52 protein-coding genes and 1 pseudogene (2 of these 53 cut by a window edge) are annotated in these 56,651 nt (G+C 72.5%); 21 read left to right on the forward strand and 32 right to left on the reverse strand.

What is annotated here, in order from left to right:
- Positions 1-945, reverse strand: partial view of an MtrAB system histidine kinase MtrB gene (gene mtrB / locus BUE48_RS20130; RefSeq protein ID WP_012854355.1) — the 5' portion only. Its footprint begins 840 nt before the window's first position; only the first 945 of its 1,785 coding nucleotides appear in the window; it begins with the start codon at positions 943-945; its stop codon lies beyond the left edge, outside the window.
- A 291-nt stretch (positions 946-1,236) separates the two neighbouring features.
- Positions 1,237-1,914 carry an MtrAB system response regulator MtrA gene (gene mtrA, locus BUE48_RS20135; protein WP_012854356.1) on the reverse strand — a complete coding sequence of 226 codons (678 nt, stop codon included), beginning with the start codon at positions 1,912-1,914 and terminating at the stop codon, positions 1,237-1,239.
- 735 nt (positions 1,915-2,649) lie between these two features.
- Between mtrA and BUE48_RS20140 the strand changes: the two genes are divergently transcribed.
- The 5 genes from BUE48_RS20140 to BUE48_RS20160 all read left to right on the forward strand — a co-directional run bounded on the left by BUE48_RS20140 (position 2,650) and on the right by BUE48_RS20160 (position 8,029).
- Complete coding sequence (locus BUE48_RS20140) at positions 2,650-3,867, forward strand: hypothetical protein (RefSeq protein ID WP_286990734.1); 1,218 nt, start codon at positions 2,650-2,652, stop codon at positions 3,865-3,867.
- A 29-nt stretch (positions 3,868-3,896) separates the two neighbouring features.
- Positions 3,897-4,535, forward strand: coding sequence for a DUF4129 domain-containing protein (locus tag BUE48_RS20145; RefSeq protein WP_286990735.1), 639 nt, complete (start codon positions 3,897-3,899; stop codon positions 4,533-4,535).
- Positions 4,536-4,564: 29 nt separating this feature from the next.
- Positions 4,565-5,698 (forward strand): DUF4350 domain-containing protein, encoded by a 1,134-nt coding sequence (locus BUE48_RS20150; RefSeq protein WP_286990736.1) that lies wholly within the window; start codon positions 4,565-4,567, stop codon positions 5,696-5,698.
- Positions 5,699-5,796: 98 nt separating this feature from the next.
- The gene (locus tag BUE48_RS20155; protein ID WP_217265548.1) at positions 5,797-6,717 is read left to right on the forward strand and encodes an AAA family ATPase; all 921 of its coding nucleotides are present in this window, start codon (positions 5,797-5,799) and stop codon (positions 6,715-6,717) included.
- Between the two features lie 19 nt (positions 6,718-6,736).
- The gene (locus BUE48_RS20160; protein WP_286990737.1) at positions 6,737-8,029 is read left to right on the forward strand and encodes a DUF58 domain-containing protein; all 1,293 of its coding nucleotides are present in this window, start codon (positions 6,737-6,739) and stop codon (positions 8,027-8,029) included.
- Positions 8,030-8,111: 82 nt separating this feature from the next.
- Here the strand turns inward: BUE48_RS20160 and BUE48_RS20165 are convergent, their stop codons facing one another.
- Entirely contained in the window at positions 8,112-9,107 is a 996-nt protein-coding gene (locus BUE48_RS20165; protein ID WP_286990738.1) for a stage II sporulation protein M, read from the reverse strand.
- Positions 9,108-9,225: 118 nt separating this feature from the next.
- Between BUE48_RS20165 and BUE48_RS20170 the strand changes: the two genes are divergently transcribed.
- Positions 9,226-10,092, forward strand: coding sequence for an RDD family protein (locus BUE48_RS20170; protein ID WP_012854364.1), 867 nt, complete (start codon positions 9,226-9,228; stop codon positions 10,090-10,092).
- A gap of 92 nt (positions 10,093-10,184) precedes the next feature.
- Here BUE48_RS20170 and BUE48_RS20175 read toward each other — a convergent pair whose 3' ends face one another.
- The 4 genes and pseudogenes from BUE48_RS20175 to ahcY (BUE48_RS20190) form a co-directional block, all read right to left on the reverse strand.
- On the reverse strand, positions 10,185-11,084 hold the full coding sequence (locus BUE48_RS20175; RefSeq protein ID WP_286990739.1) for a hypothetical protein: 900 nt from the start codon (positions 11,082-11,084) through the stop codon (positions 10,185-10,187).
- Between the two features lie 299 nt (positions 11,085-11,383).
- Positions 11,384-11,977, reverse strand: a complete 594-nt coding sequence (locus BUE48_RS20180) for a hypothetical protein (RefSeq protein ID WP_286990740.1) — start codon at positions 11,975-11,977, stop codon at positions 11,384-11,386.
- A gap of 9 nt (positions 11,978-11,986) precedes the next feature.
- Positions 11,987-13,249, reverse strand: coding sequence for an adenosylhomocysteinase (ahcY, locus tag BUE48_RS20185; protein ID WP_012854368.1), 1,263 nt, complete (start codon positions 13,247-13,249; stop codon positions 11,987-11,989).
- 198 nt (positions 13,250-13,447) lie between these two features.
- Positions 13,448-14,879 (reverse strand): annotated as a pseudogene (ahcY, locus tag BUE48_RS20190) (adenosylhomocysteinase).
- A gap of 112 nt (positions 14,880-14,991) precedes the next feature.
- On the opposite strand from ahcY (BUE48_RS20190), the gene BUE48_RS20195 reads away from it, so the two are divergent.
- Positions 14,992-15,327: a MerR family DNA-binding transcriptional regulator gene (locus tag BUE48_RS20195; RefSeq protein WP_012854370.1), complete on the forward strand. Its 336-nt coding sequence runs from the start codon at positions 14,992-14,994 to the stop codon at positions 15,325-15,327.
- A 4-nt stretch (positions 15,328-15,331) separates the two neighbouring features.
- Here BUE48_RS20195 and BUE48_RS20200 read toward each other — a convergent pair whose 3' ends face one another.
- The 7 genes from BUE48_RS20200 to BUE48_RS20230 form a co-directional block, all read right to left on the reverse strand.
- A complete protein-coding gene (locus BUE48_RS20200) occupies positions 15,332-16,291 on the reverse strand; it encodes a calcium/sodium antiporter (RefSeq protein WP_286990741.1) in 960 nt (319 codons plus the stop codon).
- A gap of 49 nt (positions 16,292-16,340) precedes the next feature.
- A complete protein-coding gene (locus BUE48_RS20205) occupies positions 16,341-17,207 on the reverse strand; it encodes a universal stress protein (protein ID WP_286990742.1) in 867 nt (288 codons plus the stop codon).
- Between the two features lie 506 nt (positions 17,208-17,713).
- On the reverse strand, positions 17,714-18,661 hold the full coding sequence (locus BUE48_RS20210; RefSeq protein ID WP_012854373.1) for a cation diffusion facilitator family transporter: 948 nt from the start codon (positions 18,659-18,661) through the stop codon (positions 17,714-17,716).
- Entirely contained in the window at positions 18,662-19,801 is a 1,140-nt protein-coding gene (locus tag BUE48_RS20215) for a bifunctional phosphoglucose/phosphomannose isomerase (protein WP_012854374.1), read from the reverse strand.
- A 284-nt stretch (positions 19,802-20,085) separates the two neighbouring features.
- The gene (locus BUE48_RS20220) at positions 20,086-20,262 is read right to left on the reverse strand and encodes a Trm112 family protein (RefSeq protein WP_012854375.1); all 177 of its coding nucleotides are present in this window, start codon (positions 20,260-20,262) and stop codon (positions 20,086-20,088) included.
- Complete coding sequence (locus tag BUE48_RS20225) at positions 20,263-21,633, reverse strand: phosphomannomutase/phosphoglucomutase (protein WP_012854376.1); 1,371 nt, start codon at positions 21,631-21,633, stop codon at positions 20,263-20,265.
- Between the two features lie 112 nt (positions 21,634-21,745).
- The gene (locus BUE48_RS20230) at positions 21,746-22,147 is read right to left on the reverse strand and encodes a DUF3499 domain-containing protein (protein ID WP_012854377.1); all 402 of its coding nucleotides are present in this window, start codon (positions 22,145-22,147) and stop codon (positions 21,746-21,748) included.
- Between the two features lie 241 nt (positions 22,148-22,388).
- Between BUE48_RS20230 and BUE48_RS20235 the strand changes: the two genes are divergently transcribed.
- Positions 22,389-22,856, forward strand: a complete 468-nt coding sequence (locus BUE48_RS20235) for a metallopeptidase family protein (protein WP_012854378.1) — start codon at positions 22,389-22,391, stop codon at positions 22,854-22,856.
- 14 nt (positions 22,857-22,870) lie between these two features.
- Here BUE48_RS20235 and BUE48_RS20240 read toward each other — a convergent pair whose 3' ends face one another.
- Positions 22,871-24,676 carry a DUF5719 family protein gene (locus BUE48_RS20240; protein ID WP_286990743.1) on the reverse strand — a complete coding sequence of 602 codons (1,806 nt, stop codon included), beginning with the start codon at positions 24,674-24,676 and terminating at the stop codon, positions 22,871-22,873.
- A gap of 552 nt (positions 24,677-25,228) precedes the next feature.
- Here BUE48_RS20240 and BUE48_RS20245 point away from each other — a divergent pair.
- A complete protein-coding gene (locus BUE48_RS20245) occupies positions 25,229-25,933 on the forward strand; it encodes a hypothetical protein (protein WP_286990744.1) in 705 nt (234 codons plus the stop codon).
- On the opposite strand, the gene BUE48_RS20250 is transcribed toward BUE48_RS20245, so the two are convergent.
- The 3 genes from BUE48_RS20250 to BUE48_RS20260 all read right to left on the reverse strand — a co-directional run bounded on the left by BUE48_RS20250 (position 25,852) and on the right by BUE48_RS20260 (position 30,753).
- Positions 25,852-29,070, reverse strand: a complete 3,219-nt coding sequence (locus tag BUE48_RS20250) for a glycosyltransferase family 2 protein (protein ID WP_286990745.1) — start codon at positions 29,068-29,070, stop codon at positions 25,852-25,854. The two genes, BUE48_RS20245 and BUE48_RS20250, sit on opposite strands and share 82 nt — an antisense overlap.
- Before the next feature lie 420 nt (positions 29,071-29,490).
- Entirely contained in the window at positions 29,491-29,754 is a 264-nt protein-coding gene (locus BUE48_RS20255) for a WhiB family transcriptional regulator (RefSeq protein WP_012854383.1), read from the reverse strand.
- A gap of 180 nt (positions 29,755-29,934) precedes the next feature.
- Entirely contained in the window at positions 29,935-30,753 is an 819-nt protein-coding gene (locus tag BUE48_RS20260; protein WP_012854384.1) for a mechanosensitive ion channel family protein, read from the reverse strand.
- A gap of 138 nt (positions 30,754-30,891) precedes the next feature.
- Here BUE48_RS20260 and cofD point away from each other — a divergent pair, with 138 nt between their 5' ends.
- Together cofD and BUE48_RS20270 are read left to right on the forward strand one after the other, a co-directional pair.
- Complete coding sequence (gene cofD / locus BUE48_RS20265; protein WP_012854385.1) at positions 30,892-31,836, forward strand: 2-phospho-L-lactate transferase; 945 nt, start codon at positions 30,892-30,894, stop codon at positions 31,834-31,836.
- A complete protein-coding gene (locus BUE48_RS20270) occupies positions 31,833-33,128 on the forward strand; it encodes a coenzyme F420-0:L-glutamate ligase (protein WP_286990746.1) in 1,296 nt (431 codons plus the stop codon). Before cofD ends, BUE48_RS20270 begins: the two co-directional genes overlap by 4 nt.
- A 189-nt stretch (positions 33,129-33,317) precedes the next feature.
- Here the strand turns inward: BUE48_RS20270 and BUE48_RS20275 are convergent, their stop codons facing one another.
- From BUE48_RS20275 to BUE48_RS20285, 3 genes are all read right to left on the reverse strand, one after another.
- Positions 33,318-34,385 (reverse strand): substrate-binding domain-containing protein, encoded by a 1,068-nt coding sequence (locus tag BUE48_RS20275; RefSeq protein ID WP_012854387.1) that lies wholly within the window; start codon positions 34,383-34,385, stop codon positions 33,318-33,320.
- A 274-nt stretch (positions 34,386-34,659) separates the two neighbouring features.
- Complete coding sequence (locus BUE48_RS20280) at positions 34,660-37,239, reverse strand: bifunctional FO biosynthesis protein CofGH (protein ID WP_012854388.1); 2,580 nt, start codon at positions 37,237-37,239, stop codon at positions 34,660-34,662.
- A 60-nt stretch (positions 37,240-37,299) separates the two neighbouring features.
- Entirely contained in the window at positions 37,300-38,295 is a 996-nt protein-coding gene (locus tag BUE48_RS20285) for a LysR family transcriptional regulator (protein ID WP_012854389.1), read from the reverse strand.
- 230 nt (positions 38,296-38,525) lie between these two features.
- Here BUE48_RS20285 and BUE48_RS20290 point away from each other — a divergent pair, with 230 nt between their 5' ends.
- Entirely contained in the window at positions 38,526-38,774 is a 249-nt protein-coding gene (locus tag BUE48_RS20290) for a hypothetical protein (protein WP_012854390.1), read from the forward strand.
- A gap of 584 nt (positions 38,775-39,358) precedes the next feature.
- Here BUE48_RS20290 and BUE48_RS20295 read toward each other — a convergent pair.
- The 4 genes from BUE48_RS20295 to BUE48_RS20310 form a co-directional block, all read right to left on the reverse strand.
- Positions 39,359-40,252, reverse strand: coding sequence for a DNA-3-methyladenine glycosylase family protein (locus BUE48_RS20295; RefSeq protein WP_012854392.1), 894 nt, complete (start codon positions 40,250-40,252; stop codon positions 39,359-39,361).
- Between the two features lie 50 nt (positions 40,253-40,302).
- Positions 40,303-41,373 (reverse strand): mannose-1-phosphate guanylyltransferase, encoded by a 1,071-nt coding sequence (gene manB, locus BUE48_RS20300; RefSeq protein ID WP_286990747.1) that lies wholly within the window; start codon positions 41,371-41,373, stop codon positions 40,303-40,305.
- A gap of 144 nt (positions 41,374-41,517) precedes the next feature.
- On the reverse strand, positions 41,518-41,715 hold the full coding sequence (locus tag BUE48_RS20305) for a hypothetical protein (protein WP_286990748.1): 198 nt from the start codon (positions 41,713-41,715) through the stop codon (positions 41,518-41,520).
- A 173-nt stretch (positions 41,716-41,888) separates the two neighbouring features.
- Complete coding sequence (locus BUE48_RS20310) at positions 41,889-42,596, reverse strand: class I SAM-dependent methyltransferase (protein WP_012854394.1); 708 nt, start codon at positions 42,594-42,596, stop codon at positions 41,889-41,891.
- Positions 42,597-42,696: 100 nt separating this feature from the next.
- On the opposite strand from BUE48_RS20310, the gene BUE48_RS20315 reads away from it, so the two are divergent.
- Together BUE48_RS20315 and trxA are read left to right on the forward strand one after the other, a co-directional pair.
- Entirely contained in the window at positions 42,697-43,662 is a 966-nt protein-coding gene (locus BUE48_RS20315; RefSeq protein ID WP_245536907.1) for a lysylphosphatidylglycerol synthase transmembrane domain-containing protein, read from the forward strand.
- Entirely contained in the window at positions 43,659-43,997 is a 339-nt protein-coding gene (gene trxA / locus BUE48_RS20320; RefSeq protein WP_012854396.1) for a thioredoxin, read from the forward strand. Before BUE48_RS20315 ends, trxA begins: the two co-directional genes overlap by 4 nt.
- A gap of 203 nt (positions 43,998-44,200) precedes the next feature.
- On the opposite strand, the gene BUE48_RS20325 is transcribed toward trxA, so the two are convergent.
- A complete protein-coding gene (locus tag BUE48_RS20325; RefSeq protein ID WP_286990749.1) occupies positions 44,201-44,629 on the reverse strand; it encodes an ATP-binding protein in 429 nt (142 codons plus the stop codon).
- Positions 44,630-44,745: 116 nt separating this feature from the next.
- Between BUE48_RS20325 and BUE48_RS20330 the strand changes: the two genes are divergently transcribed.
- The 3 genes from BUE48_RS20330 to BUE48_RS20340 are packed head-to-tail and all read left to right on the forward strand — an operon-like array spanning position 44,746 to position 45,960.
- Complete coding sequence (locus tag BUE48_RS20330; RefSeq protein WP_286990750.1) at positions 44,746-45,564, forward strand: helix-turn-helix domain-containing protein; 819 nt, start codon at positions 44,746-44,748, stop codon at positions 45,562-45,564.
- The gene (locus tag BUE48_RS20335; protein WP_012854399.1) at positions 45,561-45,743 is read left to right on the forward strand and encodes a DUF397 domain-containing protein; all 183 of its coding nucleotides are present in this window, start codon (positions 45,561-45,563) and stop codon (positions 45,741-45,743) included. The genes BUE48_RS20330 and BUE48_RS20335 overlap by 4 nt, the downstream gene beginning before the upstream one ends.
- Before the next feature lie 43 nt (positions 45,744-45,786).
- Entirely contained in the window at positions 45,787-45,960 is a 174-nt protein-coding gene (locus BUE48_RS20340; protein ID WP_012854400.1) for a DUF397 domain-containing protein, read from the forward strand.
- A 354-nt stretch (positions 45,961-46,314) separates the two neighbouring features.
- Here BUE48_RS20340 and BUE48_RS20345 read toward each other — a convergent pair whose 3' ends face one another.
- The 6 genes from BUE48_RS20345 to BUE48_RS20370 form a co-directional block, all read right to left on the reverse strand.
- Positions 46,315-46,608, reverse strand: coding sequence for a hypothetical protein (locus BUE48_RS20345; protein ID WP_012854401.1), 294 nt, complete (start codon positions 46,606-46,608; stop codon positions 46,315-46,317).
- Positions 46,609-46,799: 191 nt separating this feature from the next.
- The gene (locus BUE48_RS20350; RefSeq protein ID WP_286990751.1) at positions 46,800-47,165 is read right to left on the reverse strand and encodes a DUF4180 domain-containing protein; all 366 of its coding nucleotides are present in this window, start codon (positions 47,163-47,165) and stop codon (positions 46,800-46,802) included.
- A complete protein-coding gene (locus BUE48_RS20355) occupies positions 47,158-47,613 on the reverse strand; it encodes a helix-turn-helix domain-containing protein (RefSeq protein ID WP_286990752.1) in 456 nt (151 codons plus the stop codon). The genes BUE48_RS20350 and BUE48_RS20355 overlap by 8 nt, the downstream gene beginning before the upstream one ends.
- A 165-nt stretch (positions 47,614-47,778) precedes the next feature.
- Entirely contained in the window at positions 47,779-48,858 is a 1,080-nt protein-coding gene (locus BUE48_RS20360; RefSeq protein ID WP_286990753.1) for a glycosyltransferase family 4 protein, read from the reverse strand.
- A complete protein-coding gene (locus tag BUE48_RS20365) occupies positions 48,855-49,772 on the reverse strand; it encodes a glycosyltransferase family 2 protein (protein ID WP_012854405.1) in 918 nt (305 codons plus the stop codon). The genes BUE48_RS20360 and BUE48_RS20365 overlap by 4 nt, the downstream gene beginning before the upstream one ends.
- A 58-nt stretch (positions 49,773-49,830) precedes the next feature.
- A complete protein-coding gene (locus BUE48_RS20370; RefSeq protein ID WP_286990754.1) occupies positions 49,831-51,981 on the reverse strand; it encodes a hypothetical protein in 2,151 nt (716 codons plus the stop codon).
- Positions 51,982-52,037: 56 nt separating this feature from the next.
- On the opposite strand from BUE48_RS20370, the gene BUE48_RS20375 reads away from it, so the two are divergent.
- From BUE48_RS20375 to BUE48_RS20390, 4 genes are all read left to right on the forward strand, one after another.
- On the forward strand, positions 52,038-52,898 hold the full coding sequence (locus BUE48_RS20375; protein ID WP_012854407.1) for a TIGR03089 family protein: 861 nt from the start codon (positions 52,038-52,040) through the stop codon (positions 52,896-52,898).
- A gap of 72 nt (positions 52,899-52,970) precedes the next feature.
- Positions 52,971-54,377 carry an LCP family protein gene (locus tag BUE48_RS20380; RefSeq protein WP_286990755.1) on the forward strand — a complete coding sequence of 469 codons (1,407 nt, stop codon included), beginning with the start codon at positions 52,971-52,973 and terminating at the stop codon, positions 54,375-54,377.
- Positions 54,378-54,517: 140 nt separating this feature from the next.
- Positions 54,518-55,648, forward strand: coding sequence for an acyltransferase family protein (locus tag BUE48_RS20385; RefSeq protein ID WP_012854409.1), 1,131 nt, complete (start codon positions 54,518-54,520; stop codon positions 55,646-55,648).
- A 178-nt stretch (positions 55,649-55,826) separates the two neighbouring features.
- Positions 55,827-56,651: the start of a bifunctional glycosyltransferase/CDP-glycerol:glycerophosphate glycerophosphotransferase gene (locus BUE48_RS20390; RefSeq protein WP_286990756.1), read on the forward strand. Its footprint extends 2,622 nt past the window's final position; the window shows 825 of its 3,447 coding nt (coding positions 1-825); the start codon lies at positions 55,827-55,829; its stop codon lies beyond the right edge, outside the window.

Below are 56,651 nucleotides of genomic sequence, written 5' to 3' on the forward strand. Positions count from 1 at the left end.
GAACCGCTCCAGCTGGCTTTGCAGCAGCTCCGCCGAGCGGCCCACCGCCGGGTCGGAGAACTGCTCGCGGTGGGCGTACAGCATGTCGGCGGCGATGCGGATGGTGGTCAGCGGGGTGCGCAGCTCGTGGGAGACGTCGGAGACGAACTGCCGCTGCACCTGCGACAGCTCCTCCAGCTCGACGATCTTCTCCTGCAGGTTGCCGGCCATGTCGTTGAAGGAGGCGGCCAGGCGGGCCAGGTCGTCCTCGCCGCGCACCTTCATCCGCTCCTCCAGCCGGCCGGCGGCCAGCCGCTCGGCGGCCTGGGCGGCCAGCCGCACCGGGATGACGACCTGGCGGGTGACCACCGAGGCGATCGCGGCCAGCAGCACCAGCAGCACCACGCTGACGGCCAGCAGGGTGTTGCCCACGGTGGTCAGCGTCTGCTGCTCCTGGGTCAGCGGGAACAGGTAGTACAGCTCATAGCGGCCGTCCCCGGCGCCGACCACCAGGCCGGGCACCGACTCGCGGCCGATGTAGACGATCTCGCTGTAGGTGCTGTGCTGGGTGCCGACGGGGTCCTCGCGCACCTGCCGGCGCAGCCGCTCGGGGACGCTTTCGGCCAGCACGTCGTTGGTGGTGTAGCCGTCGCGGTACTCGTCGCGGGTGTCGCGGACGTACACCTCATACAGGCCCGAAGGGCCGCTGCGCGCCTTGAGCTGGTTGGTGACGTCGTTGAGGGTGACCTCGGAGACGTTGGCGGGCGACAGCTCCCGCTCCAGGATGCCCATGCCCTCTTCCAGCTGCAGCAGCGCGCTCTTCTCCTTGCCGTTGAGCAGGGCGGTGGTGATCTGCTCCATGAGGAAGACCCCCAGGATCGCCACCACGACCGTGGAGATGAGCAGCGTGGAGGTGACCACCCGCAGCTGGATGGAGCGCCGCCAGCGCGTGTAGAACCGCAGCACCCAGCGGCGCAGGAACCGCTTGAGGGCGCCCAGAGCCCGGCGGGCGAACCGACGGAGCCGCTGCAGACGGTGCGCGCGCAGGCCCGCCACCACGCGCGGCCCGGCGGTGCGCACCGGTGCGGAGACCAGGCCGGGAATGCGGTTGCCCGCGCCCGGACGGCGGCCGCCGGAGGGCCGAAGCCGGTCGCGGGCACGGGTGACCGGCCCCAGGGCGCCGCGCGTCCGGGCCGGCCGGGGACCGTCGTCGTCGGGCTTTACGGTCACGGGGGGTCGTCCGGGAGGGGCGCGACCTCAGGCGGGGCCGGCCTTGTAGCCGACGCCGCGGACCGTCACCACGATCTCCGGGTGCTCCGGGTCCTTTTCGATCTTGGCGCGCAGCCGCTGCACATGGACGTTCACCAGCCGGGTGTCGGCGGCGTGCCGGTAGCCCCAGACCTGCTCCAGCAGCACCTCGCGGGTGAACACCTGGCGGGGCTTGCGGGCCAGCGCCACCAGCAGGTCGAACTCCAGCGGGGTCAGCGGGATGGTCTTGTCGCCGCGCTTGACCGAGTGCCCGGCCACGTCGATGGTGATGTCGCCGATCTGCAGCGTCTCCGGGGCGGGTTCTTCGGTGCGGCGCAGCCTGGCGCGCATCCGGGCGACCAGTTCCTTGGGCTTGAACGGCTTGACGATGTAGTCGTCGGCGCCCGACTCCAGCCCCAGCACCACGTCGACGGTGTCGCTCTTGGCGGTGAGCATGACGATCGGGACGCCGGACTCGGCGCGGATCTGGCGGCACACGTCGATGCCGTCGGCGCCGGGCAGCATCAGGTCCAGCAGCACGAGATCGGGCCGGGTCTCCCGGAACGCCTCAAGCGCCTTGTCCCCGTCGTGGACGAACGACGGCTCGAAACCCTCGCCCCGCAGGACTATGCCGAGCATTTCGGCGAGAGCGAGGTCGTCGTCGACGACCAGTACGCGTCCTTTCATGGCCCTCATCGTTACATGTAGTCGGCGATGACCCCGCCGAATGAAGCGCGACCGGCGGGAGCCGGCCCACCCCCTCGGCGCGGGGCCCGACCGCCCTCCGGTGACCGTGTTCGGCGGTTCTTGGGCAGTTAGGCTACCCCCGTTCGGCCGTGCACGTCCCTCGCCACCAGCATGACCGGCCGTCGATGCCGGCTTGGCGGCGGCTTGAAGACGGCGAACGGCGGACATGGCGGATACCACGCAATGAAGCAGGATACGGACGGCATCCGCTCCTGCGGCATTTACGGAAACGCCTTGTGGGATCGTTGGCCGTCCGCTTTCTGATGACCGAGACTGGCCGACGGCGAGTGCGGGCACGATGTGCAAGGCGACGCCCAGGCCGGGATGGCCGGGCTATACGCGACCTATACGGCCGAATAGCGGGCGACGCAGGGACCAAAGGAGTACTCTGCGTGGCAGTTCGAGCGCATGATGCGATGTTCGCCGAGTTCGTCCCGGGCTTCGGCTTCGGGTCGGCGAGAGTCGGCTCGGCGGTCGACAAGGGGGATTGCAAGGGGGGAGGCTGAGATGGGGATTTCGTGGATATGAGGTGACCGGACGGGCCGGCGCAGCGAGCGGGCGAATTCCGGCGGTCACTCGTGACAGGATGACCTTGCAGGGCCGCCCGCGGAGGCGGCCGCAAGGTCATCGGCGGGGTCCGGCCACGGCGGGCCCGTTCGGGCGGGGAGCTTGAGGATGTCGGGTCCGCGGGCATGGACGGCGCCCGGCTCGGACCTGCCGCCCGAGCGGTCCGCCCCGGCGGCGGGCGGCGGGCCCCGCTCCCCCGCCGCGGGCGGGGAGGCGCCGGCCGATGGGGGGAACGGCGGAGCGCCCCCGGTCGCCGTCCAAAGCACCGCCCGGTCGGCCGGTGACACACCCGCCGGCCGGGCCGACCTGCTCGGCGGCGAGATCGCCTTCCGGCCGCTGGGCGTCACCGAGATCCTCGACGGCTCGATCGCCTGCATCCGCCGCCATCTGCGGGTGGTGCTGGGCCTTTCGCTGCTGATCACCGCGATCATCCAGGTGTGCCACAGCGTGGGCGGCTACCTGCTGCTCGGCGGGCGGGCGGCCGGGGAGCCGGCCTCCGGCCCGCTGGTGCGCTCGCTCGGGGCCCAGGCCACGCCGGCCCTGCTGGGGCTGGCGCTGTCGGCCTACGGCACGCTGCTGCTGGCCGGGCTGCTGGCCCCGGTGGTGAGCCGGACGCTGTTCGCGCAGCCGGTGTCCCTGCGTCTGGTCTGGCGGGACGTGCGTCCGGCGTTCGCGCGGCTGCTGGCGGGCGCCGCCGCGGTGCCGGCGGCGGCGCTGCTGGTGGCGGCGCTGCCGCTGCTGCCGATGGCGCTGCTGCTGGCCGGGGGCGGCCCGCTGCCGGCCGTCGTGCCGGCGGGCCTGCTGGGTCTGCCGGTGGCGCTGGGCGTACTGGTCTGGTTGTACGTGCTGTGGGCGCCGGCCGTCCCGATCATGGTGCTGGAGCGGCGGCCCATCCCGGCCGCGCTGCGGCGGGCCCGCCGCCTGTCGCGCAAGCGGTGGTGGGACGCCGGCGGCACGCTGCTGCTGGCCCTGCTGATCACGATCTTCATGGGGTTCCTGGCGCTGCGGCTGCCCTTCCTGCTGGCGCAGCTGCTGCTGTTCGGCGCGGACGAGGGCGACGGCGCTCCGCTGGGCTCGCTGATCGTCGACACGCTGGGCCGCATCGCCGGCTGGTCGCTGGTCACCCCGTTCGACGCGGGCGTCATCGCGCTGCTGTATGTGGACCGCCGGATGCGCCGCGAGGGATTCGACCTGGATGTGCAGACCCGTCTTCGGCCCGGCGTCCCCGGCCCCGACCGCCTGGAGGAGATCTGGCGGCCGGCGGCGTTCCCGGCGGTCCCCGCCGCAGGGACGCCCCGGGAGGGCGGCCCGGAGCAGGCCGGATGATGGGCGTGCGGGCGACGATCGGGATCGCGATGAGCGTTGAGCCGATCGGCCGTGACGAGGCCCGGGAGCTGGCGCGGCGGGAGCTGGACAAGGGCATCTACCACCGCGACGAGCCGTCCTGGCTGGAGCGGGCCTGGCAGAGCTTCGGCGACTGGCTGCGGGAGATCTTCGGCAAGGCCGCCGCCCCGCCCTCCCCCGGCGCCGAAAGCGGCTGGACGTCCCTGGCGGTCGTCTTCGTGCTGCTGGTGGCGGCCGTGGCGGTGGTCGCCTGGTTGATGCGGGGACGGCGCAACATCCGCGCCGCCGCGCAGGCGCCGCCGCAGGATCGGCCGTCCACGGCCGACGACCACCGGCGCGCCGCCGAGCGGCACGCCGCCGCCGGGCGGTGGGCGCAGGCCGTCCGGGAACGGCTGCGCGCCATCGCCCGCGACCTGGAGGAGCGCCTGATCCTCGCGCCCCGGCCCGGCCGCACCGCCGACGAGCTGGCCGCCGAGGCCGGCGCGGCGCTGCCGGAGCACGCCGAACGGCTGCGGGCGGGCGTGCGGCTCTTCAACGACATCTGGTACGGGAACCGGCCGGCCACCGCCGAGGGCTATGCGGCCCTGGTGGCGCTCGATGAGGAGCTGCGCGCAGCCCGGCCCGGCGAGCCGTCCGGGGCGTCCACATGACCGCGCCGGATGCGCCGAGCGCTGGGCAAGTGGCGCAAAGCCGCCGGCGCGCCCTGCGGGGGGTGGTGTTCGCCCTGGCGGGGCTGGCGCTGCTGGTCGTGATCTCGGCCCTGCTGCAGCCGTCCCGGCAGCCGCAGTACCTGGACCCGGATTCGGCCGGCCGGGACGGCGCCCGGGCGCTGGTGCAGATCCTCCGGCAGCGGGACGTCCACGTGCAGGCGATGCGCGACGCCGTGGACGCCCGGATGGCCGCACGCCCGGACGGCACACTGGTGGTCGTCCGGTCCGAACGGCTGGCCCCCGAGGAGCTGAACACGCTGCGCCACGCCCCCGGCGATCTGCTGCTGGTCGAGCCGTCCCGGTCCGCGTTGCGGCTCCTGGCGCCCGGGGTCGAACCGGCCGGCAGTTCCTACACGGCCGAGGGCGGGCCGGAGTGCGCGCTGCCGGCCGCCGCCTCGGCGGGCGAGGTCCGCTTTGAGGTGTCGGAGCTGTACCTGGCCCCGCCGGAGGCCGTTCGGTGCTACCCGAGCGAGGGAGCGCCGCGGCTGGTCCGGCTCGCGGTGCACGGCCGCACGGTCACCGTGCTGGGCTCCGGCCGGCCGCTCACCAACGGCCACCTGGCCCAGGCGGGCAACGCCGCGCTGGCCATGAACCTGGTGGGGGCGCGTTCGTCGGTGGTGTGGCTGATCCCCGATCCGCCCGAGCCCGGCGAGGTGGAGGCCCAAAGCTGGCAGGACCTCCTCCCGCCGGGAGTGCGGATGTTCGCGCTGCAGGTCTGCGTCGCCGTGGTGCTGGTGGCGTTGTGGCGGATGCGGCGTATGGGGCCGGTGGTGGCGGAATCGCTGCCGGTGGCCGTACGCTCCGCGGAGACCGTGGAGGGCCGGGCCAGGCTGTACCGGGCGCACCGGGCCCGCGACAGCGCGGCCGAGGCGCTGCGCGTGGGGGCCAGGGACCGGCTGGTCCCGCTGCTGGGGCTGCCGCCGGGCGCCGCCCGGGACCCGTCCATGGCGCAGAAGATCGTGACCGCTCTGGCCCGGCGCACGCACCGGGACGAGCAGGCGATCGGCTGGGCGCTGTACGGCCCGCCACCGGAGGACGACGCCCGCCTCCTGGCGTTGACCGACTTCCTCGACGACCTCGAAAGGCAGGTGCGCCGGCTGTGAACGATCCCGTCGAGCCCGCCGAACTCCGCGAAGGGAACCCGGGCGCCGAAGGGGGCGCGGCCGCCCTGCCGGCAGACGCCGACGCGCGCAAGGCGCTGATGGCGCTGCGCAACGAGGTGGCCAAGGCGGTCGTGGGGCAGGACGCGGTGGTCACCGGGCTGGTGATCGCGCTGCTGTGCCGGGGGCATGTGCTGCTGGAGGGCGTGCCGGGCACCGCCAAGACGCTGCTGGTGCGCGCCCTGGCGCGAACGCTGGACCTGGAGTTCAAGCGGGTGCAGTTCACCCCCGACCTGATGCCCGGGGACGTGACCGGCTCGCTGGTCTACGACAACCGGACGGCGGAGTTCGAGTTCCGCGAGGGGCCGGTGTTCACCAACCTGCTGCTGGCCGACGAGATCAACCGGACCCCGCCCAAGACCCAGGCGTCCCTGCTGGAGGCCATGGAGGAGCGGCAGGTGTCGGTGGAGGGCGTGCCGCGCCCGCTGCCCGACCCGTTCGTGGTCTGCGCGACCCAGAACCCCATCGAGTACGAGGGGACCTATCCGCTGCCGGAGGCCCAGCTGGACCGCTTCCTGCTGAAGCTGACCGTGCCGGTGCCCTCCCGGGAGGAGGAGATCGCGGTGCTGCAACGGCACGCCGAGGGTTTCGACCCGCGCGACCTGTCGCAGGTGCGCGCGGTGGCCGGGGCCGCGGAGCTGGCCGCCGGGCAGCGGGCGGTCCGCGCCGTCCACGTGGACCCCAAGGTCACCGGGTACGTGGTGGACCTGTGCCGGGCCACCCGGCAGTCCCCCTCCCTGCAGCTGGGGGTCTCGCCGCGCGGGGCGACCGCGCTGCTGGCGACGGCGCGGGCGTGGGCGTGGCTGTCGGGACGCGACTATGTGACCCCCGACGACGCCAAGGCGCTGGCCCGTCCCACGTTGCGGCACCGGGTGCAGCTGCGCCCGGAGGCCGAGCTGGAGGGCGCCACCGCCGACGGCGTCCTGGAGGGCATCCTCAACACCGTCCCGGTTCCGCGGTGAGCGCTCCGGGGAGGGTGCGATGGCGCTGACCGGACGGCTGGGGCTGCTGGCGGCGCTGGGCGCGCCGGTCGCGCTGCTGCTTCCCCACCGGTGGACGCTGCCGGTGATCTGGGGGGCGCTGCTGCTGGGCGTGCTGGTGGACCTGGCGCTGGCCGGGAACGTGCGCCGGCTGCGGCTGCACCGGGAGGGCGACGCCAATGTGCGGCTGGGAGAGACCGCCCGCGTCACGCTGACCGTGGAGAACCCGGGGCGGCGCCGGGTGCGGGGGCGGCTGCGGGACGTGTGGCCGCCGAGCGCGTCCGCGGCTCCGCGCCTGGTGGACCTGGATGTGGCGGCCGGCGGGCGGCAGCGGGTGGTGACGACGCTGACGCCGCGGCGGCGGGGCGACCGGCACGCGGTCACCGTGACGATCCGGTCGGTGGGGCCGCTGGGGCTGGCCGCCCGCCAGCTCGACCGGCCCGCGCCGTGGACGCTGCGGGTGCTGCCGGCCTTCCCCTCCCGCCGGCACCTGCCGGGCAAGCTGGCCAAGCTGCGGGAGCTGACCGGGCGGCACGCGGCGCTGATCCGCGGCCAGGGCACCGAGTTCGACTCGCTGCGCGAGTACGTCGACGGCGACGATGTGCGCTCCATCGACTGGCGGGCCACCGCGCGCCGCGCCGATGTGGTGGTGCGCACCTGGCGTCCCGAACGCGACCGCCGGATCTACCTGGTGCTCGACACCGGCCGCACCTCGGCGGGACGGGTGGGCGACATCCCCCGGCTGGACTGCTCCATGGACGCGGCGCTGCTGCTGGCCGCGCTGGCCTCGCGGGCCGGGGACCGGGTCGACCTGCTGGCCTACGACCGGCGGGTGCGGGCCCGGGTGGAGGGCGTCTCCCGGAGCGACCTGCTGCCCGCGATGGTGCAGGCGATGGCGCCGCTGGAGCCGGAGCTGATCGAATCCGACGCCGCCGGGATGGTCACCGCGGTCCTGTCCCGGGTGCGGCAGCGCTGCCTGGTGGTGCTGCTCACCGAGCTCAATGCGGCGGCCCTGGAGGAGGGCCTGCTGCCGCTGCTGCCCCACCTCACCGCCCGCCACCTGGTCATGGTCGCCGCGGTCAGCGATCCCCGGGTCGGGGAGATGGCCCGTTCCCGCGGCGACCTGGCGGCGGTCTATGACGCCGCGGCCGCCGAACGCGCCCGTGCCGAACGCCGCCGGCTGACCGCCGAGCTGCGCCGCCACGGGGTGGAGGTGGTGGACGCCGCCCCCGGCGACCTGGCTCCCGCGCTGGCCGACGCCTATCTGGCGCTCAAGGCCACCGGGCGGCTGTGAGAACCGAGCCGCGGCGGTCCCTTGTGGTGAACGCCCGGGGCCACCGGATGCGCCCGGGCGTCCGGGCGGGAAGGCGGCGGGGTCAGCCGGAGGTGGGGGCCAGGTCGGGGCGCAGGTCGGCGTCGCCGGTCTCGCCCTCGCGGACGGCCGGACGGCCCAGGGCGATCACATAGGCCAAGAAGACCAGCTCGGCGAGGAGGCCGATGCCGATGCGCAGCCAGGCCGGCTCCACCCGTCCGGTCACGAAACCCTCGATCAGGCCCGAGACCAGCAGCACCGGCACCAGGCCGAGCGCGATGGAGACCGTGGCGCGGCCCTCTTCGGCCAGGGCGTGGCCTCGGGTCCGCGGGCCCGGGTCGATGACCGTCCAGCCCAGCTTCAGGCCGGCCGCGCAGGCCAGGTAGACGGCGGTCAGCTCCAGCAGGCCGTGCGGCAGGATCAGACCGAAGAACAGCCCGCCCCGGTCGTGGGCGAACATGAACCCGGCGATCGCGCCGATGTTGAGCTGGTTGGCGTACAGCACATACAGGGTCGGGATGCCCAGCAGGATGCCGAAGATCAGCGCCACGGCGGAGACCCAGGCGTTGTTGACCCAGACCATGAAGGAGAACGACTGGGCCGAGTGCTCGACGTAGTAGTCGGCGAAGTCGTGCTCGACCAGCCGGCGGATCTCCTCGGGGGTGCCCAGGGCGGCCTGCACCGCCGGGTCGTGCACCACCCAGATCGCGTACGCCAGCGAGAACAGGTTGCCCGCCGCGGCCACGCCCAGCCACCACCAGCGCAGCCGGTAGGCCGTGGCCGGAAACGACCTGGTCAGGAAACGCGTGGTGTCGCGCCACAGCGGGGCCTGGGCGCCCGCCACCGCCGCCCGGCCCCGGGCCACCAGCGACGACAGCCGCCCCACCAGCGCCGGATCGGGGGCGCTGGAGCGCACCACCGAAAGGTGGGTGGCGACCCGCTGGTACAGCTCCACCAGCTCGTCGATCTGTGCGCCGTTCAGCCGCCGGCTGTGATTGATCAGCCACTCCAGGCGTTCCCACTCGGCGTGATGGGCGGCCACATAGGCGTCGACGTCCACCCGTGGAGACTAACCCGGCGCGCCGGGGACCGTCCGGCCGTCCGGAGGGCGGGCGGCGGGCAGACTGGGCAGCGGGCACCGGCGGGCGCCGGGGACCGATCGCGAGGGGGCGTTCCACATGTCCGAACTGGTCACCGGCGAGGCCGTGGCGCTGGAGATCCGGGTGGCCCGCCTGGCCGGCCGGGCCTGCGCGCTGGTGCTCGACCTGGTCTTCCAGGTCATGCTGCTGAACGTCGCGCTTTACCTGGCCGCGGCGACCAACGCGATCGCCGACGAGGCGTGGGGCGTGGGGCTGGGCATCGTGGCGGTGGCGGGCGTGCTGGTCGGCTACCCGTGCGCGTTCGAGACGCTCTCGCGCGGGCGGACGCCGGGCAAGCTGGCGGTGGGACTGCGGGTGGTGGCCGACGACGGCGGCCCGGTGCGCTTCCGGCAGGCGTTCGTGCGCGCCCTGGCGTCGGTGGTGGAGATCTGGGTCCTGTTCGGGGCGCCCGCCCTGGTCGCCTCGCTGTTCAACCGGCGCGGCAAGCGGCTCGGCGACCTGTTCGCCGGCACGGTCGTCATCCAGGAGCGGGTCCCCACCACGGCGATCTTCGGCCCGGTCGCGGTGATGCCCCCGCAGCTGGCCGACTGGGCCCGCTCGCTGGAACTGTCGCAGCTCCCCGACGGGCTGGCGCTGATCGCCCGCCAGTACCTGGCCCGCTTCTGGGAGCTGCTGCCGGAGGCCCGGGACGCCCTGGGCCGGCGCATCGCCGGTCAGGTGCTGGCCGTGATCAGCCCGCCCCCGCCGCCCGGCGTCCGCCCGGAGATCCTGCTGTCGGCCGTCCTCGCCGAACGCCGCCGCCGCGAGGAAGAGCGCCTGGCCCGGCACCGCGAACACCGCCTGCGCATGCACCGCGCACTGGGCCTGCCCGCCCCGCCACCGGGACCGCCGGCACCCGGCCGCCCCACACTCCCGCCTCCCTCTGCCTCACCGCCCTCGCGCTAGCCGGAACCCCGCGAACGACCGGCGGGGCGTCCGGAAGATGCCGCACCGCCTCCCGGACGCCCCGCCGGACCCATGAGCCGCCCCGCGGGAGATCAGGAGAAAAGCGCCTCGACAGAGTCGACACGAGCAGCACGCAACAACCAGGCATTGAGCTGCTCCTCATCCCGACAGGCCGAAATCCGCTCCCTAGCCTCCTGCGACACCTCCACACCGCGACCATCCAACAGCATGAGGACGGCCTCAGCCTTGGCCTCCGCTCTGCCTTCTTCTCTGCCTTCTTCTCTGCCTTCTTCTCGGCCCTCTTCTCGGCCCTTCTGCCTGCCCTTCTCCTCCAGGCTCTGGAAGAGTTCGCTGACGTAGGGACGCTCGTCGGTGATCATCATCCTCTCCAGGATCTTGCGGGGCGCCTCGGGGAGAACACCAAGGACATACTCAGCGTAACGCCTCGTCTTCTCGAGGCCGGTGGTGTGGAGTTCGGCCAGGCCGTCCAAGACGGCCTGGAAGATCTCCTTTTGTTTCGGGCCGGAGGAGTGCAGGAACACCGAGAGGACGGCCCGGTCGGGGTCGGCGGCGAACTCGCTGCCCTTGGTGATCGCCCGGATGTGGGCGGCGTCCAGCACCAGCGGGATCAGGGTGTGTCCCGGATGGCCGCTTTCGATCGGGGTGGCGCACCACAAGGCCGTGTCGGGGTCGGGGGCGATCACCATGAGGACGGCCGGGCAGCGCTCGCGGGCGCGGAACATGTGCAGGTACAGCGGCCAGGTCCAGCGTTTGTCCTCGTCCTTGCGGCGCTGCACCTCGATGATCACGCCCAGTCTCTCGGCCGCGCTCTCCAGCAGCACCACGGCGTCACCGCTGTACTCGCTGGTCTTGAGGTCGGTGAACGACTCGGACATGGCCCGCGCCCGCTCGTACGGGGGGACCCGAACTCCTAAACCGGCCACGGCCTCGGCCGCCAGTTCGGGGGACGAGCGGAAAAGCTCGGCCAACATGTCATGTTGCTGTGTCGGCATGAACCGAACATTAACGGGAATCGTCATGTCACGTCAGGCAATTCGTCATATCGAATAACATTCGACGTCCAGAAGGTCATGGAAGTCCCAAAATAAGCCACTGACTGAAACGTTCATACCTGAGCAATGCTCGAATCTTGGAACGCCGACACCGCCGAAGCACGCCCGCATCCCGCCGAATCAAGAGAAGAAGCCGCCCCAAAACCACTTGGTGACATATGAGATGTTTTGCCCAGACGAGGTTTCGTCACATGGCCCCTGCCGCGAAGGAGCAGGGATCAAGGCGACAAGTTGGGCGGCGAGTCCAGGTCGGTCAGTTCGATGCCCGGGGCCGCCAGGACCACGTCGCCCGCCAGGTGGACGGTGCGGGTCTCGCCGGTGGACAGGTCGGTGATCTCGTGGCGTTCGACCGGGAGCGGGACGGTCTCGGTCTGGTGTGTTTCGATCTCCGCCAAGTGCCAGCGCACATCGACGGTGAGGGCGGCCAGGGACGGGCCCTGGATGCGGACCAGGCGCACGGGGACGTCCCGGCCGGGTTCCAGGCGCAGCCACCGGGCGACCGCCACCAGGAAGGCCGGGGAGTCGCCGAGGAAACCGGCGGCCCGCACGCCGTGCTCATCGGGGGCGGCGTCTCCTGCGGCCGGGTGGCGCACCCACAGCAGGTCGTGGCCGGCCGTCCCGCCCCGGATCAGCCAGGACGGGGTGGCCAGTTCGACGCGGATCTGCCGCCAGCGGCCGTCCACGGTCAGATCCACCCGGGCGCCGTCGGGGCGCTCCCCCACATAGCGCCAGCCGCCCGGGCCGGGCGCGCATTCGAAGTGCTCCTCGAGGGGTTCTTCCCCGCTCAGGTGCAGGTAGGTGCCGCGCGGCATCGCACCAGCCTATGAGCCGTGCTGCCAGGAGCTCAGGTAGTCCTGCTGCTCGGGGGTGAGGGTGTCGATGCGCACCGACATGGCGGCCAGCTTGAGGCGGGCCACCTCCATGTCGATCTCGGCGGGGACCTGGTAGACGGCCGGGGTGAGGCGCTGGTGCTCGCGGGCCAGCCAGGCGCAGGTGAGGGCCTGGTCGGCGAAGGACATGTCCATGACGGCGGCCGGGTGGCCCTCGGCGGCGGCCAAATTGACCAGCCGTCCCTCGGCCAGCAGCACCAGGCGGCGGCCGTCGGCCAGCACGTACTCGTCGGCCTGGGGGCGGACGTCCCGGTGCACCTCGACGGCCAGGTCGGCCAGGGCGCGCACGTCGATCTCCACGTCGAAGTGCCCGGAGTTGGCCAGGATCGCCCCGTCCTTCATCACCGCGAAGTGCTCGGCGGTGATCACGTCGCGGTTGCCGGTGGCGGTGATGAACACATCGCCCACCTCGGCGGCCTCGGCCATCGGCGCCACGGTGAAGCCCTGCAGCACCGCGTCCAGCGCCTTGACCGGGTCGATCTCGGTGATCACCACGCGGGCGCCCATGCCGCGGGCGCGTTCGGCCAGGCCGCGGCCGCAGTAGCCGAACCCGGCGACCACGATGGTCTTGCCGGCCAGCAGGGTGTTGGTGGCGCGGATGATGCCGTCCAGGGTGGACTGGCCGGTGCCGTAGCGGTTGTCGAACATGTGCTTGGTGGCGGTGTCGTTCACCGCCACCATCGGGAAGCGCAGCGCCCCCTCGCGGGCCATCTGGTGCAGCCGGATGACCCCGGTGGTGGTCTCCTCACAGCCCCCCAGCACGCCCTCCACCAGGTCGGTGCGTTCCAGGTGCAGGGTGTTGACCAGGTCGCAGCCGTCGTCCAGGACCAGGTCGGGGCGGGTGTCGAGGGCCTGGTGGATGTGCCGGTAGTAGCCCTCGCGGTCGATGCCGGCGCGGGCGAAGACCTGCGCGCCGTACTCGGCCACCAGCGCGGCCGCGGTGTCGTCCTGGGTGGACAGCGGGTTGGAGGCGGCCAGCGCCACGCTCGCCCCGCCCGCCTGCAGCGTGCGGATCAAATTGGCGGTCTCGGTGGTGACGTGCATGCAGGCGGCGATGCGCAGCCCGGCCAGCGGACGCTCGGCGGCGAACCGCTGCCGGATCCGGCGCAGCACCGGCATGGCCCGGTCGGCCCACTCGATCCGCTTCACTCCGTCGCGGGCCAGCGAAACGTCCGCGATGTCACTGGTGTCCATCAGCTCACTCCGCCCGTCCGCCGCGCAGGACGCCCCGCGCGGCGGTCTCCTCCGCGCCCCCGAACCGCCGTGATCATATTGCCGTTTTACGGACGGCCCTATGACCACGGCGGCAGGGGTGCCGGGGCCGAGCGGCTTGAGATCGCCCTGCGCGCGCCGCGGCGGCCCGGACGCGCGCAGGGCCCCGGTGACATCCGCTCAGTAGCGGTAGTGGTCGGGCTTGTAGGGGCCCTCCACGTCCACGCCGATGTACTCGGCCTGCTCCTTGGTCAGCTTGGTGAGCTTGACGCCCAGGGCGTCCAGGTGCAGGCGGGCGACCTTCTCGTCCAGGTGCTTGGGCAGGGTGTAGACGCCGACCGGGTACTGGTCGGTCTTGGTGAACAGCTCGATCTGCGCGATCACCTGGTTGGTGAAGGAGTTCGACATCACGAACGAGGGGTGGCCGGTGGCGCAGCCCAGGTTCATCAGCCGGCCCTCGGCGAGCACGATGATGCTGTGGCCGTCGGGGAAGGTCCAGGTGTGGACCTGCGGCTTGACCTCCTCCTTGACGATGCCGGGCACCTTGGCCAGGCCGGCCATGTCGATCTCGTTGTCGAAGTGGCCGATGTTGGAGACGATCGCCTGGTGCTTCATCTTCGCCATGTGCTCGGCGGTGATGATGTTGAAGTTGCCGGTGGCGGTGACGAAGATGTCGGCGATCGAGACGACCTCGTCCAGGGTGGTGACCTGGTAGCCGTCCATGGCCGCCTGCAGCGCGCAGATCGGGTCGATCTCGGTGACGATGACGCGGGCGCCCTGGCCGCGCAGCGCCTCGGCGCAGCCCTTGCCGACGTCGCCGTAGCCGCAGACCACGGCGACCTTGCCGCCGATCAGCACGTCGGTGGCCCGGTTGATGCCGTCGATGACGGAGTGGCGGCAGCCGTACTTGTTGTCGAACTTTGGACTTGGTGACCGAGTCGTTGACGTTGATGGCCGGGAAGCGCAGCGTGTTGTTCTTGGCCATCTCATACAGCCGGTGGACGCCGGTGGTGGTCTCCTCGGTGACGCCCTTGATGGCCTTGACGGTCTCGGTCCAGCGGCCCGGACGCTCGGCGATGGTGCGGCGCAGGGTGTTCAGGAAGACCTTCCACTCCTCGGAGTCGTCCTCGGAGGGGGTCGGCACCGCGCCGGCCTCTTCGTACTCGGCGCCCTTGTGGACCATCAGCGTGGCGTCGCCGCCATCGTCGAGCAGCATGTTCGGCGGGCTGCCGTCGGGCCACGACAGCGCCTGCTCGGTGCACCACCAGTACTCCTCCAGGGTCTCGCCCTTCCAGGCGAAGACCGGGACGCCCTGCGGGTTGTCGGGGGTGCCGTTGGGGCCCACCACGACCGCGGCGGCGGCGTGGTCCTGGGTGGAGAAGATGTTGCAGCTCACCCAGCGGACGTCGGCGCCGAGCTCGACCAGCGTCTCGATCAGCACGGCGGTCTGCACGGTCATGTGCAGCGAGCCCATGATCTTGGCGCCGCGCAGCGGTTTGGCCGCGGCGTATTCGCGCCGTACCGCCATCAGGCCGGGCATCTCGTGCTCGGCGAGCCGGATCTCCTTGCGGCCGAACTCGGCCAGCGAGAGGTCGGCGACCTTGAAGTCCATGATTGCGAAAGCTCCTCAGCGTCGCGGGTACGGCTGCGAGTCTAGGGCCGCCGCTCCCGGCTTGGCAGGAGCGAAGGCGACTTCTTGACACTAATTCGTCAGAATTGACGGCATGCGTATCACAGAGGCCGCCCGGCGGCTGGGCACCTCGCCCCGGATGCTCCGCTACCGCGAAGCCCTGGGCCTGCTTCCCCCCACCCGGGAATCGGGGGGCCATCGGCGGTTCGGGGAGGCGGAGCTGCAGGCCGTGGCGCTCGCGCTCGCCCTGGAGCGGCGCTATGACATCAGCCCGGCCGAGCTGGCCTTCGGCCTGCGGGTGCTGGCCGAGCCGGAGGTGCAGGCCCGGGTGCGCGAACTCGGCGAGCGCATCGGCCGGCTGTCGGCGCGGCCCACCCGCGCCCTGGACTTCGAAAAGGAAAAGGCCCTGCGCCTGCTGCGCCGCACCTGAGAGCTCAGGTGCGCACGAAGAGGAGATAGCCGAGATAGACGAGGTAGGCCAGGACGAATGAGCCTCCCTCCAGCCGCGTCAGTTCGCGGCCGCTGACGAACGCGGGCACGCAGACCAGGACCGCGGCGACCATGAGGGGCAGGTCGATGCGGACCAGCTGCGCCGCCAGCTCCACGCCATCGGAGGGCACCAGCGCCGTCACCCCGAGGATGAGGGCGATGTTGTAGACGCTGGAGCCGATCAGGTTGCCCACGGCCACGTCCCGGTGGTCGCGGATCGTGGCGACGACCATGGTGGCGAACTCCGGTGCCGAGGTGCCGACGGCCACGATGGTCAGCCCGATGACGGCCTCGGAGACCCCGAACCGCCGGGCGAAGTCCACCGCGCCGTTCACCAGCCAGTCGGCGCCGGTGACGATGACGACGATGCCGGCCAGCAGCACGCAGCACTCGGCGGCGATCATGCCCGCCGAGTGCCCGTGGGCGGGCGGCGGCGTCTCCTCCTCGTATTCCAGCCGGACGTCCGCGCTCTCGCGCCGGCTGGAGCGGACGATGACGACGGTGTAGCCGACGGCGATCGCCACCAGCAGCGCGCCATCGAGGCGGGAGAGCCTGCGGTCGGCGACCAGCGCCAGCAGCACCACCGCGGTGAGGCTCATCATCGGCAGGTCCAGCCGGAGCGTCCGGCCGTGCAGCGGCAGCGGCCGCAGCAGGGCGCTGAAGCCGAGGATGAGCATGAGGTTGACGACGTTGGTCCCGGCGATGTTGCCCACCACGATGTCCCCGGCGCCGATCAGGGCCGCGTCGATGCCGATGGCCAGCTCGGGCGCGCTGGTGCCGATCGCCACGATCGTCAAACCGATGATCATCGGTGCCACGCCCAGCCGCCTGGCCAGCCGCGCGCTGGCGCGCACCAGCAGCTCGGCCCCCACCACCAGGGCGGCGAGCCCGGACAGGATCAGCACGGCGGCGCCCCCTCGGGGCACGCGCCCGGGAGGCCGCCGCCCATCCCTGTCATCGGCCGCCGGAGCCGCCGACGACCGCCACGGGGCAGCGGGCGCGGTGCACCACCGCATGGGCGACCGATCCGGCGAGCATCCCGTGGAAGGCGCCGCGGCCGCGCGAGCCCACGACCATCAGGCCGGCCTCGGCCGACGCCTCGATCAGGACCGGTTCCGGCGCGCCGTCGACCCTGCGGGTGAGGACTTGGAGCCCGCGGCGGCCGGACCGGGCCGTCGTGCGCGCCCGGCGCAACGCCGCGTCGGCCCCGGCCCGGACCTGCTCCGGATCGACGCCCGGCGCCAGCATCTCCCCGGTGCAGCAGATCAGCTCCAGCCGGGCCCGCCGGCCGCTCGCATAGTCGGCGGCGAAGGCGACCGCTTGCAGGGCGGCCGGGGAGCCGTCCACCCCGGCCACCACGGGACGGCCGGGCCCGGCGGTCCACTCGCCCATGCCCTGCTCCACCACGACCACGGGGCACTCGGCCCGGGCCGCCACGGAAAAGGAGATGGACCCCAGCAGGGTCTCCACGACCGGCCCGCGGCCCCGGGAGCCGACCACGACCAGTTCGGCGTGCGCCGAGGCCTCGATCAGCGCCCGGGTGGGGCTGGTCACCACCGTCATGCCGCCGACCTCAAGGCGCGGGCAGACGGCCAGGGCCTCGGTGACGCCCTGTGCCGTCACCTCCTCGGCCGCCTCCAGCGCACCGGGCTCAAAGGCCAGCGGCTCGGTGCCGGACGACAGCGTCATCCCGGGCCAGTTCGCGGCGAACAGCACCGTCAGCGGAACGCCCCGGTGGTCCGCCTCGCGCGCCGCCCAGGCCAGCGCGTCCCGGGCGTACTTCTTCCCGTGGTAACCGACCACGACCGGCGATGCGCTCATCGGCTCCCCCTGCGTCGGCTGCGCCGGTCTGCGGCGACTTCACACCCCCACGGTGTCCGGTACCCACCGTGACGGTGCCGTCGCACACTCCTTTTCAGGGCCGGTTCAACATTCGTTCCGCTGGGAGGGGGCCACTCTCATTCAGGGGCGGAAAGCGCATCAGTGCCCCGCACTCGGCTCCGCCGCTCGATTCAGGGACCGCCTTGGGGCGCCGCCACCGCTCGTCTCAGCGCGGTGGTACCTCCGTAGGGGACCTCCCCCTGCAGGACGATGCGTTTTCCATCCTTGCGGCGGACGATCGGGGCACCGCCGTGAACGTAGTCTCGTCGGTGTGACGGGCCGGGAGCGCTCGCGCACCGGGGGGTCGCGATGCCGGGCCGGCCGTCTCACGGGAGGACATCCTCGCCGGCACGGCCGCGGGCGTCTTCAGCGGAAGACGACCGGTCTCGCCTGGGCTGGGGTCGCTGGGCCGGGCCCGCGGCCGGCCGGCGAGGACTCTTCGAAGGTCAGGAGGCCGCCGTCTCCGAGACGGTCTCCTCCGGGGAGGCCTGGTAGAGGTCCGGCTCCAGGTAGATCAGCCGCGCGTGGGGGAACTGGGAGCGCACCTTCTCCTCGGCGGCGTTGATGCCCCGGGCGATCTCGGCGGCGGTCTCGTCGTGGTGGACGGCGATCTTGGCGGCGATCAGCAGTTCCTCGGGGCCGACGTACTGGGTGCGGATGTGGATGACCCGGGCGACCTCCTCCACCGACTCCAGGGCGGCCACGATCTGCTGCTCGACCTCCGGGCCGGCGCCCTCGCCGATCAGCAGGCTCTTGGTCTCGACGGCCAGGATGATCGCGATGGCGGCCAGCAGCAGTCCGATGGCGACGGTGCCGACGCCGTCCCAGACGCCGTTGCCGGTGATGACGGCCATGGTGACGCCGAACAGCGCCAGGATCAGGCCGACCAGCGCGCCGAGGTCCTCCAGCAGCACCACCGGCAGTTCGGGGGCCTTGGCGTGCCGGACGAACTGCACCCAGGACTTGTCGCCGCGCAGGTGGTTGGACTCCTGAATGGCGGTGCGGAAGGAGAAGGACTCCATCAAGATCGCCACGATCAGCACGCCGAAGGCCCAGGCCGGGGATTCCACTTCGTGCGGATCGGTGATCTTGTGGATGCCCTCGTAAAGGGAGAACGCCGCACCCACCGTGAACAGCACCACCGCTACGACAAAGGCGTAGAAGTAGCGCTCCCGTCCATATCCGAAGGGGTGCTGGGGAGTGCGGGCCCGTTCGGAACGCTTGCGGCCCAGCAGCAGCAGGCCCTGGTTGCCCGAGTCCGCCACCGAGTGAATGGACTCGGCCAGCATCGACGACGAGCCGGTGAACACGAACGCCACGAACTTCGAGGCGGCGATCCCGAGGTTGGCGGCCAATGCGGCGATGATCGCCTTTGTTCCGCCTTCAGCACTCATTTACGCAATCCTCGCTTTGAGCTCTTGGATGGCAGACACGGGCGTGGGGTCGACGCCCAGTGCGATAGCCAAGTAAACCGTGACGTAGTCGCTCATAGCGATGAGACTGGCGATTCTCTCCAGGGGATGCACTCCCTCGGCCGTGATCTCGGTCACCGCGATGCCGCGCTCGCGGGCCAGCTCCGCCGAGATCTCCCGCCGCTTGACCACCTGGGGGTGCTCGTCGGCATCGCGCAGCATCACCAGGTGCAGCCGCGTCCTTTCGGCCTCTTCGGCCCGGTCGCGGAAGAAGTCGTCGATGTCACCGGCCGTCCCGCCGGCGAAGAACCCGTCGAAGGCCACCACCTGGTTGTGGTTGGCCTCCGGCAGCCCGCCGAACACCGCCGGGTATTTGGCGTTCTCGTTGAGCTGGCAGCACATGCGGTAGGCGACGGTGGCGGCCAATTCCGACGAGCCCCACACCATCGGCAGCTCACCGGCCAGGTCCAGGGCGATCTGCTTGGCGGGGTTGACGAACGACTCGCTGGTGGGGCGGCAGCGGTAGGCCACCTCCTCCAGGCGCCGGGCGGTGGCCTCCAGCACCTCGTCGGAGACGCGGGTGAGCCCCAGCTCGCGGGCGGCCAGCACCAGCGGGATCGACAGCCCCCACAGCGTGGAGCGCGGCTGCCCGGCCGAGCGCACCGGCACGAACGGCGCCCGGGCCCGCGCCGCCAGCTCGGCCAGCGGGGAGTCCTCCCCGCCCACCATCAGCATCCGGCAGCCCCGCCGCATGGCCTCGGCCGCCACCAGCAGGGTCTCCTCGGTGGTGCCGGAGCACGACACCGCGATCACCAGGTCGGCCGCGCCCACCCAGCCCGGCAGCCGGTAGCCGCGCACGGTGACGATCGGGACGGGGCAGCCGACGCCGCAGACCGCGGCCAGCACGTCCCCGGAGATCCCCGAGCCGCCCATGCCGGCGACCACCACGGCCCGCGGCCGTCCGTCCTCGGCCAGCCGCTCCAGCCCCGCCTCCCCGGCCAGGTACCGGGCCTGCCGGACCTGCGCCGCCGACGAGGCCACCTGCCGCAGCATGTCACCGGGATCCGCGGCGGCCAGCGCCTGCGGATCATCCAGCCGCCCGGAGTCAACGATCACGCTCACGTCTCTCCTCATCCCCCGCGTGCCCGCCGGCCGGTCCCGCCGCCGGTTCGCACGCGTTCCCCCGCTCGCTACGACACGCCCTTCCCCCGTCGCGCGCCGCCTCATCCTTGCGGCGGCGTGCACTCCCCGGTCAGGTCCGCGCCGCGCGCCCCCGGCCCGCACGCGTTCCTTTCTCGCCCGCGGCACGTTCCAAGGCACGACCTTCCCGCGCGGTGTGACGCTTCATCCCCGACCCGCTCTGCCGGGGCTTGGATCGGCCTTCGTGCCGCGTGCCGCCGGCCGGATCACGAAGACGGGGTCCGGGCCTCGTCCACGAGAAGGACCGGGATGTCATCGCGCACCGGGTAGGCGTAACCGCACTCGCCGGTGCACACCAGTTCGTCCGCCTTCTCATCGGCCCGCAGGGCTCCCCGGCAGTTGGGGCAGGCCAGGATGTCCAGCAGCCAGGAGTCGAGCTTCATCTATTTCTCCCTAACGATGGCCAGGACCTCGTCGCGGACGGCTGCCATCGTCTTGCCGTCGGTGGCCTCCGCGTTGAGACGCAGCAAAGGCTCGGTATTGGACGGACGAAGGTTAAACCACCACTCGTCGGCGCTGACCGTCAGCCCGTCGAGCTCGTCGATGGTGACGCCCGGACGGCCGGCGAAGGCCGCGCGGACCCGTGCGGTCGCCGCGGCCTGGTCGGCCACTTCGCTGTTGATCTCACCGGAGGCGGCGTAGCGGTCGTATTCGCGCAGCAGCTTCGACAGCGGCTCCTCTTGCTCGCCGAGAGCGGCCAGCACGTGCAGCGCCGCCAGCATCCCCGAGTCGGCGTACCAGAAGTCGCGGAAGTAGTAGTGCGCCGAGTGCTCGCCGCCGAACACCGCGCCACTCTCGGCCATGGTCTGCTTGATGAACGAGTGGCCGACCCGGGTGCGGATCGGGGTGCCGCCGTGCTCGGCGATGATCTCCGGGACGGCCCGCGAGGTGATCAGGTTGTGCACGATGGGCGCGCCGGGGTGCCTGGCCAGCTCCCGCACCGCCACCAGCGCGGTGATCGCCGACGGGGAGACGATCTCGCCGCGTTCGTCCACCACGAAGCAGCGGTCGGCGTCGCCGTCGAAGGCCAGCCCGATGTCGGCGCCGCTTTCGCGCACGGCGGCCTGCAGGTCGCGCAGGTTCTCCGGGTCGATCGGGTTGGCCTCGTGGTTGGGGAAGGTGCCGTCCAGCTCGAAGTACAGCGGGACCACCTCGATCGGCGGGGCGGACGCCCCGTCGCGGCCCCGGCCGAACACCGCGGGCACGGTGTGCCCGGCCATACCGTTGCCGGCGTCCACCGCGACCTTCAGCGGGCGGATGCCGCTCAGGTCCACCAGGCGGTGCATGTGCTCGGCGTAACCGGCCAGCAGGTCGCGGCGCGTCACCGTGCCGCGGGGGCCGCCGTGGGCGGGCACCCCCTCCTCCACCAGCCTGCGGATGTCGGCCAGGCCGGTGTCGCGGCCGATGGGACGGGCGCCGGCCCGGCACATCTTCATGCCGTTGTACTGGGCCGGGTTGTGACTGGCGGTGAACATCACGCCGGGCAGGTTCAGGCTGCCGCTGGCGTAATACAGCAGGTCGGTGGAGCCCAGCCCGGCCTCGATCACGTCGGCGCCCTGGGCGGTGGCGCCCCGGGCGAACGCCGCTGCCAGCGGCTGGGAAGACGGACGCATGTCGTGCGCGGTCACCACCCGAGCCGCTCCGGTCACCCGCACGAACGCCGCTCCCACGGCTTCGGCGATGCCTTCGTCGAGCTCTTCCGGCACCACGCCGCGAACGTCGTAGGCCTTGAAGATCTTCGCGACGTCGCCCAATACCGCCCCCTGGGTCCAGGTCGTACGCCGCCGACGGCGTACCCAAGCCGAGATGAGCCTACCGGGACCCGCTCAGGCGGCCGGTACCTCCCTCGGCACGGCGCGTCCGCCTTCAGTCGGACTCCTGCTCGCCGGTGCCGGCGGACGGCTTGGCGGGCGGCGTGATGTCGGAACGGAGCACTCGCAGATGACCCCGGCGGCCCACCTCGACGCCCTGCCCCACCGGCTCCTCCTCGGGAGCGGGCCGGCGGGCGGCCTCGCGCACCGCGTCGGCGAGGGCCTCCAGGTCGTCGGTGCTGGGACGGCCGTCCTCGGCCGGCGGCAGCCGCACCAGCTCCCAGCCCACCGGGGCGGTGAGCCGCTCCGAGTGCTCCGCGCACAGGTCATAGCAGTGCGGCTCGGCGTACGTGGCGAGCGGTCCCAAGACCGCGGTCGAGTCGCGGTAGACGTACGTGAGCGTGAAGACTGCTGGCTCCTTACACGCGGTGCGGGAGCAAATTCGGGCGGGGCTCACGATGGCCGACCGTACCTCCCATCCGTCGTATACGCCACCACCACCGCGGTCGTGTCGCCATTACCGCGTCAATTCATGGGTAACCGCCCCAATACCCGCCGTGCGCCGCGCTCCGCCCGCCGTGTCGATCCACGTGCTGAACTGGGCCATCGCCAGTGACGTCCCGGGAAGATAAGCTCGGATTCGTGCGATCCCTGACCGCTACCTCGGTCCCCGCAGGACCCGGTGATCGGTGAGCGCGATGGCCTCCGGTCAAAGGATCCGGCGCCGTGACCGGCGTGGCCGCGGCGTGCGCGGCCCGCTGCTGCCGCCCGAGGCCCCCTTCGCCCTGACCCGGGCGGAGCGGTTCGACGGGCTGGTGCGCGATGAGGTGAACCGGCTCGGCCGGCGCTGGGGCCGCGAGCTGGCCGGGGTGGAGTTCGTGGTCGAGGAGGTCCCCAAGGTGGGGCCCCGGGGCGATGTGCTCGGCTTCGACGAGCCGGTGCCGCTCAGCCTGACCCGCCCCTCCGACGGCAGGCATCCGCTGCGCATCGTGGTGTTCCGGCGGCCGATCGAGGCGCGGGCCGGGATGGGCGGCGCGGGCGGCCGCGGCATCGACGAGCGCGAGCTGGCCCGCCTGATCCGCGACGTGCTGGTGGAGGAGGTCGCCGACCTGCTGGGGCTGTCCCCGGAGTCGGTGGACCCCAGCTACGACTCCCCCGACGACTGAGCCGCCCCGCGCGCTCAGGGGATCAGGACCCGCTGGGAGTCGAGCACCGGCGGCAGCAGCAGCGTGGTGACGGCCGGCACCACCGGCAGCACCGTGAACAGCCCGCCGTCCCGGCCGGTCTGCAGCACCCGGGCGGCGTGCACCGGGCCGGAGCCCGGCTGCGGGACGATCAGCACGCCGAAGCCCTTCTCCCCGGCGGGGGCGGGCGGCTCCACCTGGGCGGTGCGGCCCGCGGGGATCCGCACCTGCCGCGGGGTTCCGGCCCGGCCTCGGCCGTCCACCGTGGTGACCGTCACCGTCGCCTCCCGTTCCGGTGCGGTGAGCAGCAGCACGGACTCGAACCGGTTGTCGGCGACGACCCCGCCGGCGGCGCCCAGCGGCGCCGTGGCCGTGCCGTAGCCGACGTCGTCGCCGCGCGCGACGGCCAGTCCGGCCACCACCGGCTTGTCGGAGGTCAGCCGCACCGCCGCGGCCTTGCCCGACAGGGCGCGCTCCAACGTCACGGAGGTGACCGTGCGGGCGGGAAGGTCCACGGTGTCGCGCCCTTCGGGGGCGAACGCGCCGCTGGAGGTGAGCACCTGGATGCGGACGCGGGCGTTGTCCTGGCCGGGAACGGCCAGCAGCAGCCTGCGTTCGCCGCCGCCCTCGGGGATGCCGGGCACCGTCAGCGACGTGGCCGGGGCGCCGGCCGCCGGCAGCCAGTCCACGCCCCCGCCGTCGTCCGCCCGCACCCGCAGCGCGGCGGCCACCCGCCCGGTGGTGGCCTGCACCCGCAGGGCCAGCACCTGCGCCGTCTGCACGATCTCGCCGAGCCCTTCGGGGCCGTCCCCGATCCGGACGACCCTGGTGGAGCCGGGGTCGATCGGCAGGCCGCGCCCGTCCAGGGTGTCCAGCGGCCCCTCCCCCGACAGCGCCGTCAGGTCCACCACGGCGGTCTGGGCGTCGAGGTTGGTCAGATGCAGCTCCAGCCGGTCGGCGGCCAGCGGACCGGGGCCGACGAACCACAGGTCGGTGCCGGGTTCGCCGCAGCGGACCGCGGCCAGCCCGCGGTCGGCGCCGCTGCCGCGGTGGCTGGTGTGCTCGGCCTGCAGCCCTCCGGCCAGGGCGCCCCGCGCCTTGATCACATACGCGCCGGCTCCGTCCGCGACGTCCTTGCTCCAGGGCGTCCCCGTGCCGGTGATGGACGCGACGGCCTTGCCGTCCTTGAGGGAGGACACCTCGGCCCGCCCCGTTCCGCCGGACCCGCCCGGCGGGGTGAGGACGCTGACCGTGCCGTCGGTGGGCGCGGGGCAGGCCAGCATGGCGCTGGTGACCGGGACCCTGCGGGGCGCCCCGGCCGCCGCCTGGCCGCCGGACGGCCGTGACAGCGCCGCCGCCCCGTACAGGGCCGCCACCGCCACCAGCAAAAGCGCCGCCGTGGCGTACCGGTACCGCAGCACCTGGACGGCCAGGGCCACCAGGCGCTGCTCCCACTTTTCGGCCTGCTCCCACAGCAGCCGCCACACCGGCTCCCGGCGGCCGGTCCGATGGGTTCCGCCGCTGTCCGCCCGGTCGCCGGTCTTGCCGTCCGGGGCTTCCTTGGGCCGGTCCTGCCGGCCCGTGTCCGCGCCGGGGGCCTCCGCCGCGCCGCCGTGTTCTTGCGTCTGCGGGGACGCGGCGCCGGCCCGGCCTTCGGCCGCATCCCCGTGGCCGGGAAGCCCTCCGGGCTCGGACGCGTCCCGGGCCTTGGCCGCCGCATCGGGCCCGGCCTCGCTGGGAGAGCCGATCACACCACGGGCCGCGGGGGGTTCGGATCCGACCTTGCCGTAGGACCCGAGCACGTCATGGAACCCTGCCGCGTCGAAAGACCGGCCAAGGCCCGTGGCCCCGCCGCCGGAGCCGACCGCGGCAGAAGGTCCCGTCGTCTCGGAGGGCGCGGCCGTCCCGAAAGACCGGGCAAGGCCGAAGGAGGTGAGCGCTTCCCGGCCGCCGGACGGTTCACCGGGCCCGGTCAGATCACGCGAGCCGGCCTCGCCGAGAAGGCCGGCACCGCCCGGGGGCCAGGCCGGGGCGTGCGGCACCGTCCCTTTGTGGAGAGGGGTCGCTTCGGAAGAGCCCTCCTCATCGCGCGGCGGGGCCATGCCGCGGAGCCCGGCCACGTCGCGAAGACCGGAGCCGCCTGCGGGACCGGTCCTCTCGCGAAGGCCCGCTCCTTGGCCGCCGCCTGGTTCTTCGTGAGGGCCGAGCCCTTCGTGAAGGGCCGCCCCGTCCTGAGGGGCGGGCAGGGCACCGGGCTCACCGCCAAGACCGGACCCGTCATGGAAGCCGTGCCCATCACCGGAGCCGAGCCCTCCGGGGGAAGAGGCGGCCTCACCACGTGAACCGGGCTCATCGTGGGCGACGGGCCCGCCGGGCTCACTGCGCGAGCCGAACTCACCACCGAAGCCGCGGCCGTCGCGAGAACCGGCCCCGTCATGGGAAGCCGGTTCTTCACCGGCATCGGGCTCGTCATGAGAGCCGGTCCCGCCGCTCAGACCGGGCTCACCGCGAACATCGCGGGCGTCACCGGAACCGTCCCCCTCACGGGAGCCGAGTCCGCCGCCGGAACCGGATCCCTCAAGAAGGCCTGGTTCATCCGACGAGCCGAGCCCGCCGTGGAAACCGGGCTCGTCATGAGAGCCGGGGCCGATTCCGTCAGAGGAATCGAGTTCCTTGTGAGGGACGGGGTCGTCGTGAGGATCGAGCCCGTCTTGAGAGCCGGCTTCGTGGCGGGGGCCCGGCTCTTCGTGAGAGCCGAGTCCACCTCCAGGACCGGGCTCGTCGTGAGAGCCGTCCCCGTCCCGGGAATCCGTCTCCCCACGGGGGCTGAGCCCTCCATGGGAACCGGCCTCGCCGGGAGAGCCGGTCTCCTCGTGCGGTTCCGGCTCGTCACGAAGGCCGAGCCCGTGACCAGGGGCGGGCTCGGTGCCGGGAGGGTCGTCCGGGCGGGGAAGGTCCGGGGTGTCGGGGTGGTCGGTCATGAAGGTTCTCCGGCGGTGACCGGCGGCTCGGGTTCGCGAGCAGAGGGCGGGGCGGGGGTCGCGTCGGGACGGGCCTGACGGGCGTTGCGGCCGCGGCGGGCGCGGCGGCCCCGGCGGCGGGCGCGGCCCGGTGCCGGGAAGGCGGAGGCCCGGGCGCCGGGCAGGGCCAAGGCCGCGACGACCAGGACGGCGCCGCCCTGAACGGTCACCCAGACGTGCCGCAGCCGCATGTCCCGGCGCAGTTCGAAGCGTCCGCCGGACGGCGGGATGTCATAGGCCAGCGCCCAGCCGTCGACGCGGCGGCCGGGCAGCCGGGCGCCGTCCAGCGTGGCCCGCCACTTCCCGTCGGCGGGTTCGGCCAGCAGCAGGGTGCGGGAGCCGCCGCCCGGCGGGATGCGCACCGCGGCCTCGACCCGGCCGGCGGGCAGCGGGGTGATGCGCCCGCCCTCGATGAGCAGCAGCCGGCCGGAGGGGGACAGCAGCCGCCAGATGCCGAACTCGTCGGTGCGGCTGAGGCGGGTCAGACCGGAGGAGGCGTCCAGCACGGCCGCGGTCGGGTCCTGGGCGGGGCGGGGCACCAGGATGTACTGCACGCCCATCCGGGTGAGGGCGGCGCCGTCGCCGTGCCCGGCGGCCAGGGCGGCGACCAGGGCGTCCATCCGCCGCCGGGCGGCCGGGTCCGCCGGGGTCTCGGCGTCGCCCAGCCCGGGCTCGGCGCCCCGCAGCACGGTGTAGCCGACCCGGCCCGTCCCGTCCCGGCTCAGCACGAGGGTGCGGGGCGCGGTGGGACCGTCGATGAAACCGGGGACGGTCTCATCCGACACCTCCTGCAGCGGCCCGCGGGCGCCGCCGGCCACCCACAGCACCCCGGCCAGCGCGGGCGCGCTCAGCGCGGCCGCCATCACCAGCCCGCCGCCGATCCGGCTGATCAGGTCCCTGGCGGTCAGTGCCACGGCGGCGCGCAGCACGGCGGCGACCGCGGCCACCAGCGCCCCGGCCGCCCCCAGCAGCAGCGCCGCCCCGGGCCAGGCGGCCGCCCGCTCGGCCCCCTTGGTCACCGTGACGGCGCTGACGCCGACGGCGACCAGCAGCCCGAACAGGGTGAGCGTCCAGCCGGTCAGCACCACGGTGCGGCCGCTGCGCAGCAGCAGCGCCACCGCCGCCGGCAGCAGCAGCCCGCACAGCGCCCACCACGGCGGGGTGCCCGGCCCGCCCGGGTTGAAGGTCAGCAGCGACAACGCGCCGGGCGCCGGATCGGTGCCCGGGTGCAGTCCCGTCTCCAGCAGGAAACGCGAGGGGTGCCGCAGCAGCGTCAGCGTCCACGGCAACAGCAGCAGCGGCGGGACCCCCAGCGCGATCAGCAGCCCGCGGTCGATCCGCCGGCCGCCCCGCACGCCGAAGGCGGCCCGCACGACCAGGCCGCTCACCACCGCCAGCGGCCAGGTCAGCGGCACGAACGCCATCGCCACCGCCAGCAGCAGCGCCACCGCCCAGGCGGCCCGGCGCCGCTGCTTGCGCGGCAGCCGGCTGCTGCGGGGCAGCCCGTACATCCGGGCCGTCTGCCAGACGATCAGCGGCAGCAGCACCAGCACCACGGCGGTGCCGAGCCGTCCGGTGGAGACGGCGCCGGTGGCCACCGGCAGCAGCGCGTACGTCGCCGCGATCCAGACGCGCACGGCGGCCAGGGGAACGCGGCGCCCGTCGCCGCGGCGCAGCGCCCGGCGCCCGGTCTTCGGCGGCGGGGGCTCGACCACCAGCGCGCGGGCGGCGGCATAGGCGGTGAGCCCGGCCAGCGGGACGGCGCCCAGCAGCAGGATCGACACCGCCAGCCAGGGTTTGCCCAAGGTCACGGTGGACAGCGCGGCCAGCGCCCCCAGCGACGGCGGCGCCTGCTCGGCCGAGCCCAGGCCGACCGGGTGCCAGTTGGCGGCGTACCGCTCCCACAGGTCGCTCGCCCCGCCCGGGGCGGGCGCCAGCGCACCGCCCCCCAGCCGGTCGCCGGCCAGCAGCAGCGTCCGCTCGGCGGCCACCGCGAGGACGCCCAGCAGCAGCGTCAGGACGGCGGCGGGGCGGCTGAGCACGCGCCGCAGCCGGCCGGGACGCTCGGGGAGGTCCTCCTGCTCGCCGCGGTGGCGGCCCTCGCGGTACAGCCAGGCGGCGAGACTGTCGATGAACCGGCGCAGCGCGACGCCGCGCGGCAGGAAGCGCCGGACGGTGTGGTAGACGCGCCGGCTCCCCTCGGCCCGCGCCGCCCTGGCCCGGCGGAGCCTGCCGGGGGCGCCCAGCACGTCCCACAGCGCGGCCAGCTCATCGCGCGCCGCCTCCTGCCGTTTGGCCGCCAGCAGGTACAGCACGCGCAGCACGGTGCCCGCCAGGTTGCGGACCAGCGCCCGCGCCGCCGGCCCGGCGGGCAGGTTGGCCAGCAGGACGTGCAGCGCGTTGCGGCGGTCGCGGCGGCGCGGGGAGCCGATCGGGACGCCGATGTCGCGCAGTCCCCGGGCGGAGGCCTCGGCGTGGTAGACGACCGCGTTGCTGACCACCACCACGCGGTACCCGGCGGCGTGCACCCGCCAGCCGAAGTCGACATCGTCGCGGAAGAGCCCGAAGTCGGGGTCGAGCCCGCCCACCCGCTCCCACACGTCGCGGCGCACCAGCATCCCGGCGGTGCTGACCGCCAGCACCGTGCGGACGCCGTCGTGCTGGCCCTGGTCGAACTCCCTGCGCTCCACGCCGGTCTCGCGGCGTCCCGCCCCGTCGATGGTCACGCCGACTTCCAGCAGCAGCCGCCGGTCGTGCCAGTCGCGCAGCTTGGGTCCCAGCACGGCGGCGTTGGGGTCGGCGTCGGCGGCCTCCAGCAGCACTGCCAGGGCGTCGGCGGCCGGTGCCGAGTCGTCGTGCAGCAGCCAGATCCACTCGGTGCGGGGCTCGCCGGGGTGTTCGTCGGGAACCGGCAGCGCGGCGGCGCGGTGCCGCAGCGCCCGGGCGACCGCCTCGCCGTAGCCGGTCTCGGGCGGCAGCCGCAGCAGGTTGCCGTCGCCGACGACCTCGGTGAGCACGGCGGGGCCACGGTCGGTGCTGCCGGTGTCCACGGCGACCAGGCGTTGCACCGGCCTGCTCTGGGTCAGCAGCGCCTTGAGCGTCTCCGGCAGCCAGCGCCCCCCTTGGTGGGCGACCAGGACGGCCGTGACGACGTGGCGATCGAGAGTGGGCGGCAAGGGTCCCTCGATCTGAGTCGACGGTTGTTCCTCCCGTCCCCCGCCCGCCGGGGGACGGACCGGCCGTCCGCCGCGCGGGCGGGGCGTGCCGGGCGGCCCGTCCCGGCCGCCTGCTGCGGACGGCCGCCGGACGGACACGGCGCAATCACCATACGCTCAGGTGTACGTCTCGCGCCGGACATCCCCCCGAAACCGGGACCGGGGATGGGTCTTGCGCCACTCCCCCGCCTGCGGCCCGCAGTCCGTTCACACCGGTTTTCCGTGCGGAATCGGCCCGTGCAGATCACCGGCGCCGGTGGGGCGGGTCGGCCCCCTTATAAAGCTCAACGGCCCGAGCCGCCTGCGCTGCCGACCGGCGAAGCCGGCCGGTGGTTGAGCGACCCGGGCCGTATCAGACGGCCGACCCGGCCAGGTGCCAGGTCAGACCGCCTGGCGCTTGAGCTTGCGGCGTTCCCGTTCCGACAGACCGCCCCAGATACCGAAACGTTCGTCGTGCTGTAGCGCGTACTCCAGACACTCGGCCCGTACCTCGCAAGCTCGGCACACTTTCTTGGCCTCGCGGGTTGAGCCGCCCTTCTCCGGAAAGAAAGCCTCCGGATCCGTCTGCGCGCACAAGGCGCGCTCCTGCCAGCTCAACTCTTCACCGAATGTGCCGTGCGCCAGCGGGATCACGACCTCGCTCACGCGCACCTCCTAGCCCGTGGAGCCCCCGATCATGCCTTCCCTCGAGCCCTGGTCCCCCCGAGAAGAAGAACTACACCACTGAAATTACACGCGTGTAGCGCCTGCTCCGTCAAGCGGAACGACCTGCGGCGGGGGCATAGCGGTTGTTTCGGCGCGAAGCGATCTGCGCCGGCGGGGTTATTACTGCTGAGGACGGCTATCGCGGTACCACTCACCGCCGTTTTCCGGCCCCTGCTGCTCCTGCTGCCCATAACCCGGAGCGGACTGCTGCTGGCCGCCGCCGTAGGCGCGGGTCCACTCGCCGGCGCTCTCCTCCTCCAGCGACTGGCCGCCCTGCTGGGGCTGCTGGTAGGGGCCCTGCTGGGGCTGCTGGTAGCCGGCCTGCGGGGGCTGCGGGTAGCCCTGCTGGGGCTGCTGGTACTGCGAGTGGACGTAATTGCCCTGCTGGGGCTGCTGGTAGCCGGCCTGCGGGGGCTGCGGGTAGCCGCCCTGCTGGTAGCCGTAGTCGGGGTAGCCCTGCTGCACCTGCGGGGCGGGGGCGGCGGGCTTCATGCCCTGGAAGACGGTGAAGACGAACCAGGCACCGACGCCCATGACGGCCAGCTTGGCCGCCCCGTAGAGGAAGATCGAGAACTTGGCGACGGCGGCGCCCTCCACGCCGCCGGTGTCGGCGACCAGCCCGGCCAGCCAGGAGATCACGCCGAAGGCCAGCGCGACCCCGAAGACGCCCAGCGCCGCCAGGACGATGGTGCGGGCCTGCTTGGCGGCCGGCTCCCAGGTGGCCAGCAGCACCGCCACGACCAGGATCACGGTCACCGCGACGCCGGTGATCAGCCCCAGCTGGAGGGTCTCGGTCATCGCCCGGAGGGTGAACGTCCCGCCGCCTAGATACCTGCCCGCCAGGAGCATGACCAGGCCTGCCAGCACGTGCAGGCCGGCCGCGATGGTCAGCACCCAGGCGGCCGGTTCGCGCAGACGCTGGATCGCTTCCTTGTTCACGACATTCTCCAGATCGGTTCAGATAGCGTCCGTGTCGGTCCGCAAAGCTTTGCACACCATGCGTCCCGCTGTCCGGAGCCGGAGCCGAGGCGGACCGCGCCCGACGCGCCACCTGGGGCTCCCCATAGGCTGGCGGCCATGAGGATCGTGGTGCTGGCGGGCGGCATCGGCGGGGCTCGCTTCCTGCGCGGACTCAAGCGGGCCGCGCCCGACGCCGAGATCACCGTCATCGGCAACACCGGGGACGACATATTCCTGTTCGGTCTGAAGGTATGCCCCGATTTGGACACGGTGATGTACACCCTCGGCGGTGGAATCAACGAGGAGCAGGGCTGGGGCCGGGCCGGGGAGACCTTCCACGTCAAAGAGGAACTGGCCGCCTATGAGGTGGAGCCGACCTGGTTCAACCTGGGCGACCGGGACTTCGCCACCCACATCGTGCGCACCCAGATGCTGTCGGCGGGGTACCCGCTGTCGGCGGTCACCGAGGCGCTGTGCCACCGCTGGCGGCCGGGGGTGCGGCTGATCCCGATGACCGACGACCGCGTGGAGACCCACGTGGTGATCACCGACGGGCAGGGCCGGCGGGCGATCCACTTCCAGGAGTGGTGGGTGCGGCTGCGGGCCTCGGTGCCGGCCGAGGCGATCGTGGCGATCGGCATCGAGGACGCCAAGCCCGCCCCGGGGGTGCTGGAGTCCATCGAGCAGGCCGACGTGGTGCTGCTGCCGCCGTCCAACCCGGTGGTCAGCGTGGGCACCATCCTGGGGGTGCCGGGCATCCGCGAGGCGGTGGCGGCCAAGACGGTGGTGGGGGTCTCCCCGATCATCGGCGGGGCGCCGGTGCGGGGCATGGCCGACGCCTGCCTGCGCGCCATCGGGGTGGAGACCAGCGCCCGCGCGGTCGCCGAGCACTACGGCCCGGACCTGCTGGACGGCTGGCTGGTGGACGAGGCCGACGCCGAGGTGGCCGAGCAGGGCATCGAGGGCATCGCGGTGCGGGCCCGTCCCCTGCTGATGACCGACCTGGAGGCCAGCGCCGACATCGCCCGCGCGGCCCTGCGCCTGGCCGAGGAGCTGCGGTGAACGGCTCCATCGAGATCTTCGGCGTGCCCGGGCTGCCGGAGGTGCGCCAAGGAGACGACCTGGCCGCGCTGATCGCCGGGGCCTGCTCCCCGGCCGACGGGGACGTGCTGGTGGTCACGTCCAAGATCGTCAGCAAGGCGGAGGGGCGCATCCTGGCCGCCGCCGACCGGGAGAAGGCGATCGACGCCGAGACCGTGCGGGTGGTGGCGCGGCGCGCCCACCCGGGCGGGGAGACCCGCATCGTGGAGACCCGGCACGGGCTGGTGCTGGCCGCCGCCGGGGTGGACGCCTCCAATACCCCGCCCGGCACCGTGCTGCTGCTGCCGGAGGACCCCGACGCCTCGGCCCGCCGCATCCGCGCCCGGCTGCGCGAGCTGACCGGGGCGCGCGTGGCGGTGCTGGTCACCGACACCATGGGCCGGGCCTGGCGGATGGGTTTGACGGACGCGGCGATCGGGGCGGCCGGGCTGCAGGTGCTGCAGGACCTGCGGGGCCGCACCGACCCGCACGGCAACCGGCTGGAGTCCACCGTGACCGCGGTGGCCGACGAGATCGCCTCGGCCGCCGAGCTGGTCAAGGGCAAGCTGGCGGGGGTGCCGGTGGCGGTGGTGCGCGGGCTGGGCCACCTGGTCACCGACGAGGACGGGCCCGGGGCGCGCGCCCTGATCCGCCCGGCCGCCGAGGACATGTTCCGCTACGGGTCGGCGCAGGTGCTGCACGCCCGCCGCACCGTGCGGGAGTTCACCGACGAGCCGGTGGATGCGGCGGCGGTGCGGCGGGCGGTGGCGGCGGCGATCACCGCGCCCGCCCCGCACCACACCACGCCGTGGCGGTTCGTGCTGCTGGAGTCGGCCGAGACCCAGGCCCGGCTGCTGGATGCGATGCGCGAGGCGTGGGAGGCCGACCTGCGCGGGGACGGTCTCGGCGAGGAGTCGATCGCCAAGCGGCTGCGGCGCGGGGATGTGCTGCGCCGCGCGCCCTACCTGATCGTGCCGTGCCTGGTGATGGACGGGGCGCACAGCTACCCCGATCCGCGCCGTTCGACGGCCGAGCGGGAGATGTTCTTGGTGTCGATGGGCGCGGGCGTGCAGAACCTGCTGGTGGCGCTGGCCGTGGAAGGGCTGGGCTCGTGCTGGGTGTCCAGCACGATGTTCTGCCGGGACGTGGTGCGCCGCGTGCTGGACCTGCCGCAGAGCTGGGACCCGATGGGCGCGGTGGGCGTCGGCCGTGCCGCCGCGCCGCCCCGGGAGCGCCCGCCGCGGTCCCCGGACGCCTTCATCGAGGTCCGCTGAGCGGGGCGCGGGCCGCGCGGACCGGCACGCCGAGGAGGGCGAAGCGCCGGTCCGCGCGTCCCGGCCCCTCGCTCGCCGGTTCTCGGCCGGGTGCCGGTCTTGGACGCCACGGCGCGGTGAACGCCGCTGCGAGGCGCCTCGGACGGCCGTGGCGTGAGCGCAGGTCCGTGGCGTCCGGCACGGAGCCGGTCACTTCCAGGAGCGGAGTGCGCGGTCGATCTGGCGCTGGGTGGGGAGCCTCAGCGGCCTGGGCGGGTCGGGGTCCAGGCCGTGGCGGCGGGCGTAGCCGCCGTTGATGGTGCCGTCCGGGGCGCGGAAGCCGTAACGCTGCAGGGTGTCGCGGGTGGCGCGGGAGCGCAGCGCGGAGGCGAACGCCTCGACGGCCTCGCGCCGCTGCGGCTCCTGGGCGATGACGGCCATCGGGTAGTCCACCATCAGCGTGCCCTCCCGCGGGGTGAGGACGACCGCGGGGTTGGGCCGGTGCGTTTCGTTGTAGGCGACCACGGCCTGCTCGGTGGTGACCACCAGGGGACGGTCGAAGCGTTCCAGGGAGGTCAGCTCCTCCAGCATCGCCTCCATGTCCTTAGGGGCGGTGCGTTTCAGCTCGTCCAGGAATTCGCCGCGGGCACCGGCGACCTGCTCCAGGGCGATCATGGCGAAGGTGCCGCTGGTGTTGGCGGACGGGTCCAGCATGCGGCGGGCCAGGGTCATGCCCCCGGCGAGGGGCGAGCGCAGCAGCCGCCAGCTCGGCCTCACCCCGGCGGCCTGCAGTTCCCGGCCGGCCGGACGGGTGGTGGCCAGCACCACCGGGGAACCGGCCAGCGCGGTGGGCACCTGCGGCAGCAGCGACTCTGCGGCCCCGGCCCGGCGGGCGACGGTGAACCAGATCGCCGACTCCGGCACCCACCCGTCGGCGCTGGCCCGGCCGGCGGCCAGGTCGGCGGCGACCTTGGCCGACCCCTCGGCGACGATCTGCACCTCCACGCACCGGTCGGCCACCCGGTGGTGCTGGGTGCCGAACCGGTCGGCGATGTCGCGCAGCGCCGGGGCGATCTCCGGCTGGGCGGCCACCGTGACCGGCAGCGGCGGCCCCGGGCAGGGCTCGGTCAGCGTCACGTACGCCCAGGCGCCGCCGCCGATGACGGCCAGCAGCACGGCGATGAGCGCCGCGAGCGCCCGCGGCCGCCGCCACGGCGCCGCCTTCGGCGACGGGGACGCCGCGGGGGATACGGCGGGGGGTACTTCGTCCGAACGCACCTGCTTCCTCCGGTCAGCCGACCGCAGTGGACCGCCGCCGGGACGAGCCCCGCCCCGGCCGGGCGCTGCGGGACCACGGCCCCCTGGCCGGAAGGCCGGACGGCCGCGACGCGGCGGGAGCCGTCCGGCCCGACCATCGAAAGGACCGCCCCAAGGAAACCAGACGCCCGCCTCGGTGCGAAGACCACCCGGCCTTTTGTGGAAACGCCGGTCCTCTGGCGGGAGCCGGACGGCCGCCACGGGCCGTGGCGGCCGTCCGGGGCGGCCGTGCCGGTCAGGTGACGAGCGGCAGGTCGATGCGGCCCTTGGCGGCGAGGGCGAAGTGGCCGACGCCGTCGGTGCGGCGGGCGGCCTCGATGCGTTCGGCGGGCGGCCGCTCGTACAGGGTGGTGCGCTGGACGGCGGGGCGGCCGGCGCGGGCGGCGATCTGCTCCAGGGAGGAGATCGTCTTGAACGAGCCGTGGTCGGAGCCGGCCATGCGGCTGATGGTCTCCTCCATCAGGGTGCCGCCCAGGTCGTTGGCCCCGCCCTGGAGGATCTGGGCGCACAGGTCGTCGCCGAGCTTCACCCACGAGCACTGGATGTTGTCGATCGCGCCGTGCAGCAGGATGCGGGCCAGGGCGTGCACCGCCCGGTTCTCCCGGGCGGTCGGCCCGGGGCGGGCCAGCCCGGCCAGGTAGATCGGGGTGTTGTGGTGCACGAACGGCAGCAGCACGAACTCGGTGAAGCCGCCGGTGCGCTCCTGGATGGAGCGGATCAGCCGGATGTGCGCCACCCAGTGGGCGGGGGTGTCCACATGCCCGTACATCATCGTGGACGTGGTGGGGATGCCCAGCTCGTGGGCGGTGGTGACCACCTCCACCCAGGCCGAGGTGGGCAGTTTGCCCTTGGTGAGCACCCAGCGCACATCGTCGTCGAGGATCTCGGCGGCGGTGCCGGGCAGCGAGTCCACCCCGGCCTCCTTGGCGGCCTGCAGCCAGTCCCGGATGGACATGTCGGCGCGGGAGGCGCCGTTGACGACCTCCATGGGGCTGTAGGCGTGCAGGTGGATGCCGGGGGCGCGGCGCTTGACCTCGCGGGCCAGGTCGAAGTAGGCGGTGCCGGGCAGGTCGGGGTGGATGCCGCCCTGCATGCAGATCTCGGTGGCGCCGGCCTGCCAGGCCTGTTCGACCCGCTGCCCGACCTGCTCCAGCGACAGCGTGTAGGCGTCGGCGTCGGTGCGGCGCTGGGCGAAGGCGCAGAACCGGCAGCCGGTGTAGCAGACGTTGGTGAAGTTGATGTTGCGGGTGACGATGTAGGTGACCTCGTCGCCGACGGCGTCCTTGCGCAGGTCGTCGGCGAGGCGGGCCAGGGCCTCCAGTTCGGGGCCGTCGGCGTGCAGCAGGGCCAGGGCCTGCTCGTCGGTGATGCCGGCCGGGTCGCGCTCGGCGGCGGCGAGGGCGGCCTTGACGTCGGCGTCGAAGCGCTGCGGCGCCCGCACCCGCTCGCCGATGGCCCGCCAGTCGCCGTAGATCTCATCGAAGTCGCCGCGGCGGTCGCTGGAGCGGCCGGTGGTGTCGATCTCCACGTGCAGCTCGGTGCGGCCGGCCGCCTGCGGGAACCCGCCGTCCGGCTCCTGCCAGGGCAGGCCCCGCGGGACGGCGTCCGGGCGGGCCAGCCCGGTGACCGGGTCGGCCAGCGCGGCGACGTGCGCGGCCACCCGCGGGTCCAGCCAGGGTTCGCCGCGCTTGATGTACTCGGGGTAGACGGTCAGCCGTTCCCGCAGCTCAAAGCCGTGCTCGGCGGTGCGGGCGGCCAGCTGTTCGATCTGCGGCCAGGGCCGTTCGGGGTTGACGTGGTCGGGGGTGAGCGGGGAGACGCCGCCCCAGTCGTCGATGCCGGCCCGCAGCATCAGCGCGTACTGGTCGTCCACCAGGTTGGGCGGGGCCTGGATGCGGGCCTTGGGGCCGAGCACCAGGCGGGTCACCGCGATGGCGGCGGCCAGTTCCTCCAGTTCGGCGTCGGGGACGCCGCGCATCTTGGTGTCGGGCTTGGCGCGGAAGTTCTGGACGATCACCTCCTGGATCGCCCCGTACTCCCGCATGGTCTTGCGGATGGCGAAGATCGCGTCGGCGCGTTCGGCGGGGGTCTCGCCGATGCCGATGAGGATGCCGGTGGTGAAGGGGACGCTGCTGCGCCCGGCGTCCTCCAGCACCCGCAGCCGCACGGCGGGGTCCTTGTCGGGGGAGCCGTAGTGAGGGCCGCCGCGCTCGGTGAACAGGCGGGTCGCGGTGGTCTCCAGCATCATGCCCATGGACGGGGCGACGGGCTTGAGGCGCTGGAAGTCCCGCCAGGTCAGCACGCCGGGGTTGAGGTGCGGCAGCAGTCCGGTCTCTTCCAGCACGCGGATGGCCATGGCCCGCACGTAGGAGAGGGTGTCGTCGTAGCCGTGCTCGTCCAGCCACCGGCGGGCCTGCTTCCAGCGGTCCTCGGGGCGGTCGCCGAGGGTGAACAGGGCCTCCTTGCAGCCCATCGCCGCGCCCTGCCGGGCGATCTCCAGCACCTCATCGGGGCTGAGGTAGGGGGCCGGCAGGCGGTGGGGGACGGTCGCGAAGGTGCAGTAGCCGCAGCGGTCCCGGCACAGCCGGGTGAGCGGGATGAAGACCTTGCGGCTGTAGGTGATGACGCCGGGGCGGCCCGCCGCTTGCAGGCCCGCATCCCGGGTCCGTGAGGCGTACTCCAGCAGTCGGTCCAGGTGGGGTCCGCGGGCGTGCAGCAGAATGGTCGCCTCGGAGTGGTCGAGGGCCTTGCCGTCGCGTGCGCGGGCCAGCGCCCGTCGTAGTGCCGACTCGGTCACCGTGCTGGCAGAGTCCATGGCCAGCACTCTATGCCAAACGTCATATTCGGCTTCTACCCGGCCCCTGCCGCATACCGGTCAGCGCACCCCGTGGCGGTCTTTATTCCCGTCCTCGGCGGCGGGCGGTGCGTCCGGACGTACCAGGGTCAAGCTCGGGAAACGCGCGACCAGGTCGGCGGCGGAGGCGCGCAGGGCCTCCAGCACGACCCGCACCGACGGCCGCACCTCGGCGCCCACGACCGTCCAGACCACGATGTAACGGCGCAGCGCGGCGTCGGCCAGGTCGCGCACCGCCACGCCGGGGAAGCGCTCGGCCCGCCCGACGTCCGGGAACAGGCACACCGCCCCGGCCCATCCCACCATCGCCATCATCACGTGGATGTCGTTGGTGCGGTGCCGGATGCGCGGCCGGTACCCGGCCAGGTCCACGCAGGCGCGTTCCAGCAGTTCGGCGGAGTTGGTACCGGGGTGGCCGGTCACCCAGGGCTCTTCGGCCAGGTCCGCCAGGCGCACCGGGCCGCCGTGCGCCGCCGCGGGGTGGGCCCGCGGCAGCGCCAGCCGCATCGGCTCGATGATCAGCTGTTCGGCCGACAGCTCGGAGCGGCGGGGCCGGGGCAGCACCGAGTACTCGTCGGTGATCACGATGTCCACCTCGCGCAGCACCAGCGCCTGCAGCACCCGGGTGAACTCCTCGTCGATCACTTCGATGGTCAGCTCCGGGTGCCGCTCGGCCAGGCCGGGCAGCACCGGGGCGAGCAGGTTGATCAGCGCGGTCTGGTACCCCACCACCCGCACCACGCCCACCACCCGGCCGGAGGCGGCGGCGGTCTCCTCCTCGGCCTGCTGGGCGCGGGCCAGCAGCTCCTCGGCGTGGGAGGCCAGCACTTCGCCGGCCTCGGTCAGCCGCAGCCGCCGCCCGGCCCGCTCGGTCAGCGGGACGCCCACCTCCCGCTGCAGCTGGGCGAGCTGCTGGGAGACCGCAGAGGGGCTGTAGCCCAGGGCTTGCGCCACCGCGCCGACCGTGCCGCGCAGCTTGAGTTCGCGCAGGATCCGCAACCGGCCCAGGTCCAACATCGTTCAGTGATTCTTACATGTTCCATACAGAAATCGTCGCTGGACCTGAACAATCGGGGCGGTCACACTGGAGACGGCGACCCGGGGCGGCGACCCCGTCCCCCGTCGCGACCCGCGCGGGAGCTCACCTTTCTCATTCCGAACCCCTCCGGTGTCCCGGACCGGCCCGGACGCAGGGCCGGCTCCCGGGGCCGCGGGGTTCACCGGACCTGCACACAAAGGAAGCCCCCATGTACCTCGTTCTCGGCTTGCTCCTCGCGCTGGCCATCGCCGGGCCGCTGCTGGGCGCCGACACCCGCGACGGCCTGGACTGGACGCCCGGCGACTTCTGGCTGCGGCGCCGCGTTCCCGGACGCGACCGTCCCCGCCGATCCGGCGTGGAAAGGCCCGGCAAGAACGCACGGACCTCGGTTCCCCCCGTCATGGGGGACGGCCGCCGGACGGCTCAGGTCGACCAGACGACCCGCTGCGCGGCCTAAAAGGCCTGTCGGCAAAGTCCCGAAAGCACCGACCCGGCCGGGCTCAGTCGCCTCCGGCGACGCCCCGCCGGGTGGCCTTGCAGCCGGCATCGCGCGCCCGGTGGATTCCGTGCAGCCGCCCGGACGATGCGGCCGGGACAGCTCGCCCGCCCCCGGCGGGCTCTGGCGGCCGGGAGTCCAAGGCGCACGGCCCAAGGTCCGCGCCGAGCTCGGTCCCGCGTGCAAGGCGCGACCGGTCCGGATCCGCCGCCCTTACACGTCCGAATCTCGCCAGCGTCAGGCGATCGCGCCGACCAGAGTGGAAGACGCGCGGCAGGGCGGCGATCCCGCCCCGGTCGCGACCCCGCGCGGGAGCTTTCCTCTCACATCCCCCCTCCCCGAGCCCGTCGGTATCCGGCCACGCCCCGAGGGCTCGCGGAATCTCACAGTGCGGAAGGTCTCATGTGCGTCGTTTTCGGCTTGCTCATCGCGCTGGCCGTCGCCGGGCCGCTGCTGGGCGCCGACAGCCGTGACGGCCGGGACTGGGCGTCCGGCTCCTGGCCGCGCCATCGCGCCCCGGGGCGCGAGCCGCCCTCAGCCCGGGATCAAAAGGCCCGGTAGTCCCGCACCGGCATGCGGGGCCCCCGGCGCGGGGGACGGGTGCCGCACAGCTTCACCAGCCGGGTGACGCGGTGGCGGTGCCCCGCATAGGGCGCCAGCAGCTCCAGCATCCCGGCGTCGTCCACCCGGCGGCCCGCCAGCGCCCAGCCCACCAGGGCGGGCAGGTGGTAGTCGCCCACCGAGACGGCGTCGGCGTCCCCCACCGCCCGCTGCCGGATCTCGGCGGCCGTCCACGCCCCGATCCCCGGCAGCGACCGCAGCCGCCGCTCGGAGGCGTCCTCCTCCAGCCGGGACGCCACGCGGGCGGCGTTCACGATGGTGCGCGCCCGGACCGCCTCCACGCCCGCCCGGTGCCACTCCCAGGAGGGGATGCGCGCCCAGCGGGCGGGCGGTGGAGGCACCCGCATGTCCGGGGCGCCGGGGGCGGGCTCACCGAAGCGCCGCAGCAGGTACCTCCAGGCGCGTCTGGACTCGGCCAGCGGCACCTTCTGCTCCAGCACGGCCGGCACCAGCGCCTCGAACACCCGGCCGCTGCGCCCGATCCGCAGCCCCGGCCGCAGCGCCTGCCACCTGCGGACGACCGGGTGCACCGGGCGCAGCGAGTCCGGGTCGTCGCGGGCGCCCAGCAGGTCCGGCAGCTCCTCCAGCAGCCGGCCGGCGCCCGGCCCCCACGCCTGCGCCTCCACCTCGCCCAGGGCGGGACGCGCCAGAACGCGCAGCGTGCCGGGGCCGTCGGGGGTGAACGAGGCACGCCAGATCGCCCCGTCCGGCGTCACCCGGTAGGCCGGGTCACCGCGGCCCCGGCGGTGCGGCTCCAAGGCGGCGGCCACGTCCAGCGGCCAGGGCGGACGCCATATCCGGGTGCGGCAGGGGATCACGCCCCTACCTAACCAGGCCGACGCGGCGCCGTGCGGACCCGGCCGCCGGATCAGGCGTCGTGGGAGAAGCGGACGGCCATGGGCGGCAGCTCCACGCCCGGCCACACCCGCAGCCCGTTCAGCAGCTCGTTGCCCGGCCCGATGGAGGCCCCGTCCCCGATCACCACGTCCACCAGCACCGCGCCGGAGCTGATCCGGGCGCCGCGGCCGATCACCGAGCGCACCACGCGGGCGCCGGACTCCACCACCGCCCCGCTGAACAGCACGCTCGACTCCACCTCGGCCTTCTCGCCGATGCGCACGCCCTCGCCGACCGTGGTGCCGCCGCCGACCCGGGCGCTGGGGGCGATGAACGCCCCGTCCAGCACCAGCACCCCGTGCTCGGCGCCGGAGACCACCGGCGAGGTCATCGCCCCGTTGACCAGGTCGCAGGCGCCGCGCACGAACGCCGCCGGGGTGCCCACATCCAGCCAGTAGGCCGCCTCCACATAGCCGATGATCACCGCGCCGTCGGCCAGCAGCGCGGGGAAGAACTCGTACTCGGCCGACACCACCCGGTCGGGCGGGATCTCATCGATCACCGAGCGGCGGAAGACATAACAGCCGGCGTTGACCTGATTGGTCGGCGGGTTGGGAGACTTCTCCACAAAGGCCAGCACCCGGCCGTTGGGAGCGGTCGGCACCGCCCCGTAACGGCGCGCGTCCTCCACCAGCGTCAGGTGAAGGGTGACCGCGGCGTCGGCCTTGCGGTGGGCGGCCAGCTGGGCGTTCAGGTCGTGGCTGGAGAGGATGTCGCCGTTGAGCACCAGCACCGGATCCGAAGGCCCGCAGGTCAGCGCCTCGGAGGCGTTGCGGATGGCGCCCGCGGTGCCCAGCGGCTCCTCCTCGGTGACGTACACGATCTCCAACCCCAGCCGGGAGCCGTCCCCGAACACCTCGTGGAACATCTCGGCGCGGTAGGAGGTGGCGAACACGATGCGCCGCACCCCGGCCTCCCGGGCCCGGGTGAGCTGGTGCTCCAGCAACGGGACGCCCGCCATGGGAAGCAGCGGCTTGGGTGTGGACAAGGTCAGCGGTCGCAGCCGGGTGCCCTGTCCGCCCACCAAAAGGATTGCCTCCACAGCGTTCCCTTCCGGATAGTTCGAAGCTTCACCAGGCGTCAGAGCCTATTGCAGGCCCCTCCCGGTGATCGGGGCCGCCGCGGTCCGGAAGGCGCACGGGTGGGAAAGGTTCACCGTTCCTTTTCTCGTGATCGGCAAAACCCGTCAGGGGGCTATTCCGGCAGGCCCACCGCACGCCGGCAGGACCGCAGGTGCGCCTTCGGCGGAGGCGGCCCGGGTGAAACGCCGGGAACGGCGCAGGGCGGCCTGCGACGGCGCCGCCCGGCGGGCCGGATCGCCGATCAGCTCCCGCAGCGCGGCGGCGATGCCGGCGGCGTCCGGGCTCGGCGTAGGCGACCACATCGCCCCCGACCTCCGGCAGGAACGAGCAGCGCGTGGTGAGCACCGGGGCGCCACAGTCCTCCCTGGGTCCTCTCGCCGGGATCGACCCTTTCGAGGGCCTACGCCGAACAGGGCCTGCGCGACGGCCGTTCTCGCGAGGACCCCGCGCCGGAGAACACCACACCCCGAATGCGTCAGGGCCGCTTGCGCGCCCGCACCAGCACGATGCTGCCCCGCTCGTTGGGGGCCCGCCGGTCGGCCAGCGCCACCAGCGGCACCAGGGGGGCGGCGGCGTTGAAGCCCACCCGGCCGCCGTAGGCCGACAGCGACAGGTACAGCCGCTCGGCCGCCGCGGTGCGGAACTGGTAGGAGTAGGTCACCATCTCCAGGCCGTGCTCGCCCATGAGCTCGCCCAGCGAACGGTGGGTGTAGGTGTGCTGGACGTGGTACTTGGCCTTGTGCGCATCGCGCAGCTTGGGCCAGGCGTCGGCGCGGCTGAGCACGTCGGCGGACAGGAACAGCTCCCCGCCGGGCTTGAGGACCCGCGCCATCTCCGCCAGCGAGCGGGCGCCGTCGGTGAAGTGCTCGATGGCGCAGACCGACAGCACCGCATCGAAGCTGGCGTCGGCGAACGGCAGCGCCAGGGCGTCCCCCTCGATCAGCGCCGGGGCGTGCGCCAGCGTCTTGCCGTAGAGCATCTTGGAGCGGGCCAGGTCGAGCGAGACCGCCAGCGCGCCGCGCCTGCGCGCCCGCCCGGCCCAGTACCCATCGCCGCCGGCGACGTCCAGCACCTTTTTGCCGCGCAGGTCATCGCCCATCCACCGCAGCAGCGTCCCGGCCTCGCGGAACCGGCAGATGTGCACCTGGTGGCCGAAGAAGGCCACCGCATCAGCAAGCTTCATGATGCGGGCCAGCCTATTGCCTCTCCATTGCCTCAGTGGCCTTCACCGCGTCCATCCGCCCCCGCGCAGGACCCCCTGCGGCTCGCCTACCCTAAGGCGGGTGATTTCCAAGCAGCGGGCCATGGGCGCGGTTCGGGCCCTGTTGGTGCTGTCCGCCGTGGCCTTCTGCGCCTACAGCCTGGTGTCCCAGTGGGAGGAGACCACTCAGGCGCTGGCGCGGATGTCGTGGACGGCGCTGGTGGGGGCCTTCCTGGCCGGTGTCGGCGGGCTGGTGGCGTGGATGCTGGGCTGGCGGGTCTTCCTGGCCGGGCTGGGCTCTCCCCTGCCGCTGGTGGCCGCCTCGCGGCTGTCGTTCATCTCCGGGCTGGGCAAGTACGTGCCGGGCAAGGTGTGGGCGCTGGTCACCCAGATGGAGCTGGGCCGCCGGTACCGCATCCCCCGCATCCGCAACATCAGCTCCTCCCTGCTGGCCATCGCCTCGACCACCGCGTCCGGGCTGGCGGTGGCGGCGGTGACGCTGCCGCTGACCTCCCCGCAGGCCACCGCGGACTTTTGGTGGCTGTTCCTGCTGGCGCCGGTGCTGCTGGCCTGCCTGCATCCGCGGATCGTCACCTGGGGCATCGACCTGCTGCTGAAGATCGCGCGGCGTCCCCCGCTGGAGCACCCGGTGAGCCTGGGGGTGACGCTGCGGGCGGTGGCCTGGGAGGTCGTGGGCTGGGCGCTGTTCGGCCTGCACACCTGGCTGATCGCCGACGCCGCCGGCGGGGACGGCCACGGCCTGCCGCTGCTGGCCACCGGCGCTTACGCGCTGGCCTTCACCACCGGTTTCCTGGTCTTCATCGCCCCCAACGGCCTGGGCGCCCGGGAGGCGGTGATCGTCTTGACCCTCTCGCCGGCCCTGCCCCCCGGCGCCCCGCTGGTGGTGGCGCTGGTCTCCCGGGTGCTGCTGACGCTGGCCGATCTGGCCTGCGCGGCGTTGGCGTTCGCGGCGGGACACGGCGACGGGAATGAAGTGACCCCTCACAGACTTGAGGGGGATAGACAGCCGATTAAGGAGAGATCGTGAGCGCACCGATCAAGGTGACCGACGAGACGTTCGATGAGCTCGTCCTCAAGAGCGACAAGCCCGTGCTGGTGGACTTCTGGGCCGACTGGTGCGGCCCGTGCCGGATGATCTCGCCGATCCTGGACGAGATCGCCGCCGAGTACGCCGACAAGCTCACGGTCGCCAAGCTGAACGCCGACGAGAACCCCGCCACCGTCGCCCAGGCGGGTGTGCAGGGTCTGCCCACCCTGAACCTGTACGTCAACGGCGAGGTCGTCGAACAGATCGTCGGCGCCAAGCCCAAGCGGGCCCTCCTGTCCACCCTCGCCCCGCACCTGGGAGTCGTCGCCAAGTAACCACCCGCACCCATCCGCCCGGTTCCCGCCCGTCGGGGACCGGGCGTCGCATCATTGAGGCCCTTGCAGAGCCCTCAGGAGCGCGACGGCCCACGGGGGAAAGTCCCGCCCGCTTTTCCCGTCCTTCCCAGAGGGAACATCCCCTCGGACGGCGGTGATCCCGGCCCATAGCGGGCTGACCTTCCGCCGCCGGACGGGAAACATCAGACGTTGAGCGCCACGCAGACCCACTTGCCGCCACAGGCCGGCCGCTCGATCCACAGGTCGCGGACGAGCGCTTCGACGATCATCAGCCCCCAGCCCCCGTTGTCATCGAAGCCGCCCGGGTCCGGGTCGAGCGTCTCGGGAGTCAGCCGTGGAGGCGGCTTCCGCTCGGGCATGTGCGGATCGGCGTCCCAGACCCCCAGCACCAGCCCGCGGGGCCGATGCCCGAGAAAGACCCGGATGCTCCCGCCCCGCTCGCTGACCGCCAGCGCGTTGGTGGCCAGCTCGGCCGCGACCAGCTGCGCGTCCGCCACCGCATGGGGGTAGCCGAACTTCTCAAGCTGCGCCTTCACGTAGGTGCGCACCGCACCGACCGCCGCCGGCGTGGCCAGCAGTTGCCGCCCGAACCCCACCTCCGTTACGTTCACGACAATCCCCTTCACTCTGTGTTTTGTGGCTCGAGACACAGAGTGCCCCAACATTGGGTAGCGTTCTGCTTACCCTGAGAAGTCCGGGAAAAGCTGGGAAAGGGGAGCGATCACGGATGCGCGTGGGCCAGCCTCCGGACCCCAAGTCCAACCTGTGGAACTTCATCGCGTTCTACCTGCGGTTTCTCCGTAACCAACGGGGACTCTCACTGGAGGCCATGGGTCGGATCATGGGCTGCAGCCGATCATCGGTTTCCCGCATCGAGCTGGGTGAGACCCGGCTGGACACAAAACAGGCAATTCTGATCGACCGGGCCTGGGACATCGGCGGGCTGTTCCAGACGCTCATGTGGTACGCCTCGATCGGACACGACCCGTCGTGGTTCAGTCAGTACCTCGACAAGGAGCGCAAGGCCGGAGTGATCAAGACGTACGAGGCCAACGTCATCCCCGGGTTGTTCCAGACGGAGGACTACGCACGAGCGCTTCTCAGCACCGGTGATGTGCCCAACGCAGAGGAGGTGCTGCAACGCAGGATCGGCCGGCAAGAGATCCTCGAGCGTGAGGTCCCCCCGTTCGTATCAGCGATCTTGAACCAGAACGCGCTGGAGTGGCCTGTCGGCTCTCCAGAGATCATGCGTCGTCAGCTGGCGCGTGTCTTGGAGCTGTCGGAACGGAAGCGAATAGTCGTCCGCGTAGTCCCCCGGACCTGGGACGTCGGAGCTTTTCCCGGCCTTGACGGAAGCTTCCTGCTCATGGCTGGAGATGACTTCGGAGAAGTGGCCTACTCGGAGTCTCCTGGATGTGGCCGGTTGGTCTCGGCACCCTCTGACGTACAGTCGTATGTGATCCGGTGGAACCAGATCAGCGCCAAGGCGCTACCTGAAACTCCCTCAAGAAAGCTGATCGAGAAAGCGATGGAGTCCTTCGAATGACCAACAAGATCGTTTGGCGCAAGTCCAGCCGCAGCGGCACTCAGGAGGGCAACTGCGTCGAGGTCGCCGCACTGCCCGAAGGCATCGGCCTGCGCGACTCTAAGAACCCCGCCGCCGGGCACCTGGCCGTCTCCCGCCGGCACTTCACCGCTTTGGTACGCAAGATCAAAAACAGCTGACCGAACACCAGCGTCCTTCAACAGAAGCGACGGAGGTCATGCGATGACCGCCTGGCGGAAGTCCAGCCACAGCGGAACGAATCAAAGCACGTGCCTCGAGGTCGCCGTGCTCCCCAGTGGGATTGGCCTGCGTAACTCCAAGAACCCTGCCGCCGGTCATCTCACCGCCTCTCCCCATTGTTTCGCCGCCCTACTGCAGAGAATCCGGAACAGCTAGGCTCATCAGACACCGAAACCCTTCCAGCGATCCGGATTTCCACATTTAGAGACACACTCGATTCAAGAGCGGTGCGAGCCACGCCGTGAATGGCTCCACCACCGTAGAGATACCGCCCCATGCAGCTCCGCCCCTCAGCAAGCAGGGCAGCCAACACCGGAAAGCCGAGCTTCGCCAGCCGGCGAAGTTCACCATCCTAGATCGTCACCAAAGCTGAGAATAATTCGGATCGGCGGCAGTCAAAGTCGCCGATCCGAGCATTTCGTAGAGCGCAGCGATGGTCGTCTCGGCCCACCAGAAAGGGATCGTCCTGTTAGCCTGTGGAAGATCCAGGCGGACGAACAACAGACCTGCTCAGGCCGTGATGATCTGCTCTAGCAGCTCTTCAGGGCTCCAGCCGTTGAGTTTGCTGATGGCGTGCAGCGCGTCCGCGAAACGCTGCGGGAAGTCGATGTAATCCGTGGCGAGTGGCAACAGAATACGACCTCGCACGCCGCCCTGGCCGTCCGGAAGGCGCCAGATTTCCTTGACATTATCCTGACTGGCCTCCAGCTCCCAGCCCTTGGCCGCCAAGAACTGCGATACGGCCACCGGGGCCACCGCCGAGGCCACCTCGCGGTAGGAGGCTTCACGCGCGAACAAGGTCACCCCCTGTCTCCTCCGCCAAGCGTCTAACGTCCACGGACCACCACCCGCCCCCACCGAAAACGACGGACACCGGCGGTGCCGACCGGAATGGGGACGGCCGGACTTTCAATACTCGTCCCAGAGAGTTCCGGTGTGAGAACGGAACGGGCGCATGGCAGTCCACCGGCAGACTCGGGTGCGCCAGAGCGTTCCTACAGCTCGCTGAGCCGGGCGTCCAGGGCGGCCAAGTCGGGCAGGAACCATATGTGGCCGGAGCGGTTGGACTCCCGGACGAGGGCGCGCAGGGCCGTGCTGGTCTCCAGGTGGTGGGAGATGTCGCCGATGATGGCCAGGCGTAGCCGGTAGTTGACGAATTTCTGCATGATTTCGCCGGCGAGGCGGGTGCTCAGGGAGAAGAAGCTCTCCTCCAGCCTGTCGGCGGGCACGGCCACCACCTCGGCGCCGGCGAAGGCCGCGCCGATCAGGTCCAGGGCGTCCTGGACGGTCGCCACCGGGGGGCCGCTTTCGTCGCACACCAGGACCTGGACGCCGGCTCTTTCCTGGATCACGTCAGGCATTGCCGTCCCTTCCGGTGAGCAGGCCGTTCTCGCCGTCGAGCACGGCGTCCAGCAGGCGGAGCAGGTCGGCGGTGGCGGTGGCGCCACCCATGATCACGATCTTCAAGCGGGCTTGCTCCTTGTCGTGGATCGTTTGGACGTGCAAAGGGCCGGTGGGGTCCGCGGTGGTGTTCGCTCCGGCCAGGACCAGCGTGCCCAGCCGGTCGGCCGCGGCCCGGTCGATGCCGTCGATCTGCACGATGCTCGACACCTCCACCCGCGCGGCCCGGGAAGGGCGGGCCGGGAGCGTCCGTCCGGTGAGCCTCTCCAGGTCGGCGGGGGCGATGCGGTACTGCTTGCCGATCCGCACCGCCTTGAGCCGGCCGGAGCGGATGTAGCCGCGCACCGTGCGCACGTGCAGGCCGAGGAGACGGGCAACCTCCTCCACTGAGTACAGTTTTTCACTCATCGCTCCCTAACCTAAACCTAATTAGGGAGCGATAGGGACTTTTGAGGACTGCAAGACGCTCCCGCAGTGATCCTCACGGGATGCGTCAGGCGTCAGCCGGCGAGAGCCGGGCGCGCCGGAGGGAAACCGTCCCCTCCCGGACGGCGATCACGACAGATCAGCCGGTCACCCGGCCAGCAGGCTCTTCACATAGGCGTCCCACAGCGGGGCGTCGTCCACCGGACGGACGGCGGCGCGCAGGCGCTGCGGCTCGCCGGGAGCGTAGAAGCGGTTGAGGGCCTCGGTCAGCGAAGCCACATCGTCGGGGTCGCACAGCAGACCGTCCACCCCGTCGGCGACCTGCTCGGGGAAGCTGCCGACGCGGGTGGCGATCACCGGGATGCCGTGTTCGTGGGCCATCCACACGTTCTGGGAGGCCGTGGCCGAACGGTAGGGCAGCACCAGCGCGTCGGCCTCGGCGAACAGGGCGGGCACCTCGGCGGCCGGGACGTAGCCGGGGCGCAGATCGACCCGCTCCTCCAGGCCCAGGGAGGCGATGAGCGCGCGGGTGTCGTCCACGCCGCCCCAGAACTCGCCCGCCACGGTCAGCCGCACCTGGGGCGGGCCCGCGGCCAGGGCGCGCAGCAGGACGTCCAGGCCCTTGTAGGGGCGGACGATGCCGAAGAACAGCAGGCGGTTGCGCACACCGTCATCCGTACCGGTCCGCGCCGGCGCCCGGGCGGGCAGGTGCGGGGGCATCTCGGCGACGGTCACCGGACGCGCGGTGAGAGTGCGGGCCAGCTCGGCCTGCTGCGCCGAGTGGGTCAGCACGGCGTCCACGCGGCGCAGCAGCGCCTTCATCAGCGGCACGTCATAGGGCTTGCGCTCGTGCGGCAGGACGTTGTGGCACAGCGCCACCGCACGGGCCCGCCCGCCCACTCCCCGCAGGATGCCCAGGTAGGAGGGGACTTGGACGGGGGTGAGCACGGCCAGCACCACCAGGTCGGCCGAGCGCAGGCGGCGTCCGGTGCGCAGCCAGCCGTCCGGGCGGTACCAGGCCAGGTCGCGGCGGGTGCGCGGGAACGGCTCGCCCTCGGGGGCGTCGATGGTCTGCTGCCCGGGGTACAGGAAGGACGGGTACTGGGCCCTCCAGGACTCGATCACCACGTCGTGGCCGGCCCCGGCCAGGCGGTGGGCCAGCTCGGTGGTGTGGTGGGCGCCGCCGCCCTTGTAGGGGAAGGCGGGGCCGACGATGGCGATCCTCACGTGTCTCCCCGGGAGCGGACGATCAGGTCGGCCAGCAGCGCCAGCGAGGCGATCAGCAGCCCGGAGATGAAGATCATCACGGTGTTGTTGGCGAAGTAGCCGAAGTGGACGACCATGTCGAAGATGCCCTTGGCCACGCCGATGCCCAGCAGCCACAGCGCCGGGGGCATCAGCACGGCCAGCGGGTTGAAGTACATGACCATCCGCAGCACCTGCAAGATGTAGCGGTAGGCGTCCTTGAAGAAGCGGAACTTGGACTTGCCGGCCCGCTTGTAGTAGTCGATCGGCACGTACCGCACCGGGTGCTGGTTGGCCAGGAACGCGATGGTGATCGTGGTGACACAGGAGAACCCGGGCGGCAGCAGCCGCAGGTAGGGCAGCGACACCTCGCGGCGGAAGGCCCGCATCCCGGAGTTCAGGTCCGGGATCTTGGTGTTGGTGAGCCGCTCGGCGACCTTGCGGATGAACCACTTGGCGGGCACCCGCAGCAGCTTGTGGCTGCCGGCCTCGGTGGTGCGCGCGCCGACCACCTGGTCCACCGACGGGTCGTCGTCGAGGATCTCCACCAGCTCGGGGATCCGCTCGTTGGGGTAGGTCATGTCGGCGTCGGTCCACACCACGATGTCGCCGCGCGCCTGCTGGGTGCCGATCCGCCGGACGGTGCCCGAGCCGCTGTTGTGCTGGAAGGCGATGACCCGCATGTTGGGGAAGCGGGGCTCGGCCTCCCGCAGCCGCTCCAGCGTGCCGTCGGTCGAGCAGTCGTCGATGGCCAGCAGCTCATAACTGTGGCCGCTGGCGTCCATCGCCTTGCAGATGCGCTCGACCTCGTCGATGACGTGGTCCTGCTCGTTGTAGCAGGGCAGGACGATCGTCACGTGGACATGCTCGGATCGGCTGTCGGGCTCGGTGCTCACGCAGCGCGAGAATACTCCCTTGCGCCGCCGCCCATGTCCGGCTCACCGGGCCGGGGCCTTACGGCAGCGGTTCGGCCATCCACACATCCATGCTCAGCGGCCAGGTCCCGTTGGGCGGGGAGGTCAAGGTCCGCTCGTCCTGCCGGGTGCGCAAGTGGAGGATCTGCTCGGCGGCGCCGTAGCCGGCCACGTCGGCGGGGGCCGCGCCGAGGACGGCCGGACGGCGGCCCTGCGCGCTGATGCGGTCGATGACGCGGCGCACGTCCGACTCGGTCGCCTCCGGGACGGTGCGGGCCGCGGGGATGCCGCACATGCCGCGGATGACCTGGATGAACCGGTCGGCGGTGACGCGCTCCACGATGATCACCGACCGGCCGGGGCCGATCTTGCGGCACATCGAGCGCACCTGGGCCAGCTCGCCCTGCTCGGTGGGGCGCAGCGCCAGCGGCCAGGAGACGGCGGCGATCGGGACGACGATCGCCAGCGCGCCGGCCAGCGCCACCGGCACGGCCGCCGGGCGGTGCCGGCGGCGCAGGCGCCGCACGCACCAGGCCAGTCCCCACAGCGCCAGCAGCAGCATCCCCGGCAGCACGACGCACGCCAGCCGGCGGGAGGCCCAGGGGTGGTCGGGGGTGATGCCGGGCCGGTACAGGGTGGTCACCGTGGTCCAGGCGATGACCATGAACGGCAGCACCCACTCGCCGTTCTCCCGCCTGAGCAGCCGCCGGGCCAGCACCGCCGCGCCCAGGGCGGCCAGCAGCAGCGCGGGCACCCCCACGTACCAGGCCACCCAGTGCAGCGACAGCTCCGAGTACTGCCGCCACCCGTCCAGCGGCAGCCCGTTGATCCGCTGGACCTGCTCGATGAACGACACGTTGAGCCGGTCGTCTTCGGTGCGCGGGGCGCGCCGGACGGTCTGCAGCCAGGGGCGGACGGCGAAGGCGGCGAAGACGGCCACCGCGCCGAAGGCGGCCAGGTCGGGCAGGCGCCCCCGGGCGAGCGCGGCGCCGGCCCGCCGCAGCCGGGCGCCGGCGGGCGGCCACCGCAGCGCCGCCGCCAGCGCGATCGTGGCGGCGACCACGGCGGTGGCCAGCATCAGCGCCGGGCGCAGCGAGTCGCTCAGGTACTCCAGGTAGGGGCGGGACTTGGTGTAGCCCTCCAGCAGCCCGGCCCCGGCGCCCAGGGCCAGCCCGGCGGCCAGCGGCGGCCAGGTGGGGCGGCGGCGGGCGGCCAGCAGCCCGGCGAACACCACCACCGGCAGCACGTCGCGGATGCCGTCGATGCGCACCAGCAGGACCAGCCCCAGCGCCAGCCCGCCCAAAAAGGCCCGCACCCGGGCCGCCGCCGTCTCCAGGTCGCGGACGTCCAGCAGCAGGCTCAGCCCGCCCAGCAGCAGCACCAGGGCGGGCAGTTCGCTGTAGGTGGAGCGGGCCAGCCACTGCATCGGCAGCAGCAGGGCCAGCGCCAGCGCGCCCAGCGGCGCCCAGCGGGGGCCGACCAGCCGGGCGGTCAGCCCGCCGAAGGCCAGCACCGCGCAGGCCCCCAGCAGCGGGGCCGTCATCAGCATCGCGCCGGTCCCGCCGATCCAGCCGCCCAGCGCGAGCACCATCGGCAGCCCGGCCATGAACTGCGGGACGACCTGGTCGCCGACCTGGTAGAAGGCCGGGCCGCCGTATTCCAGCGCCGGGTCGTGGCCGCCGAAGGCCCAGTGCATGGGGTCGATCGGCAGCCGCCCGTGGTCTTTGAGCCAGGTGGCGAACTGCACGTAGGAGGCCGGGTCGCGGCGCACCACGACCTGTTCGGCGCACATGGCCGCCTCCAGGGCGAAGAAGGCGACGGCCACGGCCACCACCCCGCCGGTGGACCACCAGGAGACCGGCCCGCGCAGCCCGACCGTCAGCTCCAGGCGGGTGCGGTCCCAAAAGCCGGCCTTGAGGGTGAGGAAGGCCACCGGCACGAACAGGGCCAGCGCCGGGCCGAGCCGGTAGCGGCCGGCCATCAGCAGCGGCAGCGACACCGCCAGCCAGGCCACGATCAGCAGGGCGGGCGCCACGGTGAGGCGGGCCAGCACCCGTCCGGCGCGGGTGGAGCGGCCCCGGGCGGCGGGGTCGTTGGGGAAGGGCATCGGCAGCCGCAGCTGCGCGACCCGGCGTCCTGCGGGGGCGCGCTCGCTCATCGGGTGCTCGCTCAGCTGCTGCGGTTCGTCCACTGAGAGCGCAGGGTATCGGGCCACCGGGGGCGGGGTGGAGCCGTACGCTCAGCGGCATGGCTGACTACGGACCCGCACGGCTGCTGGAGCGGCGCCTGATCGACAACCCCTCGCGCCCCCTGCTGACCTTCTACGACGACGCCACCGGCGAGCGCGTGGAGCTGTCGGCCAAGACGCTGGCCAACTGGGTGGCCAAGACCGCCAATCTGCTGGTGGACGGGCTGGGGGCGCAGCCCGGCGACCGGGCGGCGCTGGTGCTGCCGCCGCACTGGCAGAGCGCGGTGTGGCTGCTGGCGTGCTGGTCGGCCGGGCTGGTCGCCGAGCCGGTGGAGCCCGAACGGCTCGGCGAGCTCGAACCTGCGGGCGCGGGCGGCGCGTATTTCCTGGTGGCCGCGGAGGAGGTGCTGTCGGTGCCCGGCTGGTACGAGGAGCACGCCGCCGACGCCGAGGAGGTCATCGGCCTGTCGCTGCATGCGCTGGGCCGTCCGCTGAGCGAGTGCCCTGCGGGGGTGCTGGACTACGCGGTGGAGGTCCGCGGGTACGGCGACCGCTTCGCGCCGCCCGTCCCGGTGGACGCGAAGGCCCCCGCGTTGCGGGTGGCGGAAGAGACTTCCGCGGCAAACGTGACATTTGCCACACTATCCGCCGGAGAGCTGGTGGACCGGGCCGCCGATGCCGCCGCCGCATGGGATTTGGACGCCGGTAGCCGGGTGCTCTCCGACCTGCCGTTCACGACCCTGCAAGGGGTGCTGGTGGGGGTTCTCACCCCCCTGGCGGCGGGGTCGTCGGTCATAATTCAACGAAATCTCGACGAGTCCGCCCTTGATCGACGAATTTCTGTGGAGCATGTGACAGCAGTGGCCGGTGTGCTGGGATGGGACGGGCCGTCCGGCTCCGTCCGCCGGCTGGTCCGCTAGCCGGCAGGCCGGCCCACCGCGTCCGAACCCGACCCCCCGAGTCGGGGGCCCCACGCCCGACCGCAGGAGCCCATGAACAGCAACCCGATGTACATGGAGTACGTCGACGACGACGAGCCGCCCCCAGTACGTCGACGCGGCTGGCGCATCCTCGGCTGGGTCGCCGTCGGCCTGTCGGTCGCGCTGGTCGGCTCCAGCCTGGGCGTCTACGGCTACTACCGGAAGCTCAACGGCAACATCGCCCGCGAGAACATCAACTACGGGCCGCGGCCGGAGAAGCTCAACGACGCCATGAACATCCTGCTGCTGGGCTCCGACACCCGCACCGGCGCCAACGCCAAGTACGGGCGCGGCATGCAGAACGACCCGCCGCGGTCGGACACGATGATCCTGCTGCACCTGTCCCCCGGCGGCGAGCAGGCCATCGGCATCAGCTTCCCGCGCGACCTGATGGTGCCGATCCCCTCCTGCAAGAGCCGCGACGGCCAGGTGGTGCCCGCCTCCAGCGTCGCGATGATCAACGAGTCGTTCACCCGGGGCGGGGCCCCCTGCACGGTCAAGACCATCGAGAACCTGACCAACATCCGCATCGACCACTTCCTGCAGGTCGACTTCGTGGGCTTCAAGAACATCACCACCGCCGTCGGCGGGGTGGAGATCTGCCTGCCCAAGGACGTCAACGACCCGCAGTCCCGGCTGCGCCTCAGCAAGGGCCGGCACATCGTCAAGGGCGAGACCGCGCTGGCCTACGTGCGCACCCGCAAGGCGCTGGGCAACGGCTCCGACATCGACCGCATCAAGCGCCAGCAGCAGTTCATGGCCTCGCTGGCCAACAAGGCGATGAGCGCCGGGGTGCTCAGCAACCCGGTCAAGCTGAACGCGCTGCTATCGGCGGCCACCAAGTCGCTGACCACCGATGAGGACCTGGACCTGCAGGCGATGACCAAGATCGCCCGGGGGATGCAGGGGCTGACCGCCGGCAAGCTGCGCTTCGTCACCGTGCCGTGGACCCAGTACCCGCCCGACCCCAACCGGGTGGCGCTGCGCCAGCCCGACGCCGACCAGTTCTTCGCCGCGATCCGCAACGACACCGGCATCCCGCAGAAGAAGCGCACCGCCCCCAAGATCTCGCCCAGCCGGATCCGGGTGCGGGTCTACAACGCCAGCGGCATCGACGGCCAGGCCCGCCGCGTCGCCGACCAGCTCGAGGCGCAGGGCTACCAGGTCGTCGGGGTGGGCACGCTCACCACCCGCCGCACCACGCGGATCCTGTACGGGCCGGGCGCCGGGCGGGAGGCCCTGGCGCTGGCCGAGGCGGTCCCCGACGCCGACGGGCAGCCCGTCGCCCGCGCCAACGGCACCGCCGGCATCGTGGACCTGGTGGTGGGCCCGGACTGGACCGCCCTCAAGCCCCGCCAGACCGGGATCCCCCGTCAGCAGGACGAGGTGCGCGGGACCGACGATGTCTGCAAGACCTGACCCCGCGCGCAGATCACCGTCCCGCCCCGGGCGGGCCTGAGCTTTTTCCGCCAACCGGTCGCCCGATTTGCCCGTTCCGATCTTCGGTCTTCCGGTAACTTCGGACGGCGACCGACCCCCTTCACGGACGTCTGGACCTCATGACTCAGATCCTCCAGCCCCGCTCCCCCCTCGCGGGCACCCCCGAAGGCACCGCCGCGGACCGGCCGGCCGCCCCCGCGCCGAAGGACGCCGCCGCCCCGCGCAAGAAGGAGCGCGACCCGTTCTTCGACAACGCCAAGTTCCTGGCCATCCTGCTGGTGGTGATCGGGCACTCCATCGTGGGGCTGCGGGACGTGCCGCTGGCGAGCACGCTGTACCTGGCGATCTACATGTTCCACATGCCGCTGTTCATCGTGCTCACCGGCTACCTGTCCCGGAACTTCACCTTCGGGTCCGGCAAGGCCCGCAAGCTGATCGTGGCGCTCGGCGTGCCGTATGTGGTGTTCGAGTTCGCCTACTCCATCTACGACTGGCAGGTCGGCGGCAACAAGCTGAAGATCAGCCTGCTGGACCCCTACTACCTGACCTGGTTTTTGATGGCGCTGTTCCTGTGGCGGCTGTCGACCCCGGTCTGGCAGCAGATCCGCTGGCCGCTGGCCATCGCGGTGGGCATCTCGCTGCTGTCGTACATGGACGACCTGGGCGATGACCTGGAGCTGCACCGCACGCTGGGACTGCTGCCGTTCTACGTGCTGGGGCTGATGCTGCGGCCGGAGCACTTCGAGCTCGTCAAGCGGCCCATCGCCCGCCTCTTCGGGGTGGCGGTGCTGAGCGGTGCCGTCGTGGTGGCCTACTTCGCCTACCCGCGCATGAACATCGACTGGGTGTACTGGAAGCACGGCCACGCCGAGCTCGGGGTGAGCAACCTGGTCGGCACGGGAATGCGGCTGGCCATGATGATCTGCGCGGTGATCCTGGTGGCCGCGTTCCTGTCGCTGGTGCCGCGCCGCCGCACCTGGTTCACCGGGCTGGGCGCCATGACGCTGTACGCCTACCTGCTGCACGGGTTCTTCACCCGGCTGCTGAAGTTCACCGACTTCCGCGAGCTGGCGTTCTGGCACACCGTGCCGGGTGTGCTGACGATGATCGTGATCGCCGCCGTGGTCGGCACGCTGCTGTGCACCCCGCCTGTGGTGAAGACCATGAGCTGGCTGCTGGAGCCGAAACTCGGCTGGGCCTTCACCGGGCTGCGCAGGCCCGGCCAGCCGGTGCGGCGCAGCCGTTCCTGAAAGGCCGCGGGCGGGCCCGCCGGGCCTCGGGTTCGCCCGCGGTGATCGTCACAGCCGCACATCACATCGCACCGAGTCCGTTAATCTTGCCTCTACCAGGCATTCACCCGAAACCGCCGCCCCGGTGATGGGTTTGGTAACTGTGCGCTTACCTCGCGCGTCGCGCCCAGGGAGGACCGTGTCACCGCTGCTGAGCGTCGTTGTCCCCTTTTACAACGCCGAGCCCTATCTGTCCGGATGTCTTGAGTCGCTGCGGCGGCAGACCCTCCGCGATATCGAAGTCGTCATGGTCGATGACGGCTCGACCGACGGCAGCGCCACCATCGCCAAGGAATTCGCCGAACGCGATTCCCGGTTCCGGTTGTTCCAGCAGGACAATCAAGGCGTGGGGCCGGCCCGCAATCTGGGCGTCGCCCAGGCCACCGGCAAATACCTCACCTTCGCGGACGGCGACGACAAAGTACCCGAACGGGCTTACCGGCGCCTGGTGTCCTCCCTGGAGCACTCCGGCTCCGACCTGGCCTGCGGCAATGTGCACCGGCTCAAGAACGACGAGCCCGTGCAGTCCGATGCGCACCGGGGCCTGTACGGCAAGACGAGCGAGGGCGTCCAGATCGCCCAGCGGCCCGTCCTGCTGCGCGACCGCTCCTGCGGCAACAAGGTCTTCCGCCGCTCTTTTTGGGACCGGCTGGACTTGCGTTTCCCGGCCGGCCGCTGCGAAAGCGCCCCCGTCATCACCCGGGCGCTGGCCCTGGCCTCCGCCATCGACCAGCTCAAGGACACCGTCTACCTGTGGCGGGAAAGCGGCCCGATCGGCGAGTACGACCCGGTGGAGCTGGCCGAGCGGCTGCGCGCTGCGGGCCGGGTGCGCAGTGAGCTGGCCGGATACGCCCCGCAGCTGCTGACCGGCTACGACACCGAGGTGCTGGTGCGCGCCGATCTGGAGGCGCTGCTGACCGCGCTGCCGAAGATCCCCGACGAGCACCGCCCCGAGCTGGTCGCG

This window comes from Thermomonospora sp. CIF 1, assembly GCF_001896795.1.
Taxonomy (GTDB): Bacteria; Actinomycetota; Actinomycetes; order Streptosporangiales; family Streptosporangiaceae; genus Thermomonospora; species Thermomonospora curvata.

Bases quoted from the DNA above. Each gene is read 5' to 3' on its own strand.
- mtrA (WP_012854356.1), bottom strand. From the start codon at position 1,914: ATGAAAGGACGCGTACTGGTCGTCGACGACGACCTCGCTCTCGCCGAA.
- BUE48_RS20140 (WP_286990734.1), top strand. From the start codon at position 2,650: ATGTCGGGTCCGCGGGCATGGACGGCGCCCGGCTCGGACCTGCCGCCC.
- BUE48_RS20145 (WP_286990735.1), top strand. From the start codon at position 3,897: ATGAGCGTTGAGCCGATCGGCCGTGACGAGGCCCGGGAGCTGGCGCGG.
- BUE48_RS20155 (WP_217265548.1), top strand. From the start codon at position 5,797: ATGGCGCTGCGCAACGAGGTGGCCAAGGCGGTCGTGGGGCAGGACGCG.
- BUE48_RS20160 (WP_286990737.1), top strand. From the start codon at position 6,737: ATGGCGCTGACCGGACGGCTGGGGCTGCTGGCGGCGCTGGGCGCGCCG.
- BUE48_RS20170 (WP_012854364.1), top strand. From the start codon at position 9,226: ATGTCCGAACTGGTCACCGGCGAGGCCGTGGCGCTGGAGATCCGGGTG.
- BUE48_RS20175 (WP_286990739.1), bottom strand. From the start codon at position 11,084: ATGTTGGCCGAGCTTTTCCGCTCGTCCCCCGAACTGGCGGCCGAGGCC.
- BUE48_RS20180 (WP_286990740.1), bottom strand. From the start codon at position 11,977: ATGCCGCGCGGCACCTACCTGCACCTGAGCGGGGAAGAACCCCTCGAG.
- ahcY (WP_012854368.1), bottom strand. From the start codon at position 13,249: ATGGACACCAGTGACATCGCGGACGTTTCGCTGGCCCGCGACGGAGTG.
- BUE48_RS20195 (WP_012854370.1), top strand. From the start codon at position 14,992: ATGCGTATCACAGAGGCCGCCCGGCGGCTGGGCACCTCGCCCCGGATG.
- BUE48_RS20205 (WP_286990742.1), bottom strand. From the start codon at position 17,207: ATGAGCGCATCGCCGGTCGTGGTCGGTTACCACGGGAAGAAGTACGCC.
- BUE48_RS20210 (WP_012854373.1), bottom strand. From the start codon at position 18,661: ATGAGTGCTGAAGGCGGAACAAAGGCGATCATCGCCGCATTGGCCGCC.
- BUE48_RS20220 (WP_012854375.1), bottom strand. From the start codon at position 20,262: ATGAAGCTCGACTCCTGGCTGCTGGACATCCTGGCCTGCCCCAACTGC.
- BUE48_RS20235 (WP_012854378.1), top strand. From the start codon at position 22,389: ATGGCCTCCGGTCAAAGGATCCGGCGCCGTGACCGGCGTGGCCGCGGC.
- cofD (WP_012854385.1), top strand. From the start codon at position 30,892: ATGAGGATCGTGGTGCTGGCGGGCGGCATCGGCGGGGCTCGCTTCCTG.
- BUE48_RS20280 (WP_012854388.1), bottom strand. From the start codon at position 37,239: ATGGACTCTGCCAGCACGGTGACCGAGTCGGCACTACGACGGGCGCTG.
- BUE48_RS20285 (WP_012854389.1), bottom strand. From the start codon at position 38,295: ATGTTGGACCTGGGCCGGTTGCGGATCCTGCGCGAACTCAAGCTGCGC.
- BUE48_RS20290 (WP_012854390.1), top strand. From the start codon at position 38,526: ATGTACCTCGTTCTCGGCTTGCTCCTCGCGCTGGCCATCGCCGGGCCG.
- BUE48_RS20305 (WP_286990748.1), bottom strand. From the start codon at position 41,715: ATGTGGTCGCCTACGCCGAGCCCGGACGCCGCCGGCATCGCCGCCGCG.
- BUE48_RS20310 (WP_012854394.1), bottom strand. From the start codon at position 42,596: ATGAAGCTTGCTGATGCGGTGGCCTTCTTCGGCCACCAGGTGCACATC.
- BUE48_RS20330 (WP_286990750.1), top strand. From the start codon at position 44,746: ATGCGCGTGGGCCAGCCTCCGGACCCCAAGTCCAACCTGTGGAACTTC.
- BUE48_RS20335 (WP_012854399.1), top strand. From the start codon at position 45,561: ATGACCAACAAGATCGTTTGGCGCAAGTCCAGCCGCAGCGGCACTCAG.
- BUE48_RS20340 (WP_012854400.1), top strand. From the start codon at position 45,787: ATGACCGCCTGGCGGAAGTCCAGCCACAGCGGAACGAATCAAAGCACG.
- BUE48_RS20350 (WP_286990751.1), bottom strand. From the start codon at position 47,165: ATGCCTGACGTGATCCAGGAAAGAGCCGGCGTCCAGGTCCTGGTGTGC.
- BUE48_RS20355 (WP_286990752.1), bottom strand. From the start codon at position 47,613: ATGAGTGAAAAACTGTACTCAGTGGAGGAGGTTGCCCGTCTCCTCGGC.
- BUE48_RS20375 (WP_012854407.1), top strand. From the start codon at position 52,038: ATGGCTGACTACGGACCCGCACGGCTGCTGGAGCGGCGCCTGATCGAC.
- BUE48_RS20380 (WP_286990755.1), top strand. From the start codon at position 52,971: ATGAACAGCAACCCGATGTACATGGAGTACGTCGACGACGACGAGCCG.
- BUE48_RS20385 (WP_012854409.1), top strand. From the start codon at position 54,518: ATGACTCAGATCCTCCAGCCCCGCTCCCCCCTCGCGGGCACCCCCGAA.